Origin of the sequence: Amycolatopsis plumensis, from assembly GCF_042652605.1 — a bacterium.
Taxonomy (GTDB): Bacteria; Actinomycetota; Actinomycetes; order Mycobacteriales; family Pseudonocardiaceae; genus Amycolatopsis; species Amycolatopsis plumensis.
On record NZ_JBHSJY010000001.1, the window covers coordinates 5,570,557 to 5,626,940 of the forward strand.

The following is a 56,384-nucleotide window of genomic DNA, read 5'->3' on the forward strand; positions in this document are numbered from 1 at the left end:
GAAGCTGGGCCGCCCGGCGCTCATCGAGACGGTCCGCGGGGTCGGGTACCGGCTCGGCGGCCAGGTCGCCCGGAGCTGAGGGGCGTGCGCGTCCGGCTGCAGGGCATCGTGCTGACGCTGGTGGCGTTGCTGGTGTTCGGCCTGGGCATCCCGCTGGCCAGGAGCATCGCGGCCGGCGCGCAGCAGGACCTGTTCCTCGACCGGCTGACCGACACGGCCCGGTTCGCGTCGCTGGCGCAGCGGCCGCTGCTGGACAACAAGTCGTCGCTGATCGAACCCGACTTGACCCGCTACCACGAGGTGTACGGCGTCCAGGCGGTGGTCGTCGACCAGGACGGCAAGGTGTTCGCCTCGTCGTTCGTGCCGTCCGCCCCGCACATCGACCTCGACGACGAGCGGATCAGCGGGCCGGTCCACGAGGCGCTGGCCGGGCGCCGGTCCCAGCCCGCGGGGGTGCTGATGCCGTGGGATTCGACGCCGCTGGTGCTGGCCGAGCCGGTGCTCGCCGACGGCGAGGTGCACGGCGCGGTGCTCACCGTGTCCGACACCGGCGCGGAGCGCGCGGACGTGCTGTGGTGGTGGCTGCTGCTCACCGCGGGCGGGATCCTCGCCTTCACCCTGGCCCTGGCCGTGGCGGTCCCGGTGGTCCGCTGGATCCTGCGGCCGGTGCACCGGCTCGACGACGCGACCGGTGCGCTGGTGGCGTCGGTGCTCAGCGGCCGGGAGGCCGAGCCGGTCGGGGAAAGCGGCGGGCCGCCGGAGCTGCGGCAGCTCGGCCGCTCGTTCGACCGGATGGCGTCGAGCGTGTCGGGCGCGCTGGCGGCGCAGCGCGCGTTCGTCGCCGACGCGTCCCACCAGCTGCGCAACCCGCTGACGGCGCTGAAGATCCGGCTGGGCAACCTCGAGGGCCACGTCGACGACGAACCGGCGGCCGCCGACCTGGAGGCGGCCCGGGTCGACGCGGGCCGGCTGCACCAGATCCTGGACGGGCTGCTGTCGATGGCCCGCGCCGAGGCCTCCGGCGGCGAGCTGGACCCGGTGGTGCTGGACGAGGCCGTGGCGGAGCGCGTCGCGGACTGGTCGGTGGTCGGCGAGGCCCGCGACGTGCGGCTGGTGGTGGAGACGTCGGGCGACGGGGCGCGCGTGTGCATGCCGCCGCGGGGCGCCGAGACGATCTTGGACGCGTTGCTGGACAACGCGCTGAAGTTCACCGCGTCGGGCACGGAGATCCTGATCGCGGTCGCTCGTTCGGGTGACCGCGTGCGGTTGTCGGTGCGTGACCACGGGCCGGGGCTGCCCCCGGACGAGCTCGACCGGGCGCTGGACCGGTTCTGGCGCAGCCCGGCGCACCAGAACGTGCCGGGGTCGGGGCTGGGGCTGGCGATCGTGAGCGAGATCGTCGCGCATTCGGACGGGGAGCTGGAGCTGGATCTGCCGGAGGGTGGCGGGCTGCGGATCTCGATGGTGTTCCCGGTGGCCTAGGTCTTCTGCGACCGGTAATACCGCAGCGCGCCCGGGTGCAGCGGGACCGGCTGGGTCTCGATGCCCGGGTGGACGTCGATCGACAGGGCCGCCGAGTTCGCGCTCGCCAGCTCGTGGCGGGCGTCGAACAGGCCGCGCACCAGGGCCTCGGCCACGTCGTCCGGCATCGACTTCGGGACCACCAGGAAGTTCGGCACCACCAGCGTCGTCACCGGGAGGACCTCCTTGTACGTGCTCGCCGGGATCGTCGCGGTGCTGTAGACCTGGCTGCGTGCCTGCACCTTCGGCATCACGTCGGCGAGGTCGAGCAGGTGCAGCCGGCCCTGGTTCTCCGGCTCCAGCAGCTTCGGCGTGGGCAGGCCGCCGGACCAGAAGAACGCGTCGACCTCGTGGTTGCGCAGCGCGAGGACGGATTCGTCGAGGCCGCGGGTGGTCGTGCTGACCGAGTCCTGCAGCCCGAGCAGGTTCAGCAGCCAGTTGGCGATGTACTCGACGCCGGACTGCGGTGAGCCGATCGCGACCCGGTGGCCCCTCAGCTGGGACACCGACCGGATGTCGGAGTCGGAGCGGACGACGACGTGCAGGTAGTCGTCGTGGATCCGGGCGAGCGCGGCGAAACCGGGCCGGTCCTGGTACTGGGCCGCGGCGACGTCGGCCGCGACGAAGGCGACGTCGGCCTCGCCGGCGAGCACCTTGGCGACGTTGTCCGGCGAGCCCTGGGTCTGCAGCACCTGCGGCCGGTCGACGTCCAGGCCGGTCTGCCACGCGCTGGCGAGGGTCTGGGCGAGCTTGTAGTAGACGCCGCCGGAGTTGCCCGCCGCGATCCGCAGCTTGAGCCCGCCGAACCCGGGTGTGCAGGCGGTGAGCACCAGCAGGAGGGCGGCCGCGATCGCGAGTCCGCGGGTCCGCCTCCAGCCGGTCACGGCCCGATCGTGCCAGACTCCCGGCCCGGCGGGGCAGATTACCCGCGGTTCAGGAGCGGTAGCCCTCCGCCTGGGTGGCCTCGGCCGCGACGCGGACGCCGTAGCGGTAGGCCAGCTTGCCGCCCAGGTAGCCCGACACGCCGAGCGCCAGCAGCGCGACGATCGACAGCACGAACGGCCCCGCTTCGACCGGCCCCTCGTCGGTCGTCCGGCGCCAGAAGAACCCCGCGACGAAGGCGGCCGTCACCGCCAGGTTGAGGCTCATGTGCGTCAGCCCCGTGCGGAACGCGCGGGTGCCGCGGGGGATCGCCAGCAGGTCCAGCGCGCCGACGAGGGCGGCCGCGAGCGCGCCGATGACGCCGATCGCGATCAGCCAGAGCGCGCCGCGGGCCAGGTAGCCCGGGTCGTCGACGATCAGCGACCCGATGTCGAACACCAGGCTCGACACCCAGGCGCCGATCGGGACGGTGACCAGGATCGGGTGGAACGGATGCCCGTACGGTCCGGCCAGCACCGCGTTCACCGGCTGCTTCGACTGCTCGACGTGCTGGGTCATGGCGGCTCCTTTTCGCCAATGAAGTTTGGTCTTACGTGCCGGAGGGGTCAAGGCGGGCCGGTCCGCGTGACCCGATCGGAGTCAAGGACAGCCGATTCGGTGTTAGCCTGCGGGCGTGGAGCCGATCACCGCGGTGGCCGCGCTGGACGACCCGTCGCGGCGCGGCATGTACGCGCACATCCGCCGGGCGCGGCGCCCGGTCACCCGGGACGAGGCCGCCGAGGCGGTCGGGATCTCGCGCAAGCTCGCGGCCTTCCACCTCGACAAGCTCGTCGCGGCCGGGCTGCTGCAGACCCGGTACGAGTTCGCCGGCGGCGTCCGCAAGGTCGGCCGCGCTCCCAAGGTGTACGAACCCTCCGGCGTCGAAGTGCGCGTCAGCATCCCGCCGCGCCACCACGACGTCCTCGCCGGGATCCTGCTGGACGCCGTCCTCGAGGAACGCGGCGGCGAGACGGCCCGCGACGCCGCCCTGCGTGCCGCGCACCGGCACGGCGAGGTGCTCGGCGCCGCCGAACGCGAGCGGGTCCGGCCCGGGCGCCTGGGCACCGAGCGGGCGCTGACCCTGGCCTCGGCGCTGGTCGAGCGGCACGGCTTCGAACCGGACCGGGAAACCCCGGCCTGCCTGCGGCTGCGCAACTGCCCGTTCCACCCGCTCGCGGCGAAGGCACCCGAGCTGGTGTGCGCCATCAACCAGGCGTTCCTCGGCGGGGTGCTCGACGGCCTGCAGGCGGCGACGGTCGAAGCCGTGCTCGACCCGCGGGCGGGGGAGTGCTGCGTGGAGCTGCGGCCCGCCTAGCTCACCGGTTGCGTCCAATTCGGACAGACGGCCCGCGCTGCCGGGACGTCGCCGTCGAAGTCCGGTTCGAGTGAATTCGTCGAATTCGCGATACCCCCGCAAAAGATCAGGTTACTGACCGGCGAATTACTCCGGACGCTCCTTGACCCGGATCGGCCCGGCGCTGATCATTCCCGCAGCGATTCCCCGCGCGCTTTCCCGCGCCTTCCCAGGAGAACCCCGTGAGCCTCGCGCCCTTGGACCGGCGGACCTTCCTGCGCTGGTCCGCGCTCGTCCCCGCCGTCGCCGCCGTGCCCGCCGTGCTGGGCGTGCCCGCCTGGGCGGAGGAGGCGACGGCGTTCGTCGACTCCTACCGCACCAACATCCCGGCCAACCACACCCCGGAGACCAACGCGGCGGTCCGGATCCTGAGCGGGATGCAGCGGGTCTGGCGCACCGGGTCCACTTGGGACAGTGGTGTGGTGCTCGACGCGGCGGTGCTGCGCGCGAACGTCCGGCACTGCGTCGCCGTCACCCGCGCCCGGACCGACGCCGAAGCCAAGCGCGCCTTCGTCCACGACCGCCAGCACCAGTCCTACGCCGCCATCGGCGGCCTCGGTCCCCTGGCCGACCTCTACCGCACCGGCGCCAAGGCCGTCACGAGCATCACCGCCGCACCCGACGGCACGCCGCCGTCGAAGATCGACGACGCCGTCCCGGCGAACGCCCCGGCGGGCTCGGCGCTCGGCGCCGGATCGCACGACTCGGAGCTCGGCCTGGTGGCCACGCTCGTGGACACCGTCCGCGGCAACTTCGCCTCGGGCAACCCGAGCAAGGCCGCCTACCAGTACCCGCGGCCGTGGCGGCTGACCGCGGACAGCCGGGTCGAGGACACCGGCCGGGTCGACGCGCTCGGCTTCCCGGTCTACCGCTCCGACGTCGTCGTCGCGCCGCAGCTGCTGCGGCAGCGCAGCACGACCCCGGCCGAGGACGGCGGCTTCCCCAGCGGCCACACCAACGCCTTCCACCTGGCCTGCCTCGCGCTCGCCTACGCGGTCCCCGAGCGGTTCCAGGAGCTGGTGGCGCGGGCCTACGACCTGTCCGACACGCGGATCGTCGCCGGGATGCACTCGCCGGTGGACGTGATCGGCGGCCGCACCCTGGCCACCGCGCTCACCGCCGCGACGCTCGCCGACCCGGAGAACGCGACGCTCAAGGCGGCGGCGCGCGAGCAGGCGCTGAAGTACTTCACCGCGAAGACCGGCACGACTCCCGACACGCTCTTCGCCCGCGCCCACACCGGCGCCGACGAATACGGCGACCGCCGCGCCAACGCCGCGATGGTCGCCCGCGGAGCGACCTACGGCCTGCCGGCCCGCGGCGCGCGTACGCCGATGCGCGTCCCCAAGGGGGCCGAAGTGCTCCTGGAGACGCGCCTGCCGTACCTGGACGCGGCGCAGCGGCGGGAGGTCCTGCGCACGACGGCGTTCCCGGCCGGGAACCCGCTGCTCGACGGCCCCGAGCTCTGGGGGCGGCTGAACCTCTTCGCCGCGGCCGACGGCTTCGGCGCGTTCGACACGAGTGTCCGCGTCACGATGGACGCCGCCCGCGGCGGGTTCAGCGCCAACGACAGCTGGCGCAACGACATCGGCGGCGACGGCGGGCTCGTCAAGGCGGGCACCGGGACGCTGACGCTGGCCGGGGCCAACAGCTATCGCGGCGGCACCCGCGTCGAAGCGGGCACGCTGGTCGCGGCGAACCCGGGTGCGCTGGGCACCGGAAACGCCGAACTCGCCGGTGGCTCGCTGCGCGCGTCCGGCCTCCGGGTGGGCGGCTACCACCAAACCGGCGGCACGCTGTCTCTCACCGCCGGGCCGCCACTGGTCGTGCGCGGCGACGCCACGCTGGAGCGCGGCAGCGTCCTGGAGCTCCGGATCGACGGCTCCTGCCCGTGGCACGAGGTCGACGTGCTGCGCGCGCGGCGGCTGCGCGGCCGGTTCGCCGCCATCCGAGCCGACCGCCCGGGTTTCCGGGTGGTTCCCCGGTACACCCCCACCGGTTTGTCCGTCCGAATCCTGCGGGAGTTCTCGTGAGAAAACGCATCGCCGCGTTGGCCGTCGCCGTCACGGTGTCCACTGTGGTCAGTCCGGCGGCCGCGCACGCGGCCACCGACGGCGGCAGTTTTTCGGTGCTGGCCTACAACGTCGCCGGCCTGCCGGAGAGCATCTCGAGCGCGCCGACGCCGCGTGATTCCGCCACGACGGCGATCGGGCAGCGGCTCGGCCCCTACGACGTCGTGCACGTCGAGGAGGACTTCAACTACCACGCGAAGCTCTACGCGGCCGACCAGCACCCGTACCGCACGCCCACCAGCGGCGGCGCGGGCATCGGCAGCGGGCTGAACACGCTGTCCTCGCTGCCCTACGACGCCGACGACTTCGAGCGGGTCCGCTGGACGTCCTGCCAGCTCGACTCGGGCGACTGCCTGACCCCGAAGGGCTTCACCTTCATGCGGGTGCGGCTGGCCCAGGGCGTGTACGTCGACTTCTACAACGCGCACACCAACGCGGGGACGAACGACGGCGACGAGGCCTCGCGCGCGTCGAACCTGGCCCAGCTGACCGCGTTCATCAAGACGCACTCGGCGGGCAACGCGGTCGTCGTCATGGGCGACACCAACACGCGCTACACCCGCGCGGCCGACACGATCGCGCAGTTCGGGGCGGACAACGGGCTGACCGACGCGTGGGTCAAGCTCGTGCGCGGCGGGGTCGCGCCTGCTCCGGGCAGCCCCGACCTCGTGTGCGACCAGCAAGCGCCCACCAACGACTGCGAGGTCGTCGACAAGGTGCTCTACCGCGGCAGCAAGCTCGTGAACCTCGACGCGACCTTCTACAACAACGAGCACGCGAAGTTCCTCGACGACCAGGGCCGGATGCTGTCCGACCACGACCCGATCACCGTGCGGTTCGCCTGGACCCGCAACCCGGCGCTGCAGCTGTCGGACCAGTTCGGCGGCCCGCACGGCGACTACTTCACCGACGTCCCCGCGGTGCCGGCGGGCGCCCGGGTGCGCACGTGGTCGCTGCGCAGCGGCAACCGCGTCGACCAGGTCGGCGTGACCCTGGAGAACGGCACCGCGCTCGCCCACGGCGGCACGGGCGGAACGGCGCAGTCGCTCACGCTCGGCGCCGGCGAGTACGTCACCACGGCGACCCTGTGCCAGGGCAAGTACAGCGGCACGACCCGGATCTTCTCGGCCCGGTTCACCACCAACCTCGGCCGCGTCCTCGCCGGCGGCTCGACGACGGGCGACTGCGTGACCCGCACGGCCCCGGACGGCTGGCAGCTCGCCGGCCTCCACGGGCGCACCGGCGCCGAGGTCGACAAGGTGGGATTCGTCTACACGCAGCGGTAATCGCCGGCGAGTCCTCTCGGCGCCCCGCGGTCCGGGATTCCCGGACGGCGGGGCGTCACGCTGTTCAGCAGCGCTTCGGCGACGGCCATGGTCGGCCGCGCGGTGGGGTCGGGGTGGAGCAGGTGCACCACGGCCTCGGTGAGCGGGTGGCGGCTTTGGCCGAGGTCGCCGCCCAGCGCCGCGTAGAGGGTGGCGCCCAGGGAGTACACCTCGGCCGGGAAGTCGGGAAAGCCGCCGTCGAGCACTTCGGGGGCGAGGAAGGCACCCAGGGCCTGTCCGCCGCCGACGATCCGGGCGTGGCCCTCGGCGGAGACGACGACGTGGTCCGGGTCGACGGCGGCGTGCAGGACGCCTTCGTCGTGCGCGGCGGCCAGCTCGGCGGCCAGCTGGGCCCCGAACCGGGCGACGAGCCCGGGGGCGAGCGTGCCGTGCTCGCCGAGGAGCTCGGTCAGCGTCCGCGCCCCCGGGTACTCGAGCACCAGGTAGGTGGTGCGGTCGTCGTCGACGACGTCACAGATGGCCGCTCGCGGCGCGGGGATGGTGGGCGCCGCGAGCGGCTCGTCGAACAGCGGCTTGACGGCGACGATCCGGTCGAGCCGTTCGTCCTGGGCGTGCCAGACCACCGTGCCCTGCCCGGCCGGGCCGAGCAGGCGGTACCGGTCGCCGATCAGTGTCCCTTCGCGCGCCACGTCGCGCTCCCTCCGTCGTCCACCGTCCTGCTGGGAGATACGGCCGGAAAGCGAATCCGGTTCGCTTGATCGCCACGTTTTCCCCCGGCCGGGTGGCGCCGCGCCCAGCCCCCAACGCAGTGAATGACTCATTCCTGGCATCGGACGCCAGGAATGAGTCATTCACTGCATGCGGGGGAAGCTCACCTGAGCGGCCGGACACTCCCGAGGGTGGGCACCACCTTCGCGATCGTCCCGTCGGCACCGAACCGCAGCCGGTCGATCGTCACCTCCCGGTGTGTCCCGTCGCCACCGGGGATGGCGAACCGGTGGTAGGCGATGTACCACTCGTCCTTGCCCGGCACCTGCACGATGCTGTGGTGGCCGGTGCCCAGGATGCCGAGCGACGGGTCCTTCTCCAGGATCACGCCCCGGTTCACCAGCCCGTCGCCCAGCGGGCTCGTCGCCGTGGCGTAGCCGACGCGGTAGTTCTCGCTGCCGGTGTCGTCGATCGACCACGTCAGGTGGTACGTCCCGGCGCGCTTGGTCATGAACAGCCCCTCGCGGAAGCCGTCGAGGCCGGTCAGGCGGGTGATCTTCGCCGGGTCGTACGACGTCAGGTCGGGGTTCAGCGGCACGACGTAGGCGTTGCCGTTGCCCCAGTACAGGTAGGTCTGCCCGTCGTCGTCGGTGAACACCGCCGGGTCGATCGCCTGGCCGCCCGCCGGGTTGGCCGCGATCAGCGGCTTGCCCAGCGCGTCGGTGAACGGACCGGCCGGGGACGAAGACACCGCGACGCCGATCTTGGCGTCCGCGCAGAAGTAGAAGTAGTACTTCCCGTTCTTTCCCGTGATCGTCGGTGCCCACGCCCGGCTGTCCGCCCAGGACACGTCCGGGCCGAGGTCGAGGATCTTCGGGTGCCGCGTCCAGGTGACGAGGTCCGTGCTCGACCACGCGTCGAACGTCGTCCCCGACCAGCCGGGATAGCCGTCCGTCGTGGCGTAGATGTAGTACGTGCCGCCGAAGCGGACGATGTTCGGGTCCGCGGTGAAGCCGGGCAGCACCGGGCTGTTCATCACCACCGCGCTGACCGTCCAGGTCCGCCTCTGCCAGCCGGAGCCGACGACGGAATAGCCGACCGGGCCGGTGAAGTCCTGCCGGGAACCGTTGTGGGGGAACACCTGCGTGCCGTCGGCCACCTGCAGCACCGGCGCCAGCCGCCGCACGTCTGTGCCTGGCTTCACCGGCAGGACGATCGTGCCCTTCGCGCTGTCGACGATCGCGGGCACCTTGAGCGAGTCGAGGTTCACCGAGCCGACGGCCGTCTCGTTGCCCGGCGCGCCGAGCACCTCCTTGGCGCTCAGGCCGCGGTTCCACACGGTGAACCGCCGCATCTTGCCCTGGAAGTACTTGTCGGCGCCGTAGGCCGACCGCCCGAGGTAGTTCGACGTCGTGATGCCCGCGCCGAGGTCGCCCGGTTTCGCCGTGACACCGTCCACTCGGGACACTTCGACGCCGTTGTCGTAGAGCCGCGCGGTGCCGTTGTCCAGGGTGTAGGTCAGCGTGTGCCAGGCGCCGCGGGTCAGTGCCCGTTTGCTGTCGGCGTTCTGCTCGGTCGACCAGTTGCCGGCGGCGATCGCGGCGCGGTAGGTGTCCCCGGTCGCGAAGAGGTAGCCGTCACCGGCGTTGTCCGTGCTGTTGCCGAGGTTCCAGAGGAAGTACGGCGTCTGCTGGGCGGGGTCGACCCAGACCTGCGCGGACACCGTGATCCCGCTCAGGCCGCTCATCAAGTTGTTCGGCAGCGCGACGTACCCGTCCTTGCCCGCGAAGGAAAGGCCCTCCGCCGAGCGCGTGACGCCACCGTGCATCGAGGCGTCCCGCCCGTTCCCGGAGACGTCGGTGACCGTGTCGCCCGAGCCCGCCGCCGTGAGGTCGTAGTCGGCGACGACGCCCTTCGCGTCGGCGGTCACCGGCGGCGGCCCCTGGCGCAGCCGGGCGAGTTCGGCCTTCGTCACCGGCAGCACCGTGCCGTGGCGGGGGCTCTTCGGGAGCTGGTACTCGGCCGGGATCGACCAATTCGGCTTGGCCAGGGAGTCGGTGACGAACGGGACGTACCCGCGGCGCGGCGTCTCGTCCATGAAGGCGTAGACCTTGGCGCTGTCGTTGGCCTTGAACACCGTCGGGCCCTCGACCCAGTCGGTGCCGAGCTTGGTGCGAATGCAGTCGGAGACGAGCTCCCAGTTGCGCGGCTTCGTCGCCGGGAGGTCCACCGCGCGCAGGTTCTTCGACCGCTCGAGCACGATGTCGCGCTCGCAGGAGCCGATCACCTTGCCGTCGGTGGTCAGGCGGTAGTAGAAGTCGCCGTCCTTGATGACGGTCGAGTCGATGACGCCTTCGCCGGGGTCGTTCCAGACCTGGGGCTTGCTGAAGGTCCGGAAGTCGCGGGTGGTCGCGTACATCATCCGCGGGTAGGTCGCACCGGTGTGGTCGACGTCCGTGGAGGCGTACGGGCTGGTGGCCCAGTAGACGACGTACGCGCCGATCGTCGGGTCGTAGGTCGCCTCGGGCGCCCACGTCATGCCGGCCGTGTCGTCGGAGACCCGGACGTGCCGCTGGTTCGACCAGGTCACCAGGTCGGTCGACTCCCAGATCTCCAGGTACTGGCTGCCGTGGCGCTGCGCCTGGTCCCAGCCGCGGCCGTCGTTGATCTGCAGGTCGGTGGCGACGATGTAGAACCGGTCGCCCTCCGGGCTGCGGACGATGAACGGGTCGCGCACGCCGGTCTCGCCGTAGTTCGAGCGCAGGACGGGCTTGCCGCCGTTGAGCTCGTCCCAGTGCAGCGGGTCGTTGCCGCGGCTGGCCGCGAAGTGGATCTGCTCGGTGTCCTGCGTCGCCTCGCCGGTGAAGTAGGCGAACATGTACCCCTCGAGCGCTTCCTTCTTCGGCAGCGGCAGGACAGTGAGGGTGAAGGAGCGTTCCGCCGTCGCCGAACCCTTCGTCGCGCGGACCGTGAGACGCGCCTTGGCCGGGCGCGCTCCGGCCGCGGGCCGGGTCACCTCCCCGGTGGCGGTGACCACCCGCGGGTCCTGGCTGCGCCAGGTCAGCGTGACGTCGCGGGCGCCCTGGACCGGGAGGGTGATGTTGCCGCGGATCGCGTCCTGGTCGGGGATGACGATGTCCTCGAGCGCGTTGTCGACCTTCTGCCGGTCGGTGATGTCCTGCAGCACGGTGACGGTGAAGGTGCGGCTCGCGCTCTGGCCGGCGTAGGAGACGGCGGCCGTCAAGGTCACCTTCGCGTTGCCGGCGCCGGGCGCGGGCCGCGTCACCACGCCGGTCGCCGACACCACGGCCGGGTTGCTCGACGTCCAGGCGATCGTCGAGCCACCGGCGCCCGTCCTGGGCAGGGAGAGGTCGTCCGTGACCGCGGAGGTGTCGCCGAGGTCGAGGGCGGCCGCGTCGGCCGTCGCGCGCCCGGCGGCGGTGCGTTCGCCGAGGGCGCGGGCTTCGTCGGCGGTCACCGCGCGGTCGTAGACGCGGAAGTCGCGGACGTTGCCCTTGAGGTACTTGTCGCCGTCGTAGACCGACCGGCCCAGGTAGTCGGCGGTCGTGGTGCCTCCGCCGATCGAGCCCGGCGTGATCGTGATGCCGGTCTTGCGGGCGGCCTCGATGCCGTCCTCGTACAGGACCGCGGTTCCGCCGCCGAGGGTGTAGGTGATCGTGCGCCAGCTGCCGCGGGCGAGGGTCCGGCTCGCGCTCGCGGTCTGTTCGGTGGACCAGTTGCCGGAGGCGATCGAGCCGCGGAAGGAGTCGCCCGTGGTGAACAGGTAGCCGTTCCCGGCGCCGCCGGCCGTGTTGCCCATGCCCCACAGGAAATACGGCGTGCCCTGGTCGGTGGCGACGTCGACCTGGACCGAAACCGTGATGTCCGTGAGATCCCGCATCAGGTTGTCGGGCAGGCGGACGTGCCCGTTCGTGCCGCCGAGGCGCAGGCCCTCGTCGCCTTGCCAGGTCGTGTCGCCGCTGACGGTGGCGTTGCGGCCGTGCCCCGACGCGTCGGGCACGGTCGTGCCGGAGCCGCCGGTCAGGTCGTAGCGGACGATCAGGCCGTCGTCCAGGGTCGCCGCGTGGCCGGAAGCGGCGAGGGCGGTGGTGGAGGCCGCGGCCACGGCCAGGGTGGCGAGGATCGCGGTCAGCGGGCGGGACCGCCGGAAGAACTTCGGCGACGACGTCGTCGCCGAAAGTCGAACGGGCATACTGGTTCTCCAGGAGGTGGGCGCCGACGGCGCGGGAAAGGGTGAGGCGGCGGATTCCGGGACCTGGGAACGGGTCGCCGAGCGCGGAGTGAGCGCTAACATAGCTGCCGATCCCCGCGGGGTCAATCGGCTGTTTTGCCTGGTGGTGTCCCGCGTCCCGACGATCGGCCCCTTGACACCGTGTGGCGCGGGTCACCTACACTACGACTGATTGTTAGCGCTAACAATTCGGTGTGTTGCCCGGTACTCGACGGCGAGATGGGTGGACGATGATCAGTCGACGCGGACTGATGGCGGGTGCGGCGGGAGCCGCGGTCGCCGGCGTGCTCGGTGGCAAGGCCTTCGCCCAAACGGCTTTCGGCGCCTACGTCATGGCGTACTTCACCGAGTCACCGTCCATGACGGGCGCGGACTACGGGCTGCACCTGGCGGTCAGCGCCGACGGCCTGGACTGGATGCCGCTCAACCAGAACAACCCGGTGGTGACGCCGACGGCGGGCACCGGCGGGCTGCGCGACCCCTTCGTGCTGCGCAAGCAGGACGGCCGGTTCGTCGTGCTGGCCACCGATCTCAAGGGCACCGACTGGTCACTGCAGAACCAGTACGTGCACGTCTGGGACTCCGCCGACCTGCGCGGGTTCACCGGCTACCGCCGGATCAAGCTGCATTCGATGGCCACGCACAGCTGGGCACCCGAGGCCTTCTGGGATCCCTCGCGCAACCAGTACGCGATCATCTACTCGGCGGCGTCCGGCGGCCACGACGTCATCATGGTCAACTACACCACCGATTTCGTGACGGTCAGCGCGCCGCAGGTGTTCTTCGACCCCGGCCACGCCACGATCGACGGCACGATGGCCACGATTGGCGGCGTCAACTACCTGTACGTCAAGAACAACACGAACAGCACCCTGGTCGGCCAGCGCTCCGGCTCGCTGGCCCCGGGCAGCTTCACCACCTACAAGACCGGGATCTCCCCCGGGCGAGGGGTGGAGGCGCCGCAGATCGTACCCGCGCTGTCGGGCAACCGCTGGTACCTGTGGGGCGACACGTGGAGCCCCAACGGCCGGTTCTTCTGCTGGGAGACCACCGATGTGGCGGCCGGGAACTGGACGCTGCTGAACGACCGCGCCTACACCCAGCCGCTGAACTCCAAGCACCCCGGGATCACGCCGATCACGGCCGCCGAGCGCTCCGCCCTCGTCGATCGGTGGGGTGCCCCGGCGTGGCGGCGGCTCAAGTCCTACAACTTCCCCGACCGCTACGTCCGGCACGCGGACTCCGTGGGACGCATCGACGCCTACCCGTTCGACCCGTACCAAGACCAGCTGTGGAAGCTCGTGCCGGGACTGGCCGACGCGTCCGGCGTGTCGTTCGAATCTTTCAACTACCCCGGCCGGTACCTGCGGCACTACGACTACGAACTGCGCCTGGCGGCCGACGACGGCTCGGCGACGTTCCGGGCGGACGCCACCTTCCACCAGGTGGCGGGGCTCGCCGACGCGAGCTGGTCGTCGTTCCGCTCGCACAACTACCCGGATCGGTACCTCCGGCACTACTCGTACGTGCTGCGGATCGACCCGCTCGGCAGCACATCCTCCACTGTGGACAAGCAGGACGCGACTTTCCGCGTCGGCTACTGACCCGCTCGCGAAGGAGCCGTCATGCTACGACGACGTGGCACGGTGTTGTCCCTGTTCCTGCTCGTCACCCTGCTGCTCGGCGCGCCCGGCGCGCACGCCGCGCCGGTGACGGTGACCAACGGGAGCCAGTTCACCGACACCTCCGGCGCCCTGGTGCACGCCCACGGCGGCGGGATGCTCAAGGTGGGCGCGTACTACTACTGGTTCGGCGAAAACCGCAACGCCGACGACACCTTCCGGGCCGTCTCGGCGTACCGCTCGACCGACCTGAAGACGTGGGAGTTCCGTGGCGACGTGCTGACGCAGTCGTCGGCGGCCGAGCTGGGCCGGGCGAAGATCGAGCGGCCCAAGGTGATCTACAACAGCTCGACCGGGCAGTACGTGATGTGGATGCACAAGGAGAACGGCGACGACTACGCCGAAGCCCGCGCGGCCGTGGCCACCTCTTCGACGGTCGACGGCAGCTACGCCTACCGCGGCAGCTTCCGCCCCCTGGGGGCGCACATGTCGCGGGACATCACGCTGTTCAAGGACGACGACGGAACCGCGTACATGGCGTCGGCGGCCCGCGAAAACGCCGACCTGAACGTCTACCGGCTCACCGCCGACTACACCGGGGTTTCGGCGCTGGTGAAGACGCTCTGGCCCGGCTCGTACCGCGAGGCACCGGCGCTGTTCAAGCGCAACGGCGTCTACTTCCTGCTCACCTCGGGCGCCACGGGCTGGCAGCCGAACCAGCAGAAGTACGCCACGGCCACGAGCGTCACCGGGACGTGGACCGGGTTGACGAACGTCGGTGACTCCACCGGTTTCGGCAGCCAGACCGCTTACGTGCTGCCCGTGCAGGGTTCGCAGGCGACCTCGTATCTCTACCTGGGTGACCGCTGGGCGGGGGCCTGGAACCGTCCGGTCAACGAGTCGCGGTACGTGTGGCTGCCGCTCGCGTTCCCGAGCGCCACGACGATGTCGATGAGCTGGTACCCGAAGGTCAGCGTCGACGCGGCGACCGGCGTGGTCGCGGGCGTCGGCTCCGGCAGCGCGTACGAGACGATGGTGGCGCGCCACAGCGGCAAGTGCGCGGACATCCCGGGTTCCTCCCGCAACGACGGCGTGGCACTGACGCAGTACACGTGCAACAACGGCGGGAACCAGCAGTGGAGCGTGCTCGACCTCGGCGACGGCTACGTCACCCTGATCGCCCGCCACAGCGGCAAGTGCCTCGGCATCGCGGGCGCCTCGACGGCGGACGGCGCGGCGGCGGAGCAGAGCACGTGCACTTCGGGCGCGAACCAGCAGTGGCAGGCGCAATCCGTTGGCGGCGGGTACGTCCGGTGGGTGGCACGCCACAGCGGGAAGTGCCTGGACGTCGTTTCGGCGTCAACGGCCGACGGTGCCGCGGTGGAGCAGTATCCGTGCACCGGTGTGACGAACCAGCAATGGCAGCGGAAGGCGGCCTGAACGGCTCCGTTCGGCCCTTGACGACCGGGTGGCGGCTCGCTAGCTTTTGCGAAACTCCTTCATGTTTGGAGCCGCCATCATGCGCATGCTCGTGGCTTTGCTCACCGCCGTGGCCATGACCTCCGGCGTCGTCGCCTCCGCCGTCGCCGAAGACGTTCCCCAGCACCGCCTGACCGTCCGCGGATCGGCCTTCGTCGACGAGTACGGCCGCGAAGTGGTCTTGCGCGGCTTCAACGTCTCCGGGGAAACGAAGCTCGCTGAAAACGGTTTCCTGCCGTTCGCCAACGCGGCCGACGCGCGCCGCTCGGCCCAGTCGATGCGGGCGCTCACCGGCGCGAACGCCGTGCGCTTCCCGATCGCGTGGGCGGGAACGCAGCCGGTGCGCGGGCCGGTGAACACGCAGTACCTGGCGGCGCTGACCGACCAGATGAAGGCGTTCCTGGACGAGGGTTTCACGATTCTCCCGGACTTCCACCAGGACCTGTTCTCCCGCTACCTGTTCAACCGCGGCAGCTGGTACACCGGCGACGGCGCGCCCCAGTGGGTCGTCGACCTCGGCGGCTACCCCGCGGAAAGCTGCGGCATCTGCGCGCACTGGGGCCAGAACATCACCCAGAACGGCGCGGTCCAGGACGCCACGAAGGACTTCTGGCACAACGCCCGCGGCGTCCAGGACGAGTTCGTCGGCATGGCCGTCCAGACGATGACTTACCTGCGCACGAATCTGAGCGCCGCGCAGTTCGCGGGCATCGCGGGCATGGACCCGTACAACGAGCCCTTCGCCGGCCGGTACGACTCGGGTCAGGACAGCAAGGCGTGGGAACAGAACGTGCTGTGGCCGTTCTTCCAGCGGTTCCGCGCCGCGATGGATTCCGCCGGCTGGCAGGACAAGCCCGCGTTCGTCGAGCCGAACATGTTCTGGAACGCCAACATCTCCTTCCAGCTCCACCCCGGCGGCTTCCAGGACACCGGCGTCATGGGCCCGCGGTACGTGTTCAACACGCACTTCTACGACCAGCTCGCCCAGTCCGGCGTCTTCATGCCGGGCAAGGCGGGCGACGGCCAGTACAGCGCGAGCTTCGGCACGGTCCGGGACCGCGCGGCCGCGCTGGGCACGACGGCGATCGTCACCGAGTTCGGCCACCCGATGACCGGCTACACCTCCGACAAGACCCCGACCGTGGACAAGGCGATGTACCAGGCGCTGGACTCCCGCGTCTCGGGTGCGAACTGGTGGCGCACGCCGGCGCAGTCGGGCCCGGTGCTCTCGGCGACGCAGTGGCAGTGGGACATCTACAGCGGCCGCCACCACGAGCTGATGAACGACAACCCGGACAAGGTCAAGACCGACGGCGACGCCTGGAACGGCGAGGACTTCTCCTCGGCCCGTACGGCGGACGACGGAACGGTCCAGCTCCGCCAGGACGCGCGGCTGCTCGACCGCCTCTACCCGGCCGCGGTGGCGGGCCACACGCTGGCGTTCACCTACGAGGACCGCTCGCGGGACGGCAGCCAGACGCTGACGTGGAACCGGATCCCGTCGACGATGCCGGCCACCGCGGCGCTGACCGGCACGGGCCGGTACGGCGTCCTCGTGTGGCAGGGGACCGACGCCGGGCCGCCGACCGAACTGCACGTTCCGGCGGGGATGACCCCGACGGTGGTGACCGACCTGGCCTCGGCCACCCGCGGGGGCGACCGCCTGCGCCTGCCGGCCACCCCGGGCCTGCACTACGCGCTGATCACGGAACCGGCGGCGGCCCCGACCGCGGCCCAGCTCGCGGCGGTCCGCGCGGAACTCGCGGCCTGGGCACCCACGGCGGCGAAGTAGTCCCACCGGCGTCGTGAGTGGTAAAGCGGGTTAGAACCCGCCTTGCCACTCACGACGTGCGGCGCTGGTGCAGGGCCGCGATCCCGGCCAGGAAGATGTCGACGCCCGCGAGGAACTGCTCGCGGTCGTCGTGCTCCCGCAGGTGGGTCGCGGCCTTGTGGACGAACGGGTACCGGGCGGGGTCGAGCGAGGCCCACTGCGCCGACACGCCGGCGAGGAACGCCGAGCGATCCCCCTGGTCGACGGCGAGCAGCCGCGCGTTGGCGGCGTTCTGCCCGGCGACGCCGAGCACGTAGTTGACGAGCGCGCCCGCGGCGTCGAACAACGCCCGCTCGGGGACGCCGAGCGCCTCGAGCAGCCCGCCGATGCGCTCGTAGATCTCCACCAGGGCGGGCCGCCACGGCTCGCGGGACAGCTGGGCGCCGACCCAGGGGTGGGCATCAATCGCGTCGAAGAGGCCGAGTGAGACCGTGCGCAGCGCTTCCCGCGGCTCGGCGTCGACGACCGCGTTGCTCGTCACGCGCGTGATGACGGCGTCGGTCGCCGCCGCGAGGAGGTCGCTCTTGTTCGCCACGTGGTGGTAGATCGCGCCGTAGCCGGTCGACAGGCGGGCGGTGAGCGCCCGGAAGGTCAGCGCGGCCTCGCCGCCGTCGTCCAGGATCGCGGCCGCCGCCTGCACGATCACTTCCTTGGACAGCCCGTCCGTGCGCCGTTTCGCCATGGGCTGATCATCGCATGATTGGAACGCCGATCCAAACTCGTGCTACCGTGGTCGTTGGAGCGTCAATCCAATCGGAGGAAACCATGACTGTCACGATCATCGGAGCCGGCCTCGGCGGGCTCGTCCTGGCTCGCGTCCTGCACCGGCACGGCATCGCGGCGGAGGTCTACGAAGCCGAAGCCTCACCGGCCGCGCGCCGCCAGGGCGGGATGCTCGACATCCACCCCTGGAACGGTCAGCCGGCGCTCGAAGCGGCCGGGCTGACCGAGGGCTTCCGGAACCTGGTCCTGCCGGGCCGGGAGTCCTCGCGTGTCGTCGACCGCCACGGCACCGTGCTGCTCGACCAGCCCGACGACGGCACCGGCGAGCGTCCCGAAGTGCAGCGCGGCGAGCTGCGGCAGCTGCTGCTCGACTCGCTGCCGCCCGGCACCGTCCACTGGGGACACAAGGTCGCCGGGGTGCGGTCCCTCGGCGACGGCGGCCACGAGGTGCACCTGGCCGACGGGACGAGTTTCGGCACGACCCTGCTGGTCGGCGCGGACGGTGCGTGGTCGAAGGTCCGGCCGCTGCTCTCCGCCGCCGTCCCGGAGTACGTCGGCGTATCGGTTGTCGAGACGTTCCTCTTCGACGGCGATGCCCGGCATCCCGCCGCCGCGAAGGTCGTCGGCGCCGGTGCGCTCTACGCGCTGGCGCCGGGCAAGGGGTTCGTCGCGCACCGGGAAAGCGGCGGGACCCTGCACACGTACGCGCAGCTGTTCAAGCCCCGGGACTGGCTCGCCGGGGCCGACGCCGCGACCGTGACGGCGCGGGTCGCCGAGGAGTTCGCCGGCTGGGCCCCCGAGCTGACCGCGCTGGTCACCGAAAGCGACACGCCGCCGGTGCTGCGCCGCCTCTGCACCCTGCCGGCCGGGCACCGCTGGGACCGCGTGCCGGGAGTGACCCTGCTCGGCGACGCGGCCCATCTCATGCCCCCGAACGGCGAAGGCGCCAATCTGGCCATGCTGGACGGCGCCGAACTCGGCCAGGCCCTCGCCGCCCACCCCGGCGACGTGGAGACCGCGCTCGCCGAGTACGAGCGGGCGATGTTCGCGCGGGCGGCCGCGGAAGCGGAGGACGAGGACATCTACGCGATCATGTTCGGCGAAGACGCCCCGCACGGGATGGTCGCCATGCTGACCGGGGCGTAGTTACTCGGCGTCGACGCCCTCGCCGATGCCTGCTCCGATGCCTGCTCCGATGCCGTCGAGCAGGAAGTTCAGGCCGACGCGGAAGGTCTGGTCGGCGTCGAGGTGGACGGCGTCGCGGACGACCGTCTCCAGCGCGCGGAACCGGCCGGTGGCGAACATCCGCTCGAGGTAGGGCCCGTGGGTGCGCTGCCACTGCCGCTGGTCCATGCCGCTGGCGCGCTCGGCCCGCCGTTCGGCGATCTCCCGGCGGACCGCGCCGATCACGTACGCGTCGACGGCGGCGGCCACCGGCATGACCACGTCCACGTCGACGCCGTCCAGCGCGGCCAGCACCGCCTCGCCCCTGGCCAGCGCGTTCGGGCCGAGCTGGGGGCGGCCGCCGATGAGGTCGGCGAACCACTCGTGCCGGTGGACGGCCCGGCGGGTGGCTTCGGCCACCGAAGTCAGCACCTCTCGCCAGTCTTCGCCTGCCGGGCGGATCTCGGCGTGCACCGCGTCGACCATCAGGTCGAGCAGCTCGTCCTTGGTGTCGATGTAGCCGTACAACCGCATCGGCCCGACGTCCAGCGCGGCGGCGATCTTGCGCAGCGACACCGCTTCCAGCCCGGCTTCATCGGCCAGTTCCACCGCTGTCCGGACGATCAGGTCCCGGCTCAGCGGGGCCGGCGCCGGCCGGTTCGCCGGCTCCGGCCGCTCCCACACCAACATGGGGGTGACAATACATCGGCTGCCGCGATACAGTGTATCGAGACGGACGGCGTATCGGAGGGGGATTCATGACCATCGCCATCGTGGGAGCCGGCATGGGCGGCTTGGCGCTTGCCCGGGTCCTGCACGTGAACGGCATCGAGGCCGTGGTGTACGAGCGGGACGCCGCGCGTGACGCCCGCCGTCAAGGCGGCATGCTCGACATCCATTCCGGGCAGCGGGCGCTGCGCGAGGCCGGGTTGCTCGAGCGGTTCCTGGCGATCGCCCGCAGGGAGGGGCAGGACATGCGCCTCCTGGAACCGGACGGCACCCTGCTGCTCCAGGAAGACACACCCGAAGACGCGCCGATGGCGCGTCCCGAGATCGACCGCACCGACCTGCGTAACCTGCTGCTCGACTCGCTGCCCGAGGGAACGGTCCGCTGGGGGCACGCTTTCGATCACGCCGAAGAGGGCGTCGTGCACTTCGCGAACGGCAGCAGCGCGCGCTACGACCTGTTGGTCGGCGCGGACGGCGCGAACTCCCGGGTCCGGTCCCTGCTGACCGACGCCCGTCCGGCCCACCTCGGCCAGAACGCGGTCGAGCTCGCGATCCCCGACATCGACCGCACCCACCCCGACCTCGCGGCCATGGTCGGCCGAGGCAACTACTGGGTGTTCGGCGACGGCAAGTCCTTGGCGGCCCAGCGCAACGGCGACGGCTGCGTCCGCATCGGCGTCAGCTTCTACAACACGGGAGAAGACTGGTTCACCACAAACGGAATCCGCTTCGACGACCCACCCGCGGTCCGCGCCCGCCTGATCGAGTTGCTGGCGGACTGGGACCCCCGGATCACCGCCCTGATCGCCGCAGCTTCCGACGACACGGTGGCACCCCGCCCCCTCGCCACGCTCCCGGTCGGCCTGACGTGGCCCTCGAACCCGACCGTCACCCTCGTCGGCGACGCGGCCCACCTGATGCCCCCGGTGGGAGAGGGAGCGAACATGGCCCTCCTCGACGGCGCGGTCCTGGGCGCGGCCCTGGCGGCGCACCCGGGAGATTTCGGAGCAGCGGTGGCGGAGTACGAGCAGGAGATGTTCGAGCGCACGGGCAAGGCCGCCCGCATGTCGGCGGACATGCAGGAGCTGCTGATGTCCCCGGACGCGAGCCGGAGGCTGCTGGAGTTCTTCCAGCCGAGCTGACGGGAGCGACTCCGGGCCGAAACGTCGAGAAGGCGCTCTCGCGAATAGTGGCCTGCCCTCGGTGCCGCGCGGCGGGTATGCGCTTCTGCGGAGCAGTCAGCTGCCGCGCGGCAAGGTCGTGCCGCCGCGCTACTTCGGCCGCGCCGACCTGAAGTGTCGGAGATACCGGAAACCACGTCCCGGCGGTCGTTCGTCCGATCGACGACCTGAACACCGCGCGAATCCACCTCCATGAAATGCGCGAGTCCCACTTCCGACTGATCCGCGGGCATAGCGAACCGCCGGTGCAGGACCTGGTCGCCGACCGCGCCGGCGAGCTGCGGATGTCTCTGTTACCTCCGCAAGCCGGCCGGCTCGGAACACCCTGCCGCCGATCCGAGACAGCGGCAGGAACGGCGGCAAGCCTCTTCGCGCCCCCGCCCGTCAGCGGCGGGCCAGGTTGTGGTTGTCCGGGACCCGTCCCGAACTCCGCATGCGAATCTGCAGGATGTCGGCACTAAAACTGACGATCTTGGAGGTGGCTGTGACTTCGCATGATGCACTATCGGCCCGTGGCGGGCCGGCTTTGACCGGATCAAAACCGTCGCGTCGGCATCGGGTGTCGCGCGCACTGGTGCTTGCGACCGCACCACTCGTCTTCATTGCCCTTTGCGTGGCTCCTGCGCGTGCCGGTTCCGCTCGCATCGAGCGGGACATCTTCTTGTCTGCCATCACGACAAAGAGTGATCGCGCGACAGTTCCACCGAACGCAAACCCGCGTTCAATATACCTTGCGGCAGGGAACTACGTTTTCTCGTACGACTTCTACGCACCTATCGGCGGCATCTCGGGGCCGAGTGCAAGCCGGCGGATCTACCTTGCGGAAGGCACCTACAGTTGGCGATGTGTCATCGAAGGAACCGGTTTCCCACTGCCCAACAACTATCGCGCCAACTGCTATCTGAGTCCGGCTGGAAACACCGATGCGACGGCGTCCATCCTGCCGTTCGAGGACAGCTATGTCCGCGTGTACTCCAACACCTACCATTGGGTTGGTGATCTTCAGCAGGTCTAGGGCGTGTTTGACAAAAGTTTCGGCTGGTGGCTGGGACGCTGGTGGTCGTGTCGCGGTTTCGAAGGGATCATCTACCGGTATCGGTGCGGGATCCCGGGGCGGGATGTTCCGCACCGGGCTGTCGGGCTGCTAGAGCCGCCGTGCTGCTGGGCCGCCGGGCGGCAGGCCGCTGGGCTGCGCGGTTGCGGGCCGTCGGGCCGCCGCGCTGGGAGGCCGCCGCGCGCCCGCGGGCCTGGTGCATCGCTCAGGCTGCGGTGGGCTGGTCACAACTCCGGCGTCTCCTCCGTCATGGCTTCGACGAATCGGCAACACGATGATCGGAGCGGCTCGAACAATGAGCGACATCGACGTTCACGGCACGGTGACCAGCGGTTTCGAAGCGGTCCGCGAGGAGTTCGCGGCCGCGGTGCCAAAAGAGGCCGGGGCCCAGCTGGCGGTGTACGTCCACGGCCGTCAGGTGGTCGACCTGTGGGCGGGCGAAGAGGTGACGGGGGACACCCTGACCGGGATCTACTCCTCGACCAAGGGCGCCGCGACGCTGGTGGTGGCCCTGCTCGTGCAGGACGGCGCGCTGGACCTCGACCGCCCGGTCGCCCGCTACTGGCCGGAATTCGCCGCGGCGGGCAAGGGCCGGATCACCGTGCGGGAGCTGCTCACCCACCGGTCCGGCGTGATCGGGGTCGACGGCGGGTTCACCGCCGCCGAACTCGCGGACGACCAGGTGATCGCGCGGCGGCTGGCCGGGCAGCGGCCGTACTGGCGGCCGGGCTCGGCCTACGGTTACGGCGGGTTCGTGACGTTCGCGATGGTCGGCGAGGTGGTCCGCAGGGCCACGGGCCGGTCGCTGGGGGAGCACTACGAACAGCGGGTGCGCGCGCCCTACGGCCTGGACCTGTACCTGGGGTTGCCGGAGACGCTGGAGGACCGGTACCGGGAGGTGCTGCCGGGCCTGGCCGACCCGGATCGGCTGGCGGAGTTCTGGGCCACCGTCCCGGGACCGCACAGCCTCACCGGGATCGGCTACGGCCTCGACTCGACCCCGCCGCTGGACCAGGTGGCCTTCCTCAACACCCGGCGGGTGCGCGCGCTGGGCCAGGCCTCCGCCGGCGGGGTGGGCAACGCGCGGGCGCTGGCCGGGATGTACGCGGCCCTGGCGTTCGGCCTGTCCGGCCGGCCCCCGTTGCTCGAACCCGCCACCCTGGGCGAGTTCGCCATGCTCCACTCCACCGGTGTCGACCTGGTCACCGGGCCGGCAGGCCAGTACGCCCTGGGGTTCCAGGCCAAAGGTGCCCGCTACCCGTTCCTGAGCGCGAACGCCTTCGGGCACAACGGTTCCGCGGGCTCGGAAGCGTTCGCCGACCCCGTCAGCGGCATCGCCTTCGGGTACACCCGCCGTCGCTTCTCCTTCGACTGGTCCTACCCCGAACACGACCGGCTGGCCGCCGCGGTCCACCACGCCGTCACGGCTTCCTGAGGCGCCCTCTCGGCCGGGAGCCACACCGGCCCGCCGCCGGCACTGTTACCTCCACGACCCGCCGGCCGTCAGAGCGGTGACAGCACTGAAGTCCGGAAAGGACACCACCATGACCACCGACCAGCCACCGGACGGACCGCGGCGGCCGCCCTCTTCCCCGGTCACCGCAGCGAGCGAACTCGACGAGCTGGGCGCCGAGGCGGCGATCCGTTCCCAGTGGCAGGAAAGACCCCTGCCCACCCGAGTGTGGCCGAACCGGCTGCGCGCCGCGTGCTACTGGTTCCTCGCCGCCGAGTTCGCCGTGGGCGCCGTGACCAAGTTCTGGCCCGGCCCCACCTTCGCCGGCCCGGCGTACTCCGTGAAGTTCGCCGAATGGGGCTACCCGGTCTGGTTCCGGTTCGTCGTCGGCGCGCTGGAAGGGATTTGCGCGGTGCTGCTCGTCGTGCCGGACAAGCGGCCCCGGTTCCTCGCCGCGGTGATCCTGGTCCTGGTGCTCACCGGCGCCGTCACCACCCACCTCGTCAACCACGACGAGCTCTACCAGAGTGTCGCGGCACCCACCCACCTGGTGATCATGGCGATCGTCGGCCTGGCGAACTGGCCGGCGGACTGGCGGGACCTGCTGCGGAGATCACCGCGAATCCCTTCGGCGGCAGCAGACGCACAGTGAAGCGCACAGTTCTCGGGCGTGACCGGCACCCCGAGCGGGCCTGCCGCCCGCCGGCCGGGGCACGGCGGGCGGGTACCGCCGCCGGTGCGGACGGGCGGCGGCTTTGCCTGGTGAGGCGGGGGTTACCCTGGAAGCCGATGACCGAGAACCAGGCACCCAGGGCGTACCAGATCCGCACCTTCGGCTGCCAGATGAACGTGCACGACTCCGAGCGGCTCGCCGGGCAGCTCGAGGACGCCGGCTACGTCCCGGCCACCGCCGGGGCCAAGCCCGACCTGATCGTGTTCAACACCTGCGCCGTCCGGGAGAACGCGGACAACAAGCTGTACGGCACCCTCGGGCACCTGCGCCCGGACAAGGTCGCGAACCCGGACCTGCAGATCGCCGTCGGCGGGTGTCTCGCGCAGAAGGACCGCGGGGAGATCGTCAAGCGGGCGCCGTGGGTCGACGTCGTGTTCGGCACGCACAACATCGGGTCGCTGCCGACGCTGCTCGAGCGCGCCCGGCACAACGCCGAGGCCGAGGTCGAGATCCTCGAATCGCTCGAGACCTTCCCCTCGACGCTGCCCGCGCGCCGCGAATCGTCCTACGCGAGCTGGGTGTCCGTTTCGGTCGGCTGCAACAACACCTGCACCTTCTGCATCGTCCCGGCCCTGCGCGGCAAGGAACGCGACCGGCGGCCGGGCGAGATCCTCGCCGAGGTCGAGGCGCTCGTCGCCGAAGGCGTGCTCGAAGTCACCCTGCTCGGCCAGAACGTCAACTCCTACGGCGTCGAATTCGGCGACCGGTTGGCGTTCGGCAAGCTGCTGCGCGCGTGCGGCACCGTCGACGGCCTCGAGCGCGTCCGGTTCACCTCGCCGCACCCGGCGGCGTTCACCTCCGACGTCATCGACGCCATGGCCGCGACCCCGAACGTCTGCCACCAGCTGCACATGCCGCTGCAGTCCGGGTCGGACCGGGTGCTGCGCGAAATGAAGCGCTCGTACCGCTCGGCGCGCTTCCTGAGCATCCTCGACGAGGTCCGCGCGGCCATGCCGGACGCGGCGATCACTACCGACATCATCGTCGGTTTCCCCGGCGAGACCGAAGAGGACTTCCAGGCGACGCTGGACGTCGTGGCGCAGGCCCGCTTCTCCAGCGCGTTCACGTTCCAGTACTCGAAGCGCCCGGGCACGCCGGCCGCGACGATGGACGGCCAGCTGCCCAAGGAGGTCGTGCAGGAGCGTTACGACCGCCTGGTCGAGCTGCAGAACGCGATCTCCTGGGACGAGAACAAGAAGATCGTCGGCCGCCGCGTCGAGCTGCTCGTCGCGGCGGGCGAAGGCCGCAAGGACGCCGAAACGCAGCGCATGAGCGGCCGCGCCCGCGACGGGCGCCTGGTGCACTTCACGCCGACCGGCGCCCACGTCGACCGCGCGGTCCGCCCCGGCGACGTCGTCGAGACGATCGTCACCTACGCGGCACCGCACCACCTGGTGGCCGACGGCGACCTGCTGTCCCACCGACGCACGCGCGCCGGCGACAACGCGGAGGCCGGGCTGCGGCCGAAGACGAGCGGCGTCACGCTGGGCCTGCCGGGCTTCGGTGCCCCGGCCGCCCAGCCCGAACCGGTGAGTGGGTGTGCGCTGTGACGGAGTCCCGAGGCAACGGCGAGCTGGCCGAGCTGGCGGCCGAGATCGACGAAGCGGGCGCGCGCGCGTCTCGCACGGTGGAGCTGGGCCGCCGCGGGTTCACCATCGCGGTGTTCACGTTCGTGCTGCTGATCTGCCAGATCCTCCCGTGGGTCGGCGACCACGCGGGCTGGCAGGTCCTGGCCGGCGAGGGCGGCGGCATCCCCCAGCTGTTCGCGGCGACGTCGACGGGTGTCGGCATCCTGGCCTCGGCGCTGGCCCTGGTGACCCGCCGCTGGTGGCTGTCCTGGGTCTGCGCGGCGGGCGGCTGGTTCGCCTCGGTCGACGGGCTGCTGGCCATCTGGTCCCAGCAGTCGTCCCACGCCCCGGGTTCAGCGGGTGGCGGCCCGGGGCTCGGCATGGTGATCGCCTGGATCGCGATGATCTGCCTGGCGGTCTCGTGGATGCGGACGGCGTTCTCGCGGTCCTGAGAACCGGTGGGGACCGGGGTCAGCCAACGCGCAGGGTGAGCGAGCCGGTCGAATAAGCGGCGGCGTAGAGCGTGGTCTCGGGGTGGTAGAGCCGCAGCGAGACGGTGGCGCTCACGCTGAAGCTGAGACGCAGGGAGAAGCCCCCGTTGGGCCGGCAGGTGGTGTCGGCGATGTTCACCCAAGCCCCGGCCTGCAGCTGCTGCACGATGACGGTTTCGACGGTCTGATCGGTCCGGGCCGCGTCGAGCACCTGCAGGGTGCCCTTGAGGTCGACCTTCTCGTTGACCTTGACGTGGTCCTTGCCGAGCTTCCCTTCGACCTTCACCTTCCCCTTGCCGACTTCGGTGACGGAGGAGAGCGAAGCGGCTCCGGCCGGGCCGGCGAGCGCGGGGGCCAGCCCGGCGAGGGCAACGGCGACAGCCAGAGCGGCGAGGATCTTGCGGGGTGTCCTGGTCATGATCGACAGTGGAGCACCGGCGGTGGCTCGGAGCGCGCGGAAACCCCCGGTCGGGGCGCTCGCGACCCCGCTTCGGGTGACACGGAGACCCACCCGGCCCCTCGTGAGTGGTAAGGCGGGTTAGAACCCGCCTTACCACTCACGACCGTGGACAGGCTCAGCGGTCCGCGACCGCCGCTTCCGCGGCCTGCAGCCACTCACGCCACTGAGCCGCTTGCTCGTCGGCCTTCTTCGCCCGCCGCTCGTCTCCGGCCGCGCGCGCCTTGGCCGCCTGGGACTCGAACTGCTCCACCCGCTCGCGGAACTGCGCCGCCCGGGCCTGGGCCTCCGGGTCCGTCTTCCGCCAGCGGGAGTCCTCCGCCGACTTGACCGCGTCCTGGACCGCCTTCAGCCGGCCGTCCAGCTCGCGGATGCGCTCGCGGGGGACCTTGCCGATCTCGTCCCACTGCTCCTGGATGCGCCGCAGGGCGCTCTTCGCCGCTTCCAGGTTGGCCGCCGGGTCGATCTTCTCGGCCTCGACCAGCAGCTCTTCCTTGCGGGCCGCGTTCGCGCCGAACTCCGCGTCGCGCTCGGAGAACACCGCGGACCGGCGGGCGAAGAACTTGTCCTGCGCCGCGCGGAAGCGCTGCCACAGCGCTTCGTCGCTGTCCTTCGGCGCGCGCCCGGCCGCCTTCCACTCGGTCATCAGGTCCTTGTAGCGACCCGCCGTCTCGCCCCAGTCCTCCGACTCGCTGATGGCCTCGGCCTCGGCGATGAGCTCTTCCTTGCGCTGCTTGGCCGACGCGCGCTGCTTGTCCAGCTCGGCGAAGTGCGAACCACGGCGGCGGTTGAACGCCTCGCGGGCCTTGGAGAACCGCTTCCACAGCTCGTCGTCGGTCTTGCGGTCGACGCCCTTGACCGTCTTCCACTCGTCCAGGATCGCGCGCAGCCGGTCGCCCGCCGCCTTCCACTGGGTGGAGTCGGCCGCGATCTTCTCGGCCTCCTCGGCGAGTGCCTGCTTGCGGGCGACCGCCGCCGCCCTGGCCTCCTCGCGCTCCGCCTTCGCGCTGGCCAGTGCCTTCTCGGCGTGCCCGATGACGTACTCCAGCCGCGCGGCGAGCGCGGCCAGGTCACCGACCACGGCCGCCTCGGCCAGGCCGTCGCGGATCTGGGTGGCGCTCGACAGCGCGTGCTTCGGGTCACCGGCCCCGGAGATCAGCCGGGTCTCCAGCAGCTCGACCTCGGTGCGCAAGTCGTCGAAACGGCGGGCGTAGTGCACCAGACCCTCGTCGGGGCTGCCGGCCTGCCAGATGCCGACGGCGCGCTCGCCCTCGGCCGTGACGACGTAGACGGTGCCCTCGTCGTCGATCCGGCCCCAGGTCGACGGGGTGGGTTCGGCGGGCGGCACGGGCGGGGCGGCGTGCCCGGCGTGCAGCGCGTGCGGCACCGGGTGCGGGGCCGGGGTACCGGTGGAAGTGTTCTCCTGGGCCATCGCAGGCTCCTTATCGCCTGTACGCCCGCGGGTGCGGGCGCCCCGCCGCGAAGCGGGGCCGGGTAATGCGGTCGTCACGGGCCGTGCTCGGATGCTACGGCCCCACGCGGCATTCAAGCAGCTCAGCGCGCACCGTGGTACTGGATGGGCCACTCGAAGCACGTGATCCTACTTCCGGTGGACGCTCTGTGTCGGCCCGCAGGTATCGTCAGCCGCCGTGAACAGCCCCGTCGCGGTGGTCGGCCCGACGGCCACCGGCAAGACCGCGCTGGCCGTGGACCTGGCCCGAGAACTCGGCGGCGAGGTCGTCAACGCCGACGCGATGCAGCTCTACCGGGGCATGGACATCGGCACCGCCAAGGCCACCGAAGCCGAGCGCCGCGGCGTGCCCCACCACCTGCTCGACGTCCTGGACGTGACCGAGACCGCGTCCGTCGCGGCCTACCAGCGGCACGCGCGGGCCGAGATCGAGCGGCTCCTGGCCGCGGGCAAGGTCCCGGTGCTGGCCGGCGGCTCCGGCCTCTACGTCCAGGCCGTGCTCGACGACCTGCGGTTCCCCGGCACCGACCCGGCCGTCCGCGCCCGGCTCGACGCCGAAGCCGAGCAGCTCGGCACCCCGGCGCTGTACACCCGGCTGGGTGAGCGCGACCCGGCGGCCGCCGCCAAGATCCTGCCCACCAACACCCGCCGGATCGTGCGCGCCCTCGAGGTCATCGAGATCACCGGCGAGCCGTTCTCGGCGAACCTGCCGAAGCCGGGGCCCGCCCGGTACGGCACGGTCGTCATCGGCGTCGACCGCACGCCCGAGGAGCTCGACGAGCGCGTCAACGAGCGCGTCGGGCGGATGTTCGAGGCCGGCCTGGTCGACGAAGTGCGCGAACTGGAGAAGCGGGGCCTGCGCGAGGGGAAGACGGCGTCGCGGGCGCTCGGCTACCAGCAGGTGCTCGCCGAACTGGACGGCGACGGCGACTTCGAGGCGGCCGCTGCGGCAACGGCGCAGGCCACCCGGCGCTTCGTCCGCAAGCAACGCTCCTGGTTCCGCCGCGACCAGCGGATCCACTGGTTCGACGGCGCCGATCCCGGGCTGGCCGCGCGCGTCCTGGATACCCTGGGCCGGTAATCTTGCCCCCATGGGCGGAATCGAGTTCCTCAAGGGGCACGGCACGCAGAACGACTTCGTGCTGCTCCCCGACCCGGATGGCCGCCTCGAGCTGACCGAGGCGAGGGTCGCCGCGCTGTGTGACCGCCAACGCGGCCTCGGGGCCGACGGCGTGCTGCGCGTCGTGCGCGCCGGCGCGCTCGGCGAACCGTCCGCGGGCGAGTGGTTCATGGACTACCGCAACGCCGACGGGTCGATCGCGGAGATGTGCGGCAACGGCGTGCGCGTGTTCGCCCGCTACCTGGTCGACTCGGGCCTGGCCGCCGAGGGCGAGTTCGTCGTCGGCACCCGCGCGGGCGACCGCCCGGTCGTGGTGCACCCGGACCGCTCCGTCACCGTCCACATGGGACCGGCGACGATCACCGGCACGTCGGTCACGGTGGTGGCCGGCCGCCCGTTCTCCGGCGTCGCGGTCGACGTCGGCAACCCGCACCTGGTCTCGCTGCTCGACGACGACGTGGCCGGGCTGGACCTGCGCGACCAGCCCGACTTCGACCACGACGTGTTCCCGAACGGCGTGAACCTCGAGTTCATCAACCGCCTCGGCGAAGGCGCGCTGCGGATGCGCGTGCACGAACGCGGGGTGGGCGAGACGCGGGCGTGCGGCACGGGCACGGTCGCCGCGGTGGCGGCCGCGTTCCACTTGGCTGGCACCGACACCGGGAGGTCCACTGTGGACATCCCGGGCGGCCGGGTCGAGGTGACGGTGTCCCGCGGCGCGTCCACGCTGTCCGGGCCGGCGGAGATCGTGGCCCGCGGCGAGCTCGACGAAGCCTGGTGGGCCGCCGCCGGTTCCTGACGGCGGCCCACCGGCGTCAGACCTTCGCCTCCACCGCGAAGCCGCCTTCACGGGTCGTGACGTCCGCGATCGCGCCCGCGGTGCGGATGTCCGGCTCGATCTCGCCGAACCGCGCTAGCACGTCCGCCGGGCCGGTCACCGTGAGGCTTTCCACCGCCGTGCGCATCGACACCTTCGCGTCGGTCTTCGCGCGGCGGACCGCCGCGATCACCTGGCTCGCCAGCGCCAGCAGCTCCGGGTCGCCCTCGGACGAGGACGCCGTGGGCCAGCCGGCCCGGTGCACGGACCCCGGCCGCCACCACGACCAGACCTCCTCGGTCGCGAACGGCAGGAACGGCGCGAACAGCCGCAGCAACGCCGAGAGCGCCGTCACCAGCGCCGCCCGTGCGGACTGGGCCGCTTCGGGACCGCGATCCCCGTACGCGCGGCCCTTCACCAGCTCGACGTAGTCGTCGCAGAACGTCCAGAAGAACGTCTCGATCGCCTGCAGCGCCCGGGCGTAGTCCAAGGCCTCCAGCGCGGCGGTCGCGGACGAAACGACGGTGGAAAGCGCCGCCAGCAGCGCCCGGTCCAGCGGCTCGGTGGCGACCGCGCCCGGCATCGGCACGCCGAGGCCGAGCACGAACCGGCTCGCGTTGAGCAGCTTCGTCGCCAGCCGCCGCCCGACCTTCATCTGGCCTTCGTCCACCGCCGTGTCGACGCCCGGGCGCGCGCTCGCCGCCCAGTAGCGCACGGCGTCCGAGCCGAAGCGCTCCAGCAGCTCCGCCGGCGTGACCACGTTGCCGACGGACTTCGACATCTTCTTGCGGTCCGGGTCGAGCACCCAGCCCGCGATCGACGCCGCCCGCCACGGCAGCACGCCGTGCTCCAGCTCCGCACGCACCGCCGTCGAGAACAGCCAGGTGCGGATGATCTCGTGCGCCTGCGGCCGGAGGTCCATCGGGAACACGCGCGAGAACAGGTCGTCGTCGATGCTCCACCGGCCGGCGATCTGCGGCGTCAGCGACGACGTCGCCCACGTGTCCATCACGTCGGGATCGGCGGCGAACCCGCCCGGCACCCCGCGCTGGTCCTCGGTGAAGCCCGGCGGGACGTCGCTGCTCGGGTCCACCGGCAGCGTGTCCGGCAGCAGCCGCGCGTCGTGGTCCGGCTCGCCGTCCGCGTCGAGCCGGTACCAGAGCGGGATCGGCACGCCGAAGAACCGCTGACGGCTGATCAGCCAGTCGCCGGCCAGGTTCTCCACCCACGACGAGTACCGCACGCGCATGTGCTTCGGCACCCAGTCCAGCTCTTCGCCGCGCGCCAGCATCTTCTCCCGGAAGGCGGCGTCGTTCCCGCCGTTGCGCAGGTACCACTGCCGGCTGGCGACGATCTCCAGGGGCTTGTCGCCCTTTTCGTAGAACTTCACCGAGTGCGTGATCGGCCGCGGTTCCCCGCGCAGGGCATCGGCTTCGCGCAGCAGGCGCACCATGATCTCGCGTCCGGTGTGGACGGTCTTGCCCACCAGCGGCGCGTAGGCCTCGGAAGGCACCCCGGACGGCGCGTCGGGCAGGAACCGGCCGTCGCGGCCCAGCACCACCCGCGTGGCCAGCCGCAGCTCTCGCCACCACGTGACGTCGGTGGTGTCGCCGAAGGTGCACACCATCGCGATCCCGCGGCCCTTCTCCGGATCCGCGAGGTGGTGCGCCACCACGGGCACCTCGACGCCGAACACCGGCGTCCGCACGGACTTCCCGAAGAGCGGCTTGAACCGCTCGTCGGCGGGGTGCGCCACCAGCGCGACGCAGGCGGGCAGCAGCTCCGGCCGGGTCGTCGCGATCACGACGTCCGCGCCGTCCGGCCCGGTGAAGGCGAGGTCGTGGAAGGCACCCGGGCGTTCGCGGTCCTCCAGCTCGGCCTGGGCGACGGCGGTCCGGAACGACACGTCCCAGAGCGTCGGCGCTTCGGCCTGGTAGGCCTCGCCGCGATCGAGGTTGCGCAGGAACGCGCGCTGCGAGATCAGCCGCGACGCGCGCCCGATCGTCTGGTACGTCGTCGTCCAGTCGACCGACAACCCGAGCCGCCGCCACTGCTGCTCGAAGACCTGTTCGTCGGTCACGGTCAGGGACTCGCACAGCTCGACGAAGTTCCGGCGCGACACCGCGACGACGTCCTTGCCCGGCTTCTCCGGCGGCCGGAACCCCGGGTCGTACGGCAGCGACGGCTCGCAGCGGACGCCGAAGTGGTTCTGCACCCGGCGTTCGGTGGGCAGGCCGTTGTCGTCCCAGCCCATCGGGTAGAAGACCTCGAGCCCGCGCATCCGCTTGAACCGCGCGAGCACGTCGGTGTGGGTGTAGGAGAAGACGTGCCCGATGTGCAGCGACCCGCTGACCGTCAGCGGGGGAGTGTCGATCGAGTAGACCTCGTCCCGGGTTTTGCTGCGGTCGAAGCGGTAGGCGCCGGTGGACTCCCATACGGGTACCCACTTGGCCTCCAGACCGTCGACACCGACCTTGTCCGGGACTCGCGGGCGTTCGTATGGGGTACTCATGGAACAACTCTAGGCGGCGGTGGAATCGCTTTTCGCTTCGGTCGGCAGGTCACGCATGTGCCGCAGCGGCGAGCAGACCACCCACAGCACGGCCGCGGCCTCGCCGATCACCGCCACCCACATCGCCCCGCGCAGCCCGAGTCCTTCGCCGAGCGCGCCGCCCAGCAGCCCGCCGAGCGGGATCGTGCCCCAGACGACGAACCGCGCGCTCGCGTTCATCCGGCCGAGCAGCCGGTCCGGGCAGATCGCCTGCCGGTAGGAGACGGAGGCGACGTTGTAGACGATGATGCCGAACCCGGCCACGACCAGCCCGAACCCGGCCAGTGCGAGCCGCCAGTCCGGCTCGGCGAGCGGGACCAGCAGGTGCGCCGGCCAGGTCAGCAGCGGAACCAGCCAGATCGACCGGGCGTGGCCGATCCGCCGCGTGAGCGCCCCGGAACAGATCGCGCCGAGGATCCCGCCGACGCTGCCGGCGGCCAGCAGCACGCCGACCGCCGAGGGCGGCAGCCCGACGGTGCGGGTCAGGAACAGCACCTCGACCGCGGTGAAGGCGCCGTTGAAGAGGTTCCCGGTCGCCGTGCAGCCCACGCTCGCGCGCAACGGCTTGTCGGAGAAGACGAACCGCAGCCCTTCGGCGATCTGCGGCCGCAGCCGCGTGTGCCCGGGCCGTTCCGGCTCGGGTTCGACGGCGCGGATCCGCACCAGGCACAGCGCCGACGCCAGATAGCCCAGCGCGGTGACCAGCACGGTGTTCGCCGCGCTCACCAGCTGGACCAGGACGCCCGCGCCGCTCGGCCCGGCGACCCCCGCGACCGACTGGACGGCCTGCAGCTTGGCGTTGCCCTCCAGGAGGTGCTCCCGGCCGACGAGCGAGGGGAGGTAGGACTGGTAGGCGACGTCGAAGAACACCGTCGCCACGCCCACGAGCAGCACGACCACCAGCAGCTGGGCGAGCGTCAGTACCCCCGCCCACCAGGCGAGCGGCACGCTCAACAGGAGCGCGAAGCGGACGAAGTCGGCGGTGAGCATCACCCGGCGCCGGCGCAGCCGGTCCACCCACACCCCGGCGGGCAGCCCGATCAGCAGGAACGCGAGCGTCTGGGCCGCGGTCAGCAGCCCCATTTCGAACGGCGTCGCGGCGAGCGTCACCGCGGCGAGCAGCGGGATCGCGGTGTACCCGACGGTGGTGCCGAACTGGCTCGCCGTGTCGCCGGCGAAGAGCCGTCTGAAGTCGGCGTGGCGGAAGAGTGACCCCCTGTGCATGGCTCCCGAGTCTGGCGGGAGTGATTGGAAAGTGTCAATCACTGTTCGCTCTAGGCTGTCGCAGTGCTCCCCGCGAAACGACGTCCCGCGACCGAAGCCGAGGCCGCCGCGCTGGCCTCCGGAATACGGCTGCGCATCATCCGGTTGACCTTTTCGGAGGCGCTGACGAACAAGGAGCTGGCCGAAAGGCTGGGCCGGGACCCCGCGACGACGCTGCACCACGTGCGCAAGCTCGTCGACACCGGCTTCCTTGCCGCGCAGCCGCCGCGCCGCGGGGCCCGGGGCGCCCGGGAAATCCCGTATCTTTCGACGGGGCTTTCGTGGACACTCGACTCATGCGGTGACAAGGGCGTGGAACAGGCGGTTCTCGAGGCTTATCTGGCCGAGATCGCCGAGACCGGATTCGAGGGCGTGCACCAGTCACGCCTGGTCGTCCAGGTGGCCCCCGAGGAGCGGGCGGAGCTGGAATCGCGGCTCAACGCCCTGCTCGAGGAGTTCCGCGCGCGCCCACGCCGTCCCGGCGCCGAGCGCACCGCGGTCTACCTCGCCACCTATCCCAGCACGTAAAAGTTCGGTTCCCGCGGCGAATCGTGGGAACATGGAGGCACGATGACAGAACTGACACACACCGAAGACCACGACGACGACCTGTACGACGGCGACCCGTCGACAGGCGAAATGGAGCTCGAGGACCGGGCGTCGCTGCGCCGGGTCAGGGGACTGTCCACGGAGCTGGACGACGTCACCGAGGTCGAGTACCGGCAACTGCGGCTCGAGCGCGTCGTGCTGGTCGGCGTGTGGACCGAGGGCACGGCCCTGCAGTCCGAGGCGTCGCTGGCCGAGCTGGCGCGCCTGGCCGAGACGGCGGGCTCGGAGGTCCTCGAAGGCCTCATCCAGCGGCGGACCAAGCCGGACCCGGCCACCTACATCGGCTCGGGCAAGGTGCGGGAGCTGCGGGACATCGTCGGCTCCACCGGCGCCGACACCGTGATCTGCGACGGCGAGCTCTCGCCGGGCCAGCTGCGGCAGCTCGAGGAGAAGGTCAAGGTCAAGGTCATCGACCGGACCGCCCTGATCCTCGACATCTTCGCCCAGCACGCCCGGTCGAAGGAGGGCAAGGCGCAGGTCGAGCTGGCCCAGCTGCAGTACCTGATCCCGCGGTTGCGCGGGTGGGGTGCGTCGCTGTCCCGGCAGGCCGGTGGCCGCGCCGGTGGCGCGAACGGCGGCGTGGGCCTGCGCGGTCCCGGTGAGACCAAGCTCGAGACCGACCGGCGGCGGATCAACAAGCGCGTGGCGAAGCTGCGCCGGGAGATCGCGGCCATGGACACCATCCGCGAGACCAAGCGCGGGCGGCGGCTGGCCAACGAGGTGCCCAGCGTGGCGATCGTCGGCTACACCAACGCCGGCAAGTCGAGCCTGCTCAACGCGCTGACCGGGGCCGGGGTGCTGGTGGAGGACGCGCTGTTCGCCACCCTCGACCCGACCACCCGGCGCGCGCAGACGCCGGACGGCCGCGGCTACACGCTGACCGACACCGTCGGGTTCGTGCGGCACCTGCCGCACCAGCTGGTGGACGCGTTCCGCTCGACGCTGGAGGAGGCTGCCGACGCGGACCTGCTCGTGCACGTGGTGGACGGGTCCGACCCGGCGCCCGAGGAGCAGGTCAGCGCGGTGCGCGAGGTGCTCGCCGAGATCACGCGCAAGCGCAAGGAGCCGCTCCCGCCGGAGCTGCTGGTGATCAACAAGACCGACGCGTCCGACGAGGTCAGCCTGGCCCGGCTGCGGCACGCGCTGGCCGGGTCGGTCCAGGTCTCGGCCCGGACCGGGGCGGGCATCCCGGAGCTTGTCGAGGTGATCGCCGACCGCCTGCCGCGGCCGGAGGTCACGGTCGACGTCCTCCTGCCGTACTCGCGCGGCGAACTGGTCGCGCGGGCGCACGCGGACGGCGAAGTCCTCGAAGAGGAGCACCTCGAGGAGGGCACGCGCCTGCTGGTGCGGGTCCGCCCGGAGCTCGCGGCGGCTTTGCGCGAGTACGAGACCAACTCGACCAGGGCCTGACACGTCTCCGTAGTGTGCGACCGAAGGGGTCGCACACTACGGAGGTGGCTGGGTGCGCTGGGCTGTCGTTCTGGTCTTCACGGCCGTGCTGGGCGGGGCGGCCCCCGCTTGGGCGGCTCCGGCTCCGGAGCCGTTGTGCACGATGAAGGACTCCCGGATCGGCGAGCTGTCCGGCCTGGTCTCCGACGGGTCGAAGCTGTACGCGATCAACGACGGCGGCACCAAGGTCCACGTGTTCGTGCTCGGCCGGGACTGCAAGGTGCAGAAGGTCCTCACGGACAAGACGGACCCGTTCGACGTCGAGGACCTGGCCCGGACGCCCGACGGGACGCTGTGGCTGTCCGACACCGGCGACAACCAGAAGGGCAGGCTGACGGTCGCCCTGCTGGAGATGAGCCCGCAGGGCAAGGTCACCGTCCACCGGCTCACCTACCCCGACGGTCAGCACGACACCGAAGCGCTGATCATGGACAAGGCGGGCACGCCGTACCTGATCACCAAGGACGTCCTCGGCGAGGCCCGGGTGTACCGGCCCTCGGGTCCCCTGGCGAGCCCGGGACCGACCAACCTGGAGAAGGTCGGCACGGTGAAGATCGCCACGACGGACACCCAGGGCGGCCCGGTGGGCTCGATCGGCTCGGTGCTGGTGACGGGCGGTGCTACGGCGGCGGACGGCAGCGTGGTCGCGTTGCGGACCTATACGGACGCCTACGTGTACGCGGCTCCGGACGGTGATGTGCTGGCCGCGTTGCAGCGCAACCCGGTGCGGATTCCGCTGCCGGGGGAGAAGCAGGGCGAGGCGATCGCGTTCGACCCCGACGGGACGCTGATTTCCGGCAGCGAAGGCGTCGGTCAGCCCCTCCGCGCGGTGCGGGGCGCGGCGGCACTGGCCGCGCAGTCCGGCGCACCGGCGGAGGGGACGACCTCGGCCGGCGCGAACGCGTCGTCCGGTTCGGCGGAGGACGGGGCCGGGCTCCCCGTCCTGCCTGCCGCCGGGATCACGCTCGCGGTGGTCGGCCTCGGCTGGTTCGGCTTCAGCAGGCTGCGCCGCCGAGTCCGCCGCTGACCTTCGGCTCCCCACGGCCGAAGATCATCCGATCAGGTGGTTCTCCCGGGCCGTGCGAAAGCCCGGGTGCCCCTCAAAGGCGGCGCAGAACAGCCACGACCTTGCCGAGCACCGTGGCGTCGTCGCCGGGGATCGGCTCGTACGCCTCGTTGTGCGGCATCAGCCAGATGTGGCCGCCCTTGCGCTTGAACGTCTTGACCGTGGCCTCGCCGTCGATCATCGCCGCGACGATGTCGCCGTTGTCCGCGTCCGGCTGCTGGCGGACCACGACCCAGTCGCCGTCGGTGATGGCCGCGTCGACCATCGAGTCACCGGTGACCTTCAGCAGGAACAGCTCGCCCTCGCCGACGATCTCCCGCGGCAGCGGGAAGACGTCCTCGATGGCCTGCTCGGCCAGCACCGGGCCACCGGCCGCGATCCGGCCGACCAGCGGCACGTACGCCGCCTTCGGCATCACCGGCTGCTGGTCCATCTCGATGCCCATGGGGTTGTCGTCGGTCGCCGAGAGGACGCCGACCGCGCGCGGGCGGTTCGCGTCCCGCCGCAGGTAGCCCTTGCGCTGCAGGGCGCGCAGCTGGTGGGAGACCGACGACGTCGACGTCAGCCCCACCGCTTCGCCGATCTCGCGGACGCTCGGCGGGTAGCCGAACCGGCTCACCCACGAGCGGATCACGTCGAGCACCTGCTGCTGGCGGACGGTGAGGGTCTCGTCCACGTCGTACACCTCGGGCATGGCGTGCACCTTGCCCGAGCCGCCGGGGGACCCACTGGTCCTGCCCGCCTTGTTCTCCTTCGCCACTGCGTCGCCTCCCAGACGTTCGCTGCACGTATCTGCGCGCCGGCCGCCGCCCGCGGGGTTGCGGGCAGGCTCGCCGGCGGCATCTGCCCGGCAGATGCCCTGGTCACCGACGTTAGCCCCCGGGCACGACGATTTCAAACATCTGTTCGATCGACACGCCGTGTCCGCTCGATTTTGTCGGTGGCAGGTGGTAGACCTTCGCGCGGGCGTTCGATAGAACGCCTGTTCGACCTTGATCCACGGGCCGCTCCCGGTCCGGGAAAACGGGCGGACACAGGGTTTCGAGGAGGTTCGGATGTCCATTCTGGCCGAACGCGGACACGTTCGCCCGGCGACCCCGGTCCCGGCGCCCCTCCGTCCCGTGCGCGTGCTGCGCGGGCGCCGCGGCGAGGTGCACCGTCCGCCGACGCGCGCGCGGGTCGTGGCGGGCCGCCGCCCGGCCGGTGCCCCGTGCGCGGCGCCGCGGCGGGTGCCGGTGCGCTGGCCGTGGCTCGCCGCGCTCGCCGTCGCGAGCTGCCTGATGATCACCGGATTGGGTCTTCTGGGCGGCGAGACGTCCGGTGCCCCGGTGCCCGAGCGGACGGCAACGGTGTCCGTCGGCCAGGGCGACACGCTCGCTTCGCTGGCCGCGCGATTCGCGCCAGACAGTGAGCCTGGCGCGGTTGTCGCCCGGATCAAGGAACTGAATCGCCTGGACCGGGCCGTTCTGGTGCCCGGGCTGCCGCTCACGGTCCCGGTCGCCGACCCGGCCGCCGTCCCCGCACCCTGATCCGCCGGGGCCGTCAACCGCACTCACCCGGGCGGGGATCCGGCCCGGCGTGCCGCTTGCGCGCGCACCGCTCGAGTTCTACCCTTCGCCGCTATATGTAGTAGTTACACCGCTGTAGTTGGTCCACAGGTTGGGGTAGACTGGACAGCAGTTGTCCACAGCTGGTCGGCTCTTACCCACCGGATGTCCACAAAACGATCACCAGGTGCAGGGGTGCCCGGTGCTCGGAAACCCGGCCACGCGTGGTGGCCGGCGGACGTCGACCGGGGCGGCCGGCGCGGAGGGGAAGGTGATCGGCGGATGAGGTGCCCGTTCTGCCGGCATGCGGACTCTCGGGTCGTCGACTCCCGAGAGGTGGATGAAGGCCAGGCGATCCGCAGGCGGCGCTCGTGCGCGTCGTGCGGTCGCCGGTTCACGACGTCGGAGACGATGGTGCTCGCCGTCGTCAAGCGGTCCGGGGTCACCGAACAGTTCAGTCGGGACAAGGTGGTGAGCGGCGTCCGCCGCGCCTGCCAGGGCAGGCCGGTCGACGACGACGCGCTGCAGCAGCTCGCGCAGCGCGTGGAGGAGTCGATCCGCTCCGCCGGGCTGGCGGAGATCCCGAGTCACGAAGTCGGCCTGGCCATCCTGGGCCCGCTGCGTGAGCTCGACGGGGTCGCCTACCTCCGGTTCGCCAGTGTCTACCGCTCCTTCTCCTCGGTCGAAGACTTCGAGAAGGAGATCGCCGACCTCCGTGAGGCCATGGCGGGTGCTGCTGCCCAGAAGGACAGCGATCAGCGCGAAGACGGCCACTGAGCCGTCCCGCTGCGGGAGAGGGTTCAACCGATGACGGAAACCGTGGGAACGGGGGCCCGCGCGGCCGCCGGCAAAAAAGGCAAGGCCGCCGGCGGGCTGAGCGTCCAGCGCGTCTTCACGACCGAGGGGCAGCACCCGTACGACCAGGTCACCTGGGAGCAGCGGGACGTCGTCATGACCAACTGGCGCGACGGCTCGGTGAACTTCGAGCAGCGCGGCGTCGAGTTCCCCGACTTCTGGTCGGTCAACGCGACCAACATCGTCACCAGCAAGTACTTCCGCGGCGCCGTCGGCAGCCCGCAGCGCGAACGCAGCCTCAAGCAGCTCATCGACCGGGTGGTGCACACCTACGTCAAGGCCGCGCGCGACCACGGCTACTTCGCCACCCCGCAGGACCTCGAGATCTTCGAGCACGAACTCACCTGGATGCTGCTGCACCAGGTCTTCAGCTTCAACTCCCCGGTCTGGTTCAACGTCGGCACGCCGTCGAAGCAGCAGGTCTCGGCGTGTTTCATCCTCGCCGTCGACGACACGATGGAGTCGATCCTCAACTGGTACCGCGAAGAGGGCCTGATCTTCAAGGGCGGCTCCGGCGCCGGGCTCAACCTCTCCCGCATCCGCTCCTCGAAGGAGCTGCTGACCTCCGGCGGCACCGCGTCCGGCCCGGTCTCGTTCATGCGCGGCGCCGACGCGTCCGCGGGCACCATCAAGTCCGGCGGCGCCACCCGGCGCGCGGCGAAGATGGTCGTGCTCGACGTCGACCACCCGGACATCGAAGAGTTCATCCAGACCAAGGCGCGCGAAGAGGAGAAGATCAAGGTCCTGCGCGACGCCGGGTTCGACATGGATCTCTCCGGCGCGGACATCTCCTCGGTGCAGTACCAGAACGCGAACAACTCGGTCCGCGTGTCCGACGAGTTCATGCAGGCGGTCGAGAACGGCACCGACTTCGGCCTGCGCGCCCGGCTCACCGGCGAGGTCATCGACCGCACCGACGCGAAGAAGCTGTTCCGCACGATGGCCCAGGCCGCGTGGGAGTGCGCCGACCCCGGCATCCAGTACGACGGCACGATCAACGACTGGCACACCTGCCCCGAGTCGGGCCGGATCACCGCGTCGAACCCGTGCAGCGAGTACATGCACCTGGACAACTCCAGCTGCAACCTCGCGTCGCTGAACCTGCTGAAGTTCGTGACCCCGCAGGGCACCTTCGACGCGCCGCTGTTCGCCCGCGCCGTCGAGCTCGTCATCACGGCGATGGACGTCTCGATCTGCTTCGCGGACTTCCCGACCGAGCCGATCGCCGACACCACGCGGAAGTTCCGCCAGCTCGGCATCGGCTACGCGAACCTCGGCGCGCTGCTGATGGCGCTCGGGCACGCGTACGACTCCGACGGCGGCCGCGCGCTCGCGGCGGCGATCACGTCGCTGATGACGGGCGTGTCGTACCGGCGTTCGGCGGAGATGGCCCAGGTCGTCGGCGCGTACGAGGGTTACGCGCGCAACGCCGAGGCGCACCAGCGCGTGATGCGCAAGCACGCGGCGGCGAACGAGCTCGTCCGCACCTACCACTCGAACGACGCCGCGGTCCGCGCGCTGGCGACGGAGGAGTGGCAGAAGGGCATCGAGATCGGCGCGAAGCACGGCTGGCGCAACGCGCAGGCGTCGGTGCTCGCGCCCACCGGCACCATCGGCTTCATGATGGACTGCGACACGACCGGGATCGAGCCGGACTTCTCGCTGGTGAAGTTCAAGAAGCTCGTCGGCGGCGGCTCGATGCAGATCGTCAACCAGACGGTGCCGCGCGCGCTGGAGGCCCTGGGCTACCCGGGCGAGCAGGTCGAGGCGATCGTCGAGTACGTGGCGCAGCACGGTCACGTCGTCGACGCGCCGGGGCTGCGTCCCGAGCACTACGAGGTGTTCGACTGCGCGGTCGGCGAGCGCTCGATCGCCCCGATGGGCCACGTCCGGATGATGGCCGCGGTGCAGCCGTTCCTGTCCGGCGCGATCTCGAAGACGGTCAACATGCCGGAGTCGGCGACGGTCGAAGAGGTCGAGGAGATCTACTTCCAGGGCTGGAAGCTCGGCTTGAAGGCCCTCGCGATCTACCGCGACAACTGCAAGGTCGGCCAGCCGCTGTCCACGGCCAAGAAGACCGCGGACACCGCCGCCGCCGAGCCGGAGAAGGTCGTCGAATACCGGCCGGTCCGCAAGCGCCTCCCGAAGAAGCGCCCGAGCCAGACGGTGTCGTTCACGGTCGGCGGCGCGGAGGGCTACCTGACGGCGGGCTCGTACCCGGACGACGGCCTCGGCGAGATTTTCGTCAAGCTCGGCAAGCAGGGTTCGACGCTGGCCGGCGTGATGGACGCGTTCTCGATGTCGATCTCGGTCGGCCTCCAGCACGGCATCCCGCTGGAGTTCTACGTCTCGAAGTTCTCCAACCTGCGCTTCGAGCCGGCGGGCATGACGGACGACCCGGACATCCGCATCGCGACGAGCGTGATGGACTACCTGTTCCGCAGGCTGGCCCTGGACTACCTGCCGTACGAGAAGCGTTCCCAGCTGGGCATCCTCTCGGCGGACGAGCGGTCGGCCGAAGTCGAGGCGGCGTACGGCGCCCCGAAGGTCGACCTCGAAGCCCTTCAGTCCACTGTGGACGCGTCACCGGAGCCGCACGTGGCGGAGCCGGAGCACCCCCACCGCGAAGCCCAGACGACGACGGAGCTGATGGAGCTCCGCCTCGGCAAGGCGGCGGACGCCCCGCTCTGCATGACCTGCGGAACGAAGATGCGCCCGGCGGGGTCGTGCTACGCCTGCGAAGGCTGCGGCGCGACTTCGGGTTGTAGCTGACGGCCCGGGTGACGGGGCGAGCGCGTCCCGTCACCCGGACTCCGCAAATACTGGACGGGTGATCGTCGACTACGTCCTGGCCGGGTACGCCGCGGTTCCGCGCTCGGCCGGGGTGTCGGTGAGCCGCTGCATGGTGGACCTGGTGCCCGCCGAGCCGGACTGGCTGCTGATCAGCGGGCCAGGATCCGCGCCACGACACCGCCGAGGTCGCCGGACGGCTCGGTGCTCCGCCAGGCGACGAAGTGGTCCGGGCGCACCAGGACGGCGCCGCCCTCGGCGATCCCGGTGGTGCGAAGCCAGGTCTCGTCCTCGACGACGTGGGCGTCGACGTCGAGCCCCCGCGCCGCCTCGAGCCAGGCCCGGCCTGACGGGCCGGTGAGCAGCGTGAGCCGCCGACCGACCAGGTCCAAAGTGGACATGTCGTCGCCCAGCCACGCGTGCGGCACGCGGGAGCCGGGTGTCCCGTCCAGGACGACGTCTTCCGTGGACGGCAGTGCGGTCTGCGCCCCGAGCACCGCCGCCGAGGCGTAGCGGAAGCCGAGGTGGACGATCGGGGCGTTGACCACGCCCGCCGCGGCGCGAGCGGCGGCCGCCGCCGGCCCCTGTTCCCAGTGCAAGCGGGGATCCTCGAGCCGCAGCAACGCCTGTTCGAGCGCGAGTGCCGCCACCGGACGGCGTTCGGCTTCGTAGGTGTCCAGCAGCGCCGGGCCGGCCGAGCCGTCGAGGACCGCGGCCAGCTTCCACGCCAGGTTGTGCGCGTCGGCGATGCCGGTGTTCGCGCCGAACGCGCCGAGCGGCGGCACCGCGTGCGCCGCGTCCCCGGCCAGGAACACGCGGCCGGCGCGGAACCGGTCGGCCAGCAGCCCGCGCACCCGCCACGGCAGTGCGCTCAGTACCTCCACCGCCAGGTCCGGGTCGCCGACGGCGGCGCGGATCAGCGCGCGGCAGCGGTCCGGTGAGAACGCCTCCGCCGGCTCGTCGCCCAGTTCGGTGTGGAAGATCCAGTCCTTTTCGCCGTCGACGGTCACCAGCATCCCGGGTGACTCGGGCGTGGTGATCGTGCAGTTCGCGAAGTGGTGGCCCTTCGTGTACCGCGTGAGGTCGGCGCGGAAGAGGATGTTGAGCAGGGGCTGTCCGAGTGCGCCCGGCCCGGTCGTGCCGATGCCGAGTGCGGCGCGCACCTCGCTGCGGCCACCGTCGGCCGCGACCAGGTAGCTCGCGCGCACGGTTTGCCGGCCGTCCGGCCCGTCGAGGACCGCGGTGACGCCGGAGTCGTCCTGCTGCGCCGAGACGAGCGTGGTCGAGTACGCGACCGTGGCCCCGCGCTCCCGCGCCGCGCTCAGCAGGACCGCGTCGAGCCGGTCCTGCGGGCAGGTGCCGCGCAGCACGCCCGGGCTGAGCTCGCTCGCCGTGAGGTTCGGGGTGTTCGGCACGGCGGGCGGGGTGTCCGGCAGGTCCGCCGTCGCCAGGGTCGGCGCGGAGATCTTGCCGAGCGTGGCGGACGCCCGGACGGCGACCGCTTCGACGTCGCCGTGGATCCCGGCCTGGCGGAAGAACTCCATGGTGCGGAAGCCGAGGCCGGTGGCCCGCGGGTGCGGGGACGGGCCGGCCGCGCGTTCCACGACGAGGGCCGGGACGCCGTGGCCGGCGAGGAAGAGGGCGGTGGACAGGCCGACGGTGCCCCCGCCGGCGATGAGGACCGGAATCATGCTGAAACCCCCAGTTGTGGCTACGGTGTACTCGCTACGGATACACCGTAGCCAGTCGGGTACGATGTTCGCAACGGACGACGGGAGAACGACGATGGCCGACGAGCGGGCGCTGGTGTGGGCCAAGGAACGGCGCAGCCCGCGGCGCCAGGCTCCGGGGGTCGAGCAGATCGTGCGGTCGGCGATCGCGATCGCCGACGCCGAAGGCCTCCCCGCGGTCTCGATGCGCCGGGTGGCGACGGACCTCGGTTCGGGCACGGCGTCGCTCTACCGCTACGTGGCGAGTCGCGACGAGCTGCTGGACCTGATGATCGACGAGGTGAAGGGCGCCGAGCACACCGAAATCACCGGCGACTGGCGAGCGGACCTGGCGAGCGTCGCCCACCAGGTCCGGCTGACGCTGCTGCGGCACCCCTGGCTGAGCGGCGAGCTCCCGGGCCGTCCGGCACTGGGAACGAACTCGCTGCGTCGCCACGAAGCCGCGCTGGCCGCAGCGGCCGGGCTGACCGCCGACATCACCTTGGCGGCGGGAGTGGTGGACACGGTGCTGGCGTACGTCTTCGGCACGGTCGCGCAGGAACTGGCGGAGCTGCAGGCCCAGCGCCGCTCCGGCCTGACGAAGGAGCAGTGGCAGGCGAGCGTGGGGCCGTACATCCGCGACGTCATCGCGAGCGGCCAGTACCCGCAGTTCACGCGCCGGGTGGTCGAGGGCGAAGAGTGGAGCGCGGAGCGGGTGTTCGAGTTCGGCCTGAACTGCGTCCTGGACGGTGTCGCGGCCCGGATCGGCTGAAGCAATCACCGAATCTCCACGAAAGCCACCCATCCGGTCCACAAGCACGCGGCATCATCGAACCCGATGACGTACGCACACTGGCTCCACGACTTCGAAACCGAGGCCGAACGCCGCAGGCAGCGCGAAGATCCGCCGTGGGATCGCGGCGCGAAACTCCACCCCGACGTCGCCAGGAGCATCCAGCGGTTCCAGGTCGGCGAAGCCGGCGACGGCGCCAACCTCATCGCGAAAGCCGCCGGGGACGACACCTACTTCGCCGCCGTCAAGCTCTTCGTCGCCGAGGAACAGAACCATGCCCGGATGCTCGCCGAGCTGCTGGCCGCCGCGAAAGTGCCCACTCTGACGAGCCACTGGTCGGACACCGTGTTCGTGAAGCTGCGGCGGGCGCTCGGGCTGCGGCTGGAACTCATGGTGCTGCTCATCGCCGAGGTCGTCGCGCTGCGGTACTACCGCGCGCTGCGCGACGGCGCCGGTGACCCGCTGGCCGCGCAGGTCGCCGCGCGGATTCTCGCCGACGAGGAGCGGCACGTCCCCTTCCACTGCCACCGGCTCGAACGCGCCTTCCGCACCATGAACAAGCTCCTGAAGGCGGTGCTGTTCGGCGGGTGGCGGGTCCTGCTGCTCGGCGTGGCGATCACCGTCGCCGCGGACCATGGGGCAGCTCTGAGACGGCTCGGGGTCGGGCGGCTCGTCTTCGTCGCCGACGTGCTCACCGCCTTCGAAGCCGCTCTCGCGCGGATCCGCGGCGAGCACCCCAAGCCGCCGTACGTGCCGAAGCGGGCCCGGCCGCGCGGGCTGTTCTAAAGGAGGCCGGCCAGCTGCCGCAGCGTCCGGATGAGCCGCTCGGCCGACACCCCGCGCGACGTCTGGTGCAGGAACAGCTCCGGCGCCAGCGGGGCCAGCAGCACGTCCGCCAGCACCTCCGGGTCCGCCGCCCCCGCGGCCTCCGCCAGCACCCGCACATGGGTCCGCCAGAACCCGTACGCGCCGGTCGTGAACCGCGAATGGCCCACCTCGGCGCCCAGCACCAAATGCGCGTGCCGCGTGAGCAGCCCGACCATCGCCTCGTAGAACGCCGCCAGCCGCTCGGCCGGGGGAGCGCCCGGGCCCAGTGGGGGCTCGCCGCGCAGCAATTCCTCCTGCAACCGGCGCTCGTGCTCGTCCAGCAACGCCACCGCGATCGACGCCCGGTCCGGGTAGCGGCGGTACAGCGTTCCGCGGCCGACGCCGGCCGCGCGGGCGATGTCCTCCATCGTCACCTCCGCCGCGCCGCGGGCGGTGAAGAGCTCCTCGGCCGCCTCGAGGATCTTCGCGCGGTTGCGGGCCGCGTCGGCGCGTTCGGGCATGTCACCAGCCTAGGGAATATCCGGACACCGCGTCCAGTTGCCTCAAGTGGACACCGCGTCCACTTGAGGAGGAATCGTGCCCCACCTGCTGCACCTCGACTCCAGCGCCCGCCGCTCGTCGTTCTCGCGGGAGCTGTCCGCCCGGTACGCCGCCGGCTGGACCGGCACCCGGACCTACCGCGACCTCGCCGCCGACCCCGTTCCGGTGATCGGCGAGGCCTGGACCGAAATCTGCGACGCCCTGCTCCGGAACGGGATCACCGACCCCGCGCACTACGCCGACGTCGTCGAGACGCCGGGGCAGAAGAAGGCCTGGGCGGTCGTCGAGCCACTGCTGGACGAGCTGCTCGAAGCCGACGTCGTCCTGATCGGCACGCCGATGTACAACTTCTCGGTCCCGGCCGCCCTGAAGGCCTGGATCGACCAGGTGACGTTCCCCCGGATGTCCCTGCGCGGCAAGCAGTTCGTCATCGCCGGCGCCCGAGGGGGCACGTACGCGGAAGGAACACCGCGAGCCCCCTTCGACCACCACGAGCGCTACCTGCGGGACTTCATCGCCGGGCACTACGACGTCGACGACGTCCGGTTCGTGCACGCCGAGCTGACCAACGCCCTGGTCGACCCGCACCTCGCCGCGCGCGACGGGGAACGGGAAGCCTCCCGCGAAGCAGCATTGAAGGCGATCTGATGGGCTGGGTGACGCTCGTCCTCGCCGGGCTCGTCGAGATCGCCTGGTCGCAGAGCATCAAGCCGACGGAGAACTTCACCCGGCCGTGGCCGACGCTCCTGTGCTTCGTGCTCGGCGCCGCCGCGGTGTACCTGCTGTCACGCGCGATGGACACCGTCCCGGTGGGCACCGCCTACGCGGTGTTCACCGGGATCGGTGCCGTCGGCGCGATCGTGCTCGGCGTCGTCGTGAGCAAGGACCCGCTGAGCCTCGGCCGGGTGGCCGCGCTGGCCCTGATCGTCGGCGGCGTCGTGCTCGCACGGGTCACGGCATGAGCTGTTCCCACAGGAACTCGAACACCAGCGCCCACTTGAACGCCAGCTGCTCGTTGTCCGCCGCGGCGCCGTGGCCGCCCTCGATGTTCTCGTGATACCGGACGTCGTGCCCCTGCTCACGCATCCGCGCCACCATCTTGCGGGCGTGGGCGGGGTGCACGCGGTCGTCGCGGGTGGACGTCACGAACAGCGACGGCGGGTACTTGCGTCCACTGTGGACGTTCTGGTAGGGCGAGTACTTCGCGATGTACTCCCACTCCGCGGCGTCGTCCGGGTCGCCGTACTCGGCCATCCAGGACGCGCCGGCCAGCAGCAGGTGGTAGCGGCGCATGTCCAGCAGCGGCACCTGGCTGACGATCGCGCCGAACCGCTCCGGGTACCGCGTGAGCATCACGCCCATCAGCAGCCCGCCGTTGCTGCCGCCCTGGATCCCCAGCTGCGACGGCGTCGTGATGCCCCGGGAAACCAGGTCCGCGGCCACCGCGGCGAAGTCCTCGTACACGCGGTGTCGCTCGGCCTTGATGGCCTGGGTGTGCCAGCCGGGCCCGTACTCGCCGCCGCCGCGGATGTTCGCGACGACGTACGTGCCGCCGCGGGCCAGCCAGCCGCGGCCGATCATCCCGCTGTACGACGGCGTCAGCGAGATCTCGAAGCCCCCGTAGCCGGTCAGCAGTGTCGGGCCGCCCTCGGCGCCGGAGGGCCGGACGACGAAGTACGGGATCTTCGTGCCGTCCTCCGACGTCGCGAAGTACTGCGCCACGCTCATGCCCGAAGCGTCGAAGAACGCCGGAGCCTGCTTCAGCACTTCGACGTCTTCACCGACGTGCCCATAGCTCAGCGTCGACGGCTGGAGAAAGCCGCTGGAGTCGATCAGGTACTCGTCGCTGACGTCGGGATCGGTGTCGAAGATGTCCGCGCTGCCGAACTCGGGCCCGCCGGCGAGCGGCTCGTCGGTCCAGCCGTCCGGACCCGGGGTCAGCACCCGCAGTTCGCTCCGGACGTCGCGCAGCGTGCCCAGCAGCAGGTGGTTGCGGGTCCAGGCCCAGTACTCGAGCGAGGTGTGCTCGTCGGGGGTGAACAGCGTCGTGAAGTTCCGGTCGCCGGCCTGGAAGGCGTCGAGGAGGATGGCGATCAGCGAGCCGGCCGCGTGTTCCGTGCCGCCGACCGCCCACGCGGTCCGCGGCCGCACCAGCAGCCATTCGCGGTGCACGGACGCGCTCGCGTCGTCCGGCACATCGATCTTGACCAGTCCGCTCGGCGTCCTAAGGTGCAGTTCCGAGCGGTAGAAGTCGATCGAGCGGCTGACGAAGTCCCGCTCGAAGCCCTCGGTCGGGTCGTGGGACGCGCCGATCGAGACGTCGTCGGGCTTGCCCTCGAAGACCGTGACGGCTTCGGAGAGGGGCGTGCCGCGGCGCCACTCCTTGGCCAGCCGCGGGTACCCCGAGCTGGTCAGCGAGCCGGGGCCGAAGTCCGTTCCGATGTAGACGCGGTCTTCGTCGATCCAGCCGATCCGCGTCTTCGCCTCGGGGACGGTGAAGCCGTCCTCGACGAACTCGTGCGCGTCGAGGTCGAACTCGCGGACCACGGTGGCGTCCGCGCCGCCGCGGGACAGCTCGACCAGGCCGCGCCGGTAGCCCGGCCGCAGCACGGTCGCGCCCTGCCAGACCCAGTTCTCGGCCTCGGCCTCGGCCAGCGCGTCGACGTCGAGCAGCAGCTCCCACTCGGGCTCGGCCTGCCGGTAGGGCTCCAGCGTCGTCCGCCGCCACAGCCCGCGCGGGTGGCTCGCGTCCTGCCAGAAGTTGTAGAGGAACTCGCCGCGGCGGCGCACGTACGGGATCCGGTCGTCGGCGTCGAGCACCTCGCGCAGCTGATCACGCAGTTCGGCGAACCGGGCACCGGCGGTCAGCTCGGCCAGCGTCTCGTCGTTGCGGGCGCGCACCCAGTCCAGCGCGTCGCCGCCGGTCACGTCTTCCAGCCACAGGTAAGGGTCCTCGACACTCATGCCGATAGTCTCGCCTGGTCCGGGGCCCGGTGGCCACCCGGTGGCGTGTTCGTTTCGTGATCCCTGCCTCCCGGGGCATCCGTATGCTGGTGCCACACAGCAGGGGGAGACCGTTGAGCGACGCCGAACCGCCGTGGCCGGGCCCGGCCCGGCCGCCGGAGCCCGCATGGGTGCCGGAGCCGAACCCGTGGGCGCCCAACTGGGCCGCGGCTCCGCCCGTCCCGATCGCGCCGCCGCGCAACCGGCTCTGGGGCGCCGTCACGGGCGTCCTGATCGTCGTGGTCACCGTCTCCCTGATCGCCGCCACCATCCCGCGCCGGGTGGACGGCCAGGCGTTCGCCGCGCAGGGCACCGACGCCGGCCGGGCGTACGGCGACACCGGGAAGCCCCCGAAGGCGGTGCGGGAGCTGGCGCGCAACCCCCTGCTCGGCGACGGCATCAGCCCCGGGGCCGCCACCTGCACCCTGCCCGAGCTCGGCCGGGCGGCCGACCAGCTCAAGGCCTACTACACCGCGCTCGTCACCTGCCTGGAGCAGTCGTGGCGCCCGGCGCTGGAGAAGGCGAACGAGCCGACGCTCACCGCGACCGTTTCGGTGACGCTGCCGGAACACAGCTCGTGCGGCGCGGCGCCGACGGAGAACGAGGCCGTGGCCTACTACTGCGGCGGCGACACGACGATCTACGCCCCGACCGACTGGATGCTGTCGGACGCCGGGCTCAACAAGGCGCGGCACATCGCCACGATCGCCCACGAGTACGGCCACCACGTCCAGCGCGAGAGCGGCATCCTGTCCGCGGCGTCGGACAAGATGACCTCGCCGGACGAGAACAGCACGGCCGACAAGGAGGTCGTGCGCCGGATCGAGCTGCAGGCGAACTGCTTCGGCGCGCTGTTCCTGACGGCCGTCGCCGGTTCCGGCTCGATCAGCCGGTCGCTGGCCAACGCCGCGGTCGCCGACTACGGCCGGGCCAACAACAGCGACACCCACGGCTCGCGCGAGCACCAGCTGTCGTGGGCGAAGGCGGGCTACGACGGCAAGGCGACGAAGGCGTGCGACACCTGGAGCGCCCCGGCCGACGAGGTCAGCTGAGCCACCAGGCGGGGTCGCGGCCGAGCAGGGCGAGGAACCGGTCGAGCGGGCTCGCGTCCGCGGGCACCTCGACGCTGTGGGCGAACGAGCCGTTCTTCTCGCGGCCTTCATCCGGGATCCGCTCGGCGAGCTTCGAGGCGATGTACACGGCCTCGGCGTCCGGCTCGTAGAGCAGGCCGAGCGTGCGGGCCAGGTCCCAGCCGTGCGCGACCGTGTCGACCAGGTGCATGTGCGCGGCGATCGAGCCGGGGAACGTGCCGAAGTGGTTGATGGTGAGCTGCCGCTCGAGCACGGCGTCGCCGGCGAAGGCGTCGAGGAAGTCCTCGACGGAGGCCCGGTATGCCGCGTAGGCGTCGTCGCCGAGGACGCCGGCGTCCCAGTCCGGCGCCGAGCCTTCGCGGGCCGCCGTCGCGAAGGCGTGGTTCTCGCTGACCTGGTGGCGGAGCAGGTCGGCGAGCGTCCAGCCGGCGCACGGGGTGGGACGGGCCAGGTCGGCGGCCGTCACACCGGCGACCATCTTGTCGAGGACGAGCAGGGTGCGGCGGTCGAGTTCGCGGAGATCCATACCCGGCACGTTAGGCGGGGCAGCGGACCACGAACAGTGCCAAATCCGCCGCAACCTTCGTGGGCCAATCTAGACTGTGCCGGTGGAGATCCACATCGACCTGACCGGGACGCGCGGCCACCGCGACGCGATCTACCGGCAGCTCCGCGCGGCGATCCTGGCCGGCCGGATCCGGCCCGGCGAGGCGCTGCCGCCGACCCGTGAGCTCGCGCAGCGGCTGGCGGTCTCCCGGACAACGGTCAGCGCGGCCTACGACCGGCTCACCGCCGAAGGCTTCCTCGCCGGACGCGTCGGCGCAGGCACGTTCGTCACGGCTTCGCCCGCGGAGCGCCCTTCGCCGGTCCCGGACGGCCCCGGCGTGCAGCCCCTGCCGGAGTGGGACGCCGTTCCGCCGCCGCCCGCGCCCTTTGCGCCGGCGCCGGAGTTCGACTTCCGGCCGGGCGTCCCGGACCTCTCGCTGTTCCCCTTCGACACCTGGCGGCGGCTGATCACGCAGCGGCTGCGTGCCGGCCAGGCCGACCTGATGACCTACGGAGATCCGCAGGGCCACCCCGCGCTGCGCGAGGAGATCGCCCGGCACGTCGGCGTTTCGCGGGACGTCCGCGCGAGTGCGGCGCAGGTCGTCGTCACCGCCGGCGCCCAGCAGACGACCGACCTCGTCGCGCGGGTGCTGCTGCGGGAGGGCGACCTCGCCGCCGTCGAGGACCCCGGGTACCCGCCGCCGCGGCTGGTGCTCGCCGCACGCGGCGTCCGGGTCGCGCCGGTGCCGGTGGACGCGTCCGGGATCGTCGTCGAGGCCATCCCGGCGGGGACGCGGCTGGTGTACGTGACGCCGTCGCACCAGTACCCGCTCGGCCTGTCGATGTCGCTGGACCGCCGTCTGGAGCTGCTCGACTGGGCGGAGCGGAACGACGCGGTGCTCGTCGAGGACGACTACGACACCGAGTTCCGCTACACCGGGCGGCCGCTGGAACCGTTGCACAGCTTGGATTCCCGGGGCCGGGTCGTGTACGTCGGCTCGTTTTCGAAGGTGCTCTCGCCGGCGCTGCGGCTGGGGTTCCTCATCGCGCCGCCGTCGCTGGTGCCGGCCCTGGTCAAGGCCCGCTACCTCACCGACTGGCACGCCCCGAACGTCGAGCAGGCGGCGCTGGCGGCGTTCATGGCCGAAGGCGGCTTCGCCCGGCACGTCCGGCGGATGCGGAAGGTCTACCGCGCCCGGCACGAACTGCTGGTCCGGGGGCTGGCTTCGTTCGCGGACGTCCTCACGCCGCTGCCGTCGTCCGCGGGCCTGCACCTCAGCGCGGTCGCGGCGAACGACTGCGGCCCGCTGGTGCGCGCCGCCCGCCGTCGGGGTGTCCGGCTGTACTCGCTGGGGGACTTCGGCGTGGGGGAGCGGCGGCACGGGCTCGTCTTCGGCTACGGTGCGGTCGCGGCCGAGCGGATCGAGCCGGGACTGGCCCGGCTGCGGGCACTGGCGGACGAAGGAGCGGTATGACCGACGACGTGATGGTGGCGATCGACGCCGGTCTGCGGCAGCACATCGGCGGCGACCGCGCCGGCGCGTACGCGACCTTCGCGCAGCTGTGGGAATCGATCGGCGAAGGCGGCGACCCGTTGCACCGCGTCGCGCTGGCGCACCACATGGCCGACGTCTGCGACGACCCGGCCGAGGAGCTCGAGTGGGATCTGCGGGCACTGGCCGCGGCGGATTCGCTGACCGACGCGCGGGCCCAGGAGTACCACTCGTCCCTGGCGGTGCGCGGGTTCTACCCGTCCCTGCACCTCAACCTCGGCGAGGACTACCGCAAGCTCGGCGACCTGCCCGCGGCGCGCGAACAGCTGGCACTGGCCCGCGCCCGCCTGGACGCCCTCGGCGACGACGACTACGCGGCCGGGATCCGACTGGCCCTGGACGGCTTGGCCGAACGGCTCGGCTGAATCGGTTCGAATACCACGAAGACGCCCCGTTTGCCGGACTTTCGCGGGGCGCCGGAGGGCCCTAACCTGTGGTGATCCAGCTCACCGACGGGAAGGATCGCCATGCGGATTGCGGATCTGCTGCGCAAGAAGGGGTCGGCGGTCGCGACGGTCACCCCGGAGACGACGGTGACCACGCTGCTGGCCGGACTGGCCGAACACAACGTCGGTGCGATGGTGGTCGTCGCCCCGGACGGGTCGATCGCGGGAATCGTCTCGGAACGCGACGTCGTGCGGCGCCTGAACGAACACGGCCCGGGCCTCCTCGACGGCCCGGTGTCGGAGATCATGACGAAACTCGTGGCGAGCTGCACCCCGGACGATTCGGTGGACCAGCTGTCGGTCCTGATGACGGAGCGCCGCATCCGCCACGTCCCGGTACTGGCCGACGGGCGGCTGGCCGGGATCGTGTCCATCGGGGACGTCGTGAAGAACCGGATGGAACAGCTGGAGCAGAGCCAGGAACAGCTGCAGGCCTACATTTCCCAGGGCTGAGGTCCCAGCGCCCCAAGGCCGCCTTGGGGCGCTGGGCCGGTTACTCCCGCCAGCCCGACAGTTCCACGCCCTTCGCGACATCCACTCGGTAGGACAGCGTCACGTTCTTGACCTCCCCGGGCGCCAGCGTCAGCTTCCACGTGAACTCGCCCAGCGCCGATGTCTCAACGGGTTCGGGTGACGTGCGAACGTCCTTCACCGTGATCGTGTCGTCCCGCGAAACCGGGGCCTGGTCCAGAACCGTCACCACGGCTTCCCTGGGCCCGTGGTTGCCGACCGAAATCCGGTACTCCGCCTCGCGCCGCTTCTGCCCCGACAGCGTCGCCTTGGACGCCGTCCGCCGGACCAGTTCCCGCTCGATCCGGATCCGGTCATCGACGCCCAATGCCAGTTCGAGCTCTTCCCCCGGCGCCCACGGTTCGAGCACGGTCGTCCCGACGAACTCCGCGTCGTGGAACACCGAAGCCCGGCCGGGGCGCAAAGCGTGCTCCGAGGTGTTCTCCACCGTGGCGCGCAAATACGCTTCCTGCGCCAGAACCGGCGCGGTGACGTACCCCAGCGAAGCGGTCAGTTCCAGCTGCGCCAACGTCGTCCGGTGCCCCTGCGCGCCGGACGGCACCGCCACCGGCCGCGAAGGGCGGTAGGTGACCGCCGTCGTGCCCTGCTCGACTGCGGCCATTTTGTTCTCCATCACCGAAGCCGACGACGCCATGTACTGCCGCCGGACGCCGTCCGGGATCCCGCCGGCCGCTGCGCCGTACGCGGCGGCGGGCGCGGCCGGGACCGGGAGGACGCGGTCCAGGTACCACGGCTGCAGTTCCGGTACCACCACCGACACCGCGGGCCGGGCCGTCGAAAGCGCCAGCTCGCATTCCGGCCAGTCTTCCCCCGTCTGCTGGCTGACCAGCCCGTACGACACCACGGTGACGTCGGTGCCGCGCACCCGGATGTCGTAGCCCGGTTCCCAGGTCGCGTCGGCGACCACATAGGACAGTTCGAGCTCGGCTTCCGCGCCCGGGTCGGCGATCTCCAGCTCGACGATCACCGAGGTGCTGTCCCGGCCGGCCCGGGTGTCGTGCGCTTCGATCCGCCGGTCGAGCGCGGCGAGGTCTTCGCGCAGCCGCGCGATCCGCTCGCTCAATACCCGGCGCGCCTTCAACGCGGAAGCCAGCCGCGCACTCAGCGCGTCCGTCACCTCCGCGACGCGCGAGGGTTCGGCGGTGCCGTTGGCCAGTGCCTTCGCGAAGCTGCTGCCGCTGCGCTTCGCGAGCGAAGTCAGCAGATCCACCTTCATCGTTTCGGCCGCTTCGTCGTCCAGGACGCCGTCGAGCGTGGCCTGATCGGCACGCCGCTGCTCGACGAGCGCATTCAAAGCCGGGTCGGCCGGTTCGGCGTGCCACTCGGTGCGCACGTCGACGCCGGTGATCAGTGCGGGCCCGGTGCCGGTGACGCGCACCGAGCTCGGGTCGAGGCCGACGGGCAGCCCGGCGAACTCCAGGCGCGGCCCGCCGTCGAGCGGCGCGGTGCCGCGGCGGGTGATCCGCGCACGCTGCGGGTAGACGGTCACGGCGGTGATCGGCGCTTCCACGGTCGGCATGCCTCCGACGTTAGTCTCTTGACACCCCCGCGGGCGGAGCGGAAGTGTCTTCAGGCGTCCGCTTCGCCCGGCTTGGGGGTTTGAGTGAAAGCCGCAGTCCTGCTCGCCGCCGTCCTCGCGCTGCCGCTGACCGCGGGCATCGCCGAAGCCGCGCCACCGGCCCCGGTGTTCACCGGCGGCCAGGCGCAACCGGTGTTCGACCCGGCCGACGTCGTCCGCGAAGACGTCTGGGTCACCGCGCCCGTCGACAGCGACCACGACGGCGCCGACGACCTCGTGCACGCCCAGGTCGTGCGCCCGCGCGCGACCCAGCAGGGCCTGAAGGTGCCCGTCGTCTACCAGGCCAGCCCGTACTACGCCGGCGGCAACGACGTCGCCAACCACAACGTCGACGTCGAGCTCTACGCGCCCGGGTACGCCCGCGGCCCGGAAGGCCCGCGCGTCGCCGCGCACGGCGTCGGCCCGGCCACCCCGATCACCTGGCGCTACCAGGACTACTTCACCGCGCGCGGGTTCGCCGTCGTCTACGGCGAATCGCTCGGCACCGGGCTGTCGACCGGCTGCCCGACCACCGGTGACGTCAACGAGACGATCGGCGCCCGCTCGGTCGTCGACTGGCTCAACGGCCGGACGTCGGCGAAGGACGCGAACGGCGCCGCGGCGAAGGCGGACTGGACGACCGGCAAGACCGGCATGATGGGCGTCTCCTACAACGGGACGCTGCCCAACGCCGTCGCGAGCACCGGTGTACAGGGCCTCGAGACGATCGTCCCGATCGCGGCCATCTCCAGCTGGTACGAGTACTACCGCCACGACGGCGCGGTGGTCGCGGCCGGCGGGTTCCAGGGCGAGGACGCCGACGTGCTCGCCGAGTACGTGTACACCCGCGCCGACCGGCAGGTCTGCCGCCCGGTGATCGACGGGCTGACCCGCGACCAGGACCGGGTCACCGGCGACTACACGCCGTTCTGGGACGTCCGGAACTACCGCAACGACGTCGGCGAGGTGCGCGCGTCGGTGCTCGCGGTGCACGGCCTCAACGACTGGAACGTCAAGACCGAGCAGGTCGCGACCTGGTACGAGGCGCTCAAGGCCCGCGGCGTCGAGCACAAGATCTGGCTGCACCAGTCCGGGCACGCGGACCCGTACTCGCTGCGGCGTGACGTCTGGCTGGCGACGCTGAACAAGTGGATGTCGCACTACCTCTACGGCATCGACAACGGCATCCAGAACGAGCCGAAGGCGACGATCCAGCGCGAGGACAAGTCGTGGGTCGACGAAGCCGACTGGCCGGCGCCGGGCACCGCCGACGTCCGCGTGTACCCGTGGCCGGGCGGCCGCTCGAAGGGCACCATCGACACGCGCCACCCCGTGCCGGGCACCGCGGCCGCGGAAACCCTCGCCGACGACTCGTCGAAGACGATCGAGCAGCTGGCCGGTCTCGCGTCCTCCGGCAACCGGCTGCTGTACGCGACTCCGGCGGCGAAGCAGGCCGTACGCCTCTCCGGCACCGCCCGCGCCGACCTGGCGCTGGCCTTCGACCGGCCCGCGGCGAACGTCTCGGCGATCCTGCTCGACCGCGCCCCCGACGGCACGTCCCACGTGATCACCCGCGGCTGGACCGACCCGCAGAACCGCACGTCGCCCGCGCGCACCGAGCCGATCACGCCGGGGCAGACCTACCGCAT

At 71.5% G+C, this 56,384-nt stretch carries 49 protein-coding genes (2 of these 49 only partly in view); 32 read left to right on the forward strand and 17 right to left on the reverse strand.

Features of this window, described 5'->3' with window-relative positions:
* Positions 1-79 carry the 3' end of a response regulator transcription factor gene (locus ACFPLC_RS27305; protein WP_191311144.1) on the forward strand. 596 nt of this gene lie to the left of the window's left edge, so only the last 79 of its 675 coding nucleotides appear in the window; its start codon lies beyond the left edge, outside the window; its stop codon occupies positions 77-79.
* Between the two features lie 5 nt (positions 80-84).
* Entirely contained in the window at positions 85-1,482 is a 1,398-nt protein-coding gene (locus ACFPLC_RS27310) for a sensor histidine kinase (protein WP_378202922.1), read from the forward strand.
* Here the strand turns inward: ACFPLC_RS27310 and ACFPLC_RS27315 are convergent.
* Complete coding sequence (locus ACFPLC_RS27315) at positions 1,479-2,405, reverse strand: TAXI family TRAP transporter solute-binding subunit (RefSeq protein WP_378202919.1); 927 nt, start codon at positions 2,403-2,405, stop codon at positions 1,479-1,481. The genes ACFPLC_RS27310 and ACFPLC_RS27315 overlap by 4 nt on opposite strands.
* Before the next feature lie 49 nt (positions 2,406-2,454).
* A complete protein-coding gene (locus ACFPLC_RS27320; RefSeq protein ID WP_378202916.1) occupies positions 2,455-2,961 on the reverse strand; it encodes a DUF2231 domain-containing protein in 507 nt (168 codons plus the stop codon).
* Positions 2,962-3,076: 115 nt separating this feature from the next.
* On the opposite strand from ACFPLC_RS27320, the gene ACFPLC_RS27325 reads away from it, so the two are divergent.
* From ACFPLC_RS27325 to ACFPLC_RS27335, 3 genes are all read left to right on the forward strand, one after another.
* Positions 3,077-3,757, forward strand: a complete 681-nt coding sequence (locus ACFPLC_RS27325; RefSeq protein ID WP_378202913.1) for a helix-turn-helix transcriptional regulator — start codon at positions 3,077-3,079, stop codon at positions 3,755-3,757.
* Between the two features lie 221 nt (positions 3,758-3,978).
* A complete protein-coding gene (locus ACFPLC_RS27330) occupies positions 3,979-5,829 on the forward strand; it encodes an autotransporter-associated beta strand repeat-containing protein (protein ID WP_378202910.1) in 1,851 nt (616 codons plus the stop codon).
* Positions 5,826-7,154 (forward strand): jacalin-like lectin, encoded by a 1,329-nt coding sequence (locus ACFPLC_RS27335; RefSeq protein ID WP_378202907.1) that lies wholly within the window; start codon positions 5,826-5,828, stop codon positions 7,152-7,154. The genes ACFPLC_RS27330 and ACFPLC_RS27335 overlap by 4 nt, the downstream gene beginning before the upstream one ends.
* Here ACFPLC_RS27335 and ACFPLC_RS27340 read toward each other — a convergent pair.
* Positions 7,139-7,843, reverse strand: a complete 705-nt coding sequence (locus ACFPLC_RS27340; RefSeq protein WP_378202904.1) for a protein kinase family protein — start codon at positions 7,841-7,843, stop codon at positions 7,139-7,141. The two genes, ACFPLC_RS27335 and ACFPLC_RS27340, sit on opposite strands and share 16 nt — an antisense overlap.
* Before the next feature lie 182 nt (positions 7,844-8,025).
* Positions 8,026-12,075 carry a family 43 glycosylhydrolase gene (locus tag ACFPLC_RS27345; protein WP_378202902.1) on the reverse strand — a complete coding sequence of 1,350 codons (4,050 nt, stop codon included), beginning with the start codon at positions 12,073-12,075 and terminating at the stop codon, positions 8,026-8,028.
* Between the two features lie 269 nt (positions 12,076-12,344).
* Here ACFPLC_RS27345 and ACFPLC_RS27350 point away from each other — a divergent pair, with 269 nt between their 5' ends.
* From ACFPLC_RS27350 to ACFPLC_RS27360, 3 genes are all read left to right on the forward strand, one after another.
* A complete protein-coding gene (locus ACFPLC_RS27350; protein ID WP_378202899.1) occupies positions 12,345-13,718 on the forward strand; it encodes a glycoside hydrolase family 43 protein in 1,374 nt (457 codons plus the stop codon).
* Positions 13,719-13,739: 21 nt separating this feature from the next.
* The gene (locus tag ACFPLC_RS27355) at positions 13,740-15,176 is read left to right on the forward strand and encodes an RICIN domain-containing protein (RefSeq protein ID WP_378202896.1); all 1,437 of its coding nucleotides are present in this window, start codon (positions 13,740-13,742) and stop codon (positions 15,174-15,176) included.
* 79 nt (positions 15,177-15,255) lie between these two features.
* Complete coding sequence (locus ACFPLC_RS27360; protein WP_378202893.1) at positions 15,256-17,007, forward strand: cellulase family glycosylhydrolase; 1,752 nt, start codon at positions 15,256-15,258, stop codon at positions 17,005-17,007.
* A gap of 49 nt (positions 17,008-17,056) precedes the next feature.
* Here ACFPLC_RS27360 and ACFPLC_RS27365 read toward each other — a convergent pair whose 3' ends face one another.
* Positions 17,057-17,728 carry a TetR/AcrR family transcriptional regulator gene (locus ACFPLC_RS27365; RefSeq protein ID WP_378202890.1) on the reverse strand — a complete coding sequence of 224 codons (672 nt, stop codon included), beginning with the start codon at positions 17,726-17,728 and terminating at the stop codon, positions 17,057-17,059.
* A gap of 83 nt (positions 17,729-17,811) precedes the next feature.
* On the opposite strand from ACFPLC_RS27365, the gene ACFPLC_RS27370 reads away from it, so the two are divergent.
* Positions 17,812-18,915 carry an FAD-dependent oxidoreductase gene (locus tag ACFPLC_RS27370; RefSeq protein WP_378202887.1) on the forward strand — a complete coding sequence of 368 codons (1,104 nt, stop codon included), beginning with the start codon at positions 17,812-17,814 and terminating at the stop codon, positions 18,913-18,915.
* Here ACFPLC_RS27370 and ACFPLC_RS27375 read toward each other — a convergent pair whose 3' ends face one another.
* Positions 18,916-19,623: a TetR/AcrR family transcriptional regulator gene (locus tag ACFPLC_RS27375; protein ID WP_378202884.1), complete on the reverse strand. Its 708-nt coding sequence runs from the start codon at positions 19,621-19,623 to the stop codon at positions 18,916-18,918.
* Positions 19,624-19,691: 68 nt separating this feature from the next.
* Here ACFPLC_RS27375 and ACFPLC_RS27380 point away from each other — a divergent pair, with 68 nt between their 5' ends.
* The 6 genes from ACFPLC_RS27380 (at position 19,692) to ACFPLC_RS27405 (ending at position 26,103) form a co-directional block, all read left to right on the forward strand.
* The gene (locus ACFPLC_RS27380) at positions 19,692-20,804 is read left to right on the forward strand and encodes an FAD-dependent oxidoreductase (RefSeq protein WP_378202881.1); all 1,113 of its coding nucleotides are present in this window, start codon (positions 19,692-19,694) and stop codon (positions 20,802-20,804) included.
* A 511-nt stretch (positions 20,805-21,315) separates the two neighbouring features.
* Entirely contained in the window at positions 21,316-21,858 is a 543-nt protein-coding gene (locus ACFPLC_RS27385) for a hypothetical protein (protein ID WP_378202878.1), read from the forward strand.
* 334 nt (positions 21,859-22,192) lie between these two features.
* The gene (locus ACFPLC_RS27390) at positions 22,193-23,332 is read left to right on the forward strand and encodes a serine hydrolase domain-containing protein (protein ID WP_378202875.1); all 1,140 of its coding nucleotides are present in this window, start codon (positions 22,193-22,195) and stop codon (positions 23,330-23,332) included.
* Positions 23,333-23,441: 109 nt separating this feature from the next.
* A complete protein-coding gene (locus tag ACFPLC_RS27395; protein WP_378202872.1) occupies positions 23,442-24,002 on the forward strand; it encodes a DoxX family protein in 561 nt (186 codons plus the stop codon).
* A 137-nt stretch (positions 24,003-24,139) separates the two neighbouring features.
* Positions 24,140-25,633: a tRNA (N6-isopentenyl adenosine(37)-C2)-methylthiotransferase MiaB gene (gene miaB / locus ACFPLC_RS27400; RefSeq protein ID WP_378202869.1), complete on the forward strand. Its 1,494-nt coding sequence runs from the start codon at positions 24,140-24,142 to the stop codon at positions 25,631-25,633.
* Complete coding sequence (locus ACFPLC_RS27405; protein ID WP_378202866.1) at positions 25,630-26,103, forward strand: Rv2732c family membrane protein; 474 nt, start codon at positions 25,630-25,632, stop codon at positions 26,101-26,103. The genes miaB and ACFPLC_RS27405 overlap by 4 nt, the downstream gene beginning before the upstream one ends.
* 19 nt (positions 26,104-26,122) lie before the next feature.
* Here the strand turns inward: ACFPLC_RS27405 and ACFPLC_RS27410 are convergent, their stop codons facing one another.
* Positions 26,123-26,560: a hypothetical protein gene (locus ACFPLC_RS27410; RefSeq protein ID WP_378202863.1), complete on the reverse strand. Its 438-nt coding sequence runs from the start codon at positions 26,558-26,560 to the stop codon at positions 26,123-26,125.
* 157 nt (positions 26,561-26,717) lie between these two features.
* Positions 26,718-28,031 carry a DUF349 domain-containing protein gene (locus tag ACFPLC_RS27415; RefSeq protein WP_378202861.1) on the reverse strand — a complete coding sequence of 438 codons (1,314 nt, stop codon included), beginning with the start codon at positions 28,029-28,031 and terminating at the stop codon, positions 26,718-26,720.
* A gap of 217 nt (positions 28,032-28,248) precedes the next feature.
* Here ACFPLC_RS27415 and miaA point away from each other — a divergent pair, with 217 nt between their 5' ends.
* The gene (gene miaA / locus ACFPLC_RS27420) at positions 28,249-29,151 is read left to right on the forward strand and encodes a tRNA (adenosine(37)-N6)-dimethylallyltransferase MiaA (protein ID WP_378202859.1); all 903 of its coding nucleotides are present in this window, start codon (positions 28,249-28,251) and stop codon (positions 29,149-29,151) included.
* Positions 29,152-29,161: 10 nt separating this feature from the next.
* Positions 29,162-29,989: a diaminopimelate epimerase gene (gene dapF, locus ACFPLC_RS27425; RefSeq protein WP_378235953.1), complete on the forward strand. Its 828-nt coding sequence runs from the start codon at positions 29,162-29,164 to the stop codon at positions 29,987-29,989.
* Between the two features lie 16 nt (positions 29,990-30,005).
* Here the strand turns inward: dapF and valS are convergent, their stop codons facing one another.
* Both valS and ACFPLC_RS27435 read right to left on the reverse strand, forming a co-directional pair.
* Positions 30,006-32,519 carry a valine--tRNA ligase gene (gene valS, locus ACFPLC_RS27430; RefSeq protein WP_378202853.1) on the reverse strand — a complete coding sequence of 838 codons (2,514 nt, stop codon included), beginning with the start codon at positions 32,517-32,519 and terminating at the stop codon, positions 30,006-30,008.
* 9 nt (positions 32,520-32,528) lie between these two features.
* Positions 32,529-33,782 (reverse strand): MFS transporter, encoded by a 1,254-nt coding sequence (locus ACFPLC_RS27435; RefSeq protein ID WP_378202850.1) that lies wholly within the window; start codon positions 33,780-33,782, stop codon positions 32,529-32,531.
* Positions 33,783-33,845: 63 nt separating this feature from the next.
* Here ACFPLC_RS27435 and ACFPLC_RS27440 point away from each other — a divergent pair, with 63 nt between their 5' ends.
* Genes ACFPLC_RS27440 through ACFPLC_RS27450 form a run of 3 tightly spaced genes read left to right on the forward strand, consistent with a single transcriptional unit; the run spans position 33,846 to position 36,906 of the window.
* Positions 33,846-34,349, forward strand: coding sequence for an ArsR/SmtB family transcription factor (locus ACFPLC_RS27440; RefSeq protein WP_378202848.1), 504 nt, complete (start codon positions 33,846-33,848; stop codon positions 34,347-34,349).
* 42 nt (positions 34,350-34,391) lie between these two features.
* Positions 34,392-35,840, forward strand: coding sequence for a GTPase HflX (gene hflX / locus ACFPLC_RS27445; RefSeq protein ID WP_191311119.1), 1,449 nt, complete (start codon positions 34,392-34,394; stop codon positions 35,838-35,840).
* Positions 35,841-35,892: 52 nt separating this feature from the next.
* On the forward strand, positions 35,893-36,906 hold the full coding sequence (locus ACFPLC_RS27450) for an SdiA-regulated/phytase-like domain-containing protein (protein ID WP_378202845.1): 1,014 nt from the start codon (positions 35,893-35,895) through the stop codon (positions 36,904-36,906).
* A 73-nt stretch (positions 36,907-36,979) separates the two neighbouring features.
* On the opposite strand, the gene lexA is transcribed toward ACFPLC_RS27450, so the two are convergent.
* Positions 36,980-37,639, reverse strand: a complete 660-nt coding sequence (lexA, locus tag ACFPLC_RS27455; protein ID WP_191311152.1) for a transcriptional repressor LexA — start codon at positions 37,637-37,639, stop codon at positions 36,980-36,982.
* 361 nt (positions 37,640-38,000) lie between these two features.
* Here lexA and ACFPLC_RS27460 point away from each other — a divergent pair, with 361 nt between their 5' ends.
* Positions 38,001-38,474, forward strand: coding sequence for a LysM peptidoglycan-binding domain-containing protein (locus ACFPLC_RS27460; RefSeq protein WP_378202841.1), 474 nt, complete (start codon positions 38,001-38,003; stop codon positions 38,472-38,474).
* Between the two features lie 198 nt (positions 38,475-38,672).
* Here ACFPLC_RS27460 and ACFPLC_RS27465 read toward each other — a convergent pair whose 3' ends face one another.
* On the reverse strand, positions 38,673-38,798 hold the full coding sequence (locus ACFPLC_RS27465; protein ID WP_378236312.1) for a hypothetical protein: 126 nt from the start codon (positions 38,796-38,798) through the stop codon (positions 38,673-38,675).
* On the opposite strand from ACFPLC_RS27465, the gene nrdR reads away from it, so the two are divergent.
* A complete protein-coding gene (gene nrdR, locus ACFPLC_RS27470; protein WP_191314993.1) occupies positions 38,775-39,269 on the forward strand; it encodes a transcriptional regulator NrdR in 495 nt (164 codons plus the stop codon). The two genes, ACFPLC_RS27465 and nrdR, sit on opposite strands and share 24 nt — an antisense overlap.
* A 30-nt stretch (positions 39,270-39,299) precedes the next feature.
* Positions 39,300-42,119, forward strand: a complete 2,820-nt coding sequence (locus ACFPLC_RS27475; protein ID WP_378202837.1) for a vitamin B12-dependent ribonucleotide reductase — start codon at positions 39,300-39,302, stop codon at positions 42,117-42,119.
* A gap of 170 nt (positions 42,120-42,289) precedes the next feature.
* Here the strand turns inward: ACFPLC_RS27475 and ACFPLC_RS27480 are convergent, their stop codons facing one another.
* On the reverse strand, positions 42,290-43,828 hold the full coding sequence (locus ACFPLC_RS27480; protein ID WP_378202834.1) for an FAD-dependent monooxygenase: 1,539 nt from the start codon (positions 43,826-43,828) through the stop codon (positions 42,290-42,292).
* Between the two features lie 94 nt (positions 43,829-43,922).
* Between ACFPLC_RS27480 and ACFPLC_RS27485 the strand changes: the two genes are divergently transcribed.
* Both ACFPLC_RS27485 and ACFPLC_RS27490 read left to right on the forward strand, forming a co-directional pair.
* Positions 43,923-44,618 (forward strand): TetR/AcrR family transcriptional regulator C-terminal domain-containing protein, encoded by a 696-nt coding sequence (locus ACFPLC_RS27485; protein WP_378202832.1) that lies wholly within the window; start codon positions 43,923-43,925, stop codon positions 44,616-44,618.
* A gap of 66 nt (positions 44,619-44,684) precedes the next feature.
* The gene (locus ACFPLC_RS27490; RefSeq protein ID WP_378202829.1) at positions 44,685-45,425 is read left to right on the forward strand and encodes a ferritin-like domain-containing protein; all 741 of its coding nucleotides are present in this window, start codon (positions 44,685-44,687) and stop codon (positions 45,423-45,425) included.
* Here ACFPLC_RS27490 and ACFPLC_RS27495 read toward each other — a convergent pair.
* Positions 45,422-45,967, reverse strand: coding sequence for a TetR/AcrR family transcriptional regulator (locus ACFPLC_RS27495; RefSeq protein ID WP_378202826.1), 546 nt, complete (start codon positions 45,965-45,967; stop codon positions 45,422-45,424). The genes ACFPLC_RS27490 and ACFPLC_RS27495 overlap by 4 nt on opposite strands.
* Before the next feature lie 76 nt (positions 45,968-46,043).
* Here ACFPLC_RS27495 and ACFPLC_RS27500 point away from each other — a divergent pair, with 76 nt between their 5' ends.
* Together ACFPLC_RS27500 and ACFPLC_RS27505 are read left to right on the forward strand one after the other, a co-directional pair.
* Complete coding sequence (locus ACFPLC_RS27500) at positions 46,044-46,655, forward strand: FMN-dependent NADH-azoreductase (protein ID WP_378202823.1); 612 nt, start codon at positions 46,044-46,046, stop codon at positions 46,653-46,655.
* Positions 46,655-46,969, forward strand: coding sequence for a DMT family transporter (locus ACFPLC_RS27505; RefSeq protein WP_378202820.1), 315 nt, complete (start codon positions 46,655-46,657; stop codon positions 46,967-46,969). Before ACFPLC_RS27500 ends, ACFPLC_RS27505 begins: the two co-directional genes overlap by 1 nt.
* Here the strand turns inward: ACFPLC_RS27505 and ACFPLC_RS27510 are convergent.
* Complete coding sequence (locus tag ACFPLC_RS27510; RefSeq protein WP_378202817.1) at positions 46,959-48,971, reverse strand: prolyl oligopeptidase family serine peptidase; 2,013 nt, start codon at positions 48,969-48,971, stop codon at positions 46,959-46,961. The genes ACFPLC_RS27505 and ACFPLC_RS27510 overlap by 11 nt on opposite strands.
* 113 nt (positions 48,972-49,084) lie before the next feature.
* Here ACFPLC_RS27510 and ACFPLC_RS27515 point away from each other — a divergent pair, with 113 nt between their 5' ends.
* Entirely contained in the window at positions 49,085-50,062 is a 978-nt protein-coding gene (locus ACFPLC_RS27515) for a neutral zinc metallopeptidase (RefSeq protein ID WP_378202814.1), read from the forward strand.
* On the opposite strand, the gene ACFPLC_RS27520 is transcribed toward ACFPLC_RS27515, so the two are convergent.
* Positions 50,055-50,627, reverse strand: coding sequence for a TIGR03086 family metal-binding protein (locus ACFPLC_RS27520; protein ID WP_378202811.1), 573 nt, complete (start codon positions 50,625-50,627; stop codon positions 50,055-50,057). The two genes, ACFPLC_RS27515 and ACFPLC_RS27520, sit on opposite strands and share 8 nt — an antisense overlap.
* A gap of 82 nt (positions 50,628-50,709) precedes the next feature.
* Here ACFPLC_RS27520 and pdxR point away from each other — a divergent pair, with 82 nt between their 5' ends.
* The 3 genes from pdxR (at position 50,710) to ACFPLC_RS27535 (ending at position 53,099) form a co-directional block, all read left to right on the forward strand.
* Positions 50,710-52,122: a MocR-like pyridoxine biosynthesis transcription factor PdxR gene (gene pdxR, locus ACFPLC_RS27525; protein ID WP_378202808.1), complete on the forward strand. Its 1,413-nt coding sequence runs from the start codon at positions 50,710-50,712 to the stop codon at positions 52,120-52,122.
* Positions 52,119-52,565 (forward strand): hypothetical protein, encoded by a 447-nt coding sequence (locus ACFPLC_RS27530; protein WP_378202805.1) that lies wholly within the window; start codon positions 52,119-52,121, stop codon positions 52,563-52,565. Before pdxR ends, ACFPLC_RS27530 begins: the two co-directional genes overlap by 4 nt.
* A 102-nt stretch (positions 52,566-52,667) precedes the next feature.
* Positions 52,668-53,099, forward strand: a complete 432-nt coding sequence (locus ACFPLC_RS27535; protein ID WP_191314982.1) for a CBS domain-containing protein — start codon at positions 52,668-52,670, stop codon at positions 53,097-53,099.
* 40 nt (positions 53,100-53,139) lie between these two features.
* On the opposite strand, the gene ACFPLC_RS27540 is transcribed toward ACFPLC_RS27535, so the two are convergent.
* Positions 53,140-54,696, reverse strand: a complete 1,557-nt coding sequence (locus ACFPLC_RS27540; protein ID WP_378202802.1) for a mucoidy inhibitor MuiA family protein — start codon at positions 54,694-54,696, stop codon at positions 53,140-53,142.
* An 84-nt stretch (positions 54,697-54,780) separates the two neighbouring features.
* Here ACFPLC_RS27540 and ACFPLC_RS27545 point away from each other — a divergent pair, with 84 nt between their 5' ends.
* Positions 54,781-56,384: the 5' portion of a Xaa-Pro dipeptidyl-peptidase gene (locus tag ACFPLC_RS27545; RefSeq protein ID WP_378202799.1), read on the forward strand. It continues 193 nt past the right edge of the window; 1,604 of the gene's 1,797 nt are visible here — the first part of the coding sequence; its start codon is at positions 54,781-54,783; the stop codon falls past the right edge of the window.

Excerpts from the sequence above, each read along its gene's own strand:
- ACFPLC_RS27485 (WP_378202832.1), top strand. The coding sequence starts at position 43,923 with ATGGCCGACGAGCGGGCGCTGGTGTGGGCCAAGGAACGGCGCAGCCCG.
- ACFPLC_RS27375 (WP_378202884.1), bottom strand. The coding sequence starts at position 19,623 with ATGTTGGTGTGGGAGCGGCCGGAGCCGGCGAACCGGCCGGCGCCGGCC.
- lexA (WP_191311152.1), bottom strand. The coding sequence starts at position 37,639 with ATGCCCGAGGTGTACGACGTGGACGAGACCCTCACCGTCCGCCAGCAG.
- ACFPLC_RS27345 (WP_378202902.1), bottom strand. The coding sequence starts at position 12,075 with ATGCCCGTTCGACTTTCGGCGACGACGTCGTCGCCGAAGTTCTTCCGG.
- ACFPLC_RS27540 (WP_378202802.1), bottom strand. The coding sequence starts at position 54,696 with ATGCCGACCGTGGAAGCGCCGATCACCGCCGTGACCGTCTACCCGCAG.
- miaB (WP_378202869.1), top strand. The coding sequence starts at position 24,140 with ATGACCGAGAACCAGGCACCCAGGGCGTACCAGATCCGCACCTTCGGC.
- ACFPLC_RS27530 (WP_378202805.1), top strand. The coding sequence starts at position 52,119 with ATGACCGACGACGTGATGGTGGCGATCGACGCCGGTCTGCGGCAGCAC.
- ACFPLC_RS27355 (WP_378202896.1), top strand. The coding sequence starts at position 13,740 with ATGCTACGACGACGTGGCACGGTGTTGTCCCTGTTCCTGCTCGTCACC.
- ACFPLC_RS27395 (WP_378202872.1), top strand. The coding sequence starts at position 23,442 with ATGACCACCGACCAGCCACCGGACGGACCGCGGCGGCCGCCCTCTTCC.
- ACFPLC_RS27360 (WP_378202893.1), top strand. The coding sequence starts at position 15,256 with ATGCGCATGCTCGTGGCTTTGCTCACCGCCGTGGCCATGACCTCCGGC.
- ACFPLC_RS27520 (WP_378202811.1), bottom strand. The coding sequence starts at position 50,627 with ATGGATCTCCGCGAACTCGACCGCCGCACCCTGCTCGTCCTCGACAAG.
- ACFPLC_RS27475 (WP_378202837.1), top strand. The coding sequence starts at position 39,300 with ATGACGGAAACCGTGGGAACGGGGGCCCGCGCGGCCGCCGGCAAAAAA.
- ACFPLC_RS27435 (WP_378202850.1), bottom strand. The coding sequence starts at position 33,782 with ATGCACAGGGGGTCACTCTTCCGCCACGCCGACTTCAGACGGCTCTTC.
- valS (WP_378202853.1), bottom strand. The coding sequence starts at position 32,519 with ATGAGTACCCCATACGAACGCCCGCGAGTCCCGGACAAGGTCGGTGTC.
- ACFPLC_RS27535 (WP_191314982.1), top strand. The coding sequence starts at position 52,668 with ATGCGGATTGCGGATCTGCTGCGCAAGAAGGGGTCGGCGGTCGCGACG.
- ACFPLC_RS27370 (WP_378202887.1), top strand. The coding sequence starts at position 17,812 with ATGACTGTCACGATCATCGGAGCCGGCCTCGGCGGGCTCGTCCTGGCT.
- ACFPLC_RS27465 (WP_378236312.1), bottom strand. The coding sequence starts at position 38,798 with ATGCCGGCAGAACGGGCACCTCATCCGCCGATCACCTTCCCCTCCGCG.
- ACFPLC_RS27510 (WP_378202817.1), bottom strand. The coding sequence starts at position 48,971 with ATGAGTGTCGAGGACCCTTACCTGTGGCTGGAAGACGTGACCGGCGGC.
- ACFPLC_RS27410 (WP_378202863.1), bottom strand. The coding sequence starts at position 26,560 with ATGACCAGGACACCCCGCAAGATCCTCGCCGCTCTGGCTGTCGCCGTT.
- ACFPLC_RS27390 (WP_378202875.1), top strand. The coding sequence starts at position 22,193 with ATGAGCGACATCGACGTTCACGGCACGGTGACCAGCGGTTTCGAAGCG.
- ACFPLC_RS27480 (WP_378202834.1), bottom strand. The coding sequence starts at position 43,828 with ATGATTCCGGTCCTCATCGCCGGCGGGGGCACCGTCGGCCTGTCCACC.
- ACFPLC_RS27380 (WP_378202881.1), top strand. The coding sequence starts at position 19,692 with ATGACCATCGCCATCGTGGGAGCCGGCATGGGCGGCTTGGCGCTTGCC.
- ACFPLC_RS27505 (WP_378202820.1), top strand. The coding sequence starts at position 46,655 with ATGGGCTGGGTGACGCTCGTCCTCGCCGGGCTCGTCGAGATCGCCTGG.
- nrdR (WP_191314993.1), top strand. The coding sequence starts at position 38,775 with ATGAGGTGCCCGTTCTGCCGGCATGCGGACTCTCGGGTCGTCGACTCC.
- dapF (WP_378235953.1), top strand. The coding sequence starts at position 29,162 with ATGGGCGGAATCGAGTTCCTCAAGGGGCACGGCACGCAGAACGACTTC.
- ACFPLC_RS27415 (WP_378202861.1), bottom strand. The coding sequence starts at position 28,031 with ATGGCCCAGGAGAACACTTCCACCGGTACCCCGGCCCCGCACCCGGTG.
- ACFPLC_RS27495 (WP_378202826.1), bottom strand. The coding sequence starts at position 45,967 with ATGCCCGAACGCGCCGACGCGGCCCGCAACCGCGCGAAGATCCTCGAG.
- ACFPLC_RS27365 (WP_378202890.1), bottom strand. The coding sequence starts at position 17,728 with ATGGCGAAACGGCGCACGGACGGGCTGTCCAAGGAAGTGATCGTGCAG.
- ACFPLC_RS27320 (WP_378202916.1), bottom strand. The coding sequence starts at position 2,961 with ATGACCCAGCACGTCGAGCAGTCGAAGCAGCCGGTGAACGCGGTGCTG.
- hflX (WP_191311119.1), top strand. The coding sequence starts at position 34,392 with ATGACAGAACTGACACACACCGAAGACCACGACGACGACCTGTACGAC.
- ACFPLC_RS27490 (WP_378202829.1), top strand. The coding sequence starts at position 44,685 with ATGACGTACGCACACTGGCTCCACGACTTCGAAACCGAGGCCGAACGC.
- ACFPLC_RS27350 (WP_378202899.1), top strand. The coding sequence starts at position 12,345 with ATGATCAGTCGACGCGGACTGATGGCGGGTGCGGCGGGAGCCGCGGTC.
- ACFPLC_RS27460 (WP_378202841.1), top strand. The coding sequence starts at position 38,001 with ATGTCCATTCTGGCCGAACGCGGACACGTTCGCCCGGCGACCCCGGTC.